This is a genomic window from Pseudomonas sp. YNh (assembly GCF_037993085.1).
GTDB lineage: Bacteria > Pseudomonadota > Gammaproteobacteria > Pseudomonadales > Pseudomonadaceae > Aquipseudomonas > Aquipseudomonas putida.
In genome coordinates, this window is sequence record NZ_JBBMRJ010000009.1 from 55823 (window position 1) to 112736 (window position 56914).

A 56914-nucleotide genomic window follows, 5' to 3' on the forward strand; every position below is an offset into this window, starting at 1 on the left:
TGATGGCGCTGGACGAAGACGAAGACCACCTGCTGAAACGCCTCAACTACGCCCTGGCCCAGGCCAAGAGCCGCCAGACGCACCAGGTACAACGGGCATGAACGGCTATGACGGCGACAGCCGCTTCATCACCGCCCACCACCTGCCCGCTGCGCTGATCGACCTGGCGCGTTCGCGGCAGATCGACACCCATCACCTGCTACGCGGCTGCGGGCTGTTTTACGACGACGTGGTCAGCGGCCAAGCGCTGATCAGCCCACAGCAGTTCCTTCGCCTGATCGGCAATGCGCAGCGGCTGCTCGATGCCGACGACACCAGCTTTCTCTACGGCCAGCGCCTGTGGCCCGGGCACCACGGTGCCGCCAGCCTGTTGCTGGAGCAGGCCGACCACCTGCTGCAGGCCCTGGAGCGCATCGAGCAATACCGCGCCCTGCTGTCCCCGTTGCTCAGCCCGGTGCTGCGCCTCGATGAGCACTACCTGCACCTGTACTGGCGGGAAAGCTGCGCCATCGACGAGCAGCGCCGCTTCTTGCTGGAGGCCAGCATGACAGCGGTGGTAGCCCTCGCGCGGCGCCAGCAGCAAGAGCACCTGCCCTGGCGTTTCCGGTTCCGCCATGCCGAACCGGCCTACGTCGAACAGTACTGGGTACACCTGGGCGATTCTCTGGCCTTCGACTGCCCGTCCACGGTGATGAGCCTGCCCCGGGAATACCTGCTGCGTGCCTGGCCGGGTGCCGGTTCGACCGCCCAGCACGTGGCACGCCAGGCCTGCGATGCACAGCTGGAGGCCTGGGGCTGGCGGGCGAGTTTTCTCGACCTGGTCTACGAGCACCTGCTCGGGCTGATTCGCCAGCCGCTGAACCTGGAACGGGTAGCCGCCGCCTTCGCCACCAGCCCCGCTTCGTTCAAGCGCCGCCTGGCCCGTCATGGTTCCAACTTCCAGGAGCAACTGGACCAGGTGCGCTGCGACCAGGCGCTGTACCTCTACCAGGTCAAGGGCTACAGCAACGACGCGGTTGCGCAGTACCTGGGCTTCAGCGACAGCACCAACTTCCGCCGTTCGTTCAAGCGCTGGACCGGGCGTGTGCCAAGTGAACTGGAAGCCTTGTGGGGCTGATGCCCAGGATCGTCGTGCCGGGATTACCAACGTAATAAACGCGGCCCTAGCGCCGCCCCCACAGCGGTCGGCACCAGCAACCCCAGTACGTACCACAGCCCCCAGAACGGCACCGCCATTTCCGGGCAATGCAGGCAATAAGCCAGGGTGGCCGTGGCCCCCGCAAGCATGCCACCCGCCGCCCCGGCCTGCCGCAGGCGGGTGGGTGCCAGGCCGCGCAATGCCCAGAACACCGCGATGAAAGTGGGAACCGAGAGCAAGGTGATGTTCAGCGGGCAGGTGCGCCAGGTGCGCCCCAACAGCAGGTCCGCCCGGGCGTCCACCGGCGCCCCCAGCAGGCTGATCGCCGCGCCCAGCCAGACCAGCAGCAGCGGTAGCCCCAAAAGGCCCCACAGCAGCCCCCCCTTCACCCCCGGCCTGGCCAGCCGCTGGGTCAGCCACAGCGCTAGCAACGCCAGGCTGCCGGGCAGGGCCAGCTTGGCCCAGAACAGCGGGGTGTGCGCCACTTGCGCCAGGTCGCCACGCACGCCGAAGATGGCCACCGTCAGCAATACCGCGACCAACCCGCCAGCCACCAGCGCCAACAACATGCGCCGGCCCAGCGCGTGACGGTCCACCGGCCCTTCCCCGGCCGCCAATAGGGCAATCAAGTCATCGGTCTTCATCGTCGCCCTTGCCTCCAATCAGCTTGGCCAGTGCCTTCAGGCCCCGGTGGATGCCCACTTTCACCGCCGAACTGGAAAGACCGGTCATGCGCGCGGTCTCTTCCACCGACAACCCCTCCAGTTTGACATGGACGATGGGCAGCCGTTGGCGCGCCGGCAACTGCTCCAGGAGCTTGCCCAGGTCGCGTGTCGCCTGGGCCGCTTCTTCCTCGCCGGGTGCGAACAGGTCGCTGTCATCGTTCAGCGCCTCGTGCAACGCGCCGTGGCGAGCGTAACTGCGATAGTGATCCGCCAGCTTGTAGCGGGCAATGGCCTGTACCCAGGCGGTCAACGGTTGCTGCGCCTGGTAGGTATGGCGGGCGTTGTGCACCGCCAACAACACCTCTTGCAGCATGTCTTCGACATCCGCGGGGCGTTGCCCCAGGCGCCGCAGCAAAAAGCCTCGCACATGCGTCGCCAGCGCCGCCAGAAACGCCCGATAGGCGGCTGCATCGCCCGCCAGGCCTTGTAGCAGCAGTGCCTGCAACTGGGCCTCGCGCGCGCTTGGCGCCTGCTGAGAAGTAGTTCGTAGCATCGGCCACCCGGGTTACACCCAACGTGAAAGTTTTCCATTCAACGCGTGCCGCCTTCATACGTTAGGCGACTGGCACACCGCCGGAAAAATTTTTCAAGCTGCTGTAACCCGTTCAACCCACGCTGCGAACTACTCCATGAGCCGCCGGTAACCACCACGGCCCCACTTCCCGGAGACGCATCATGAAAACTCTCGCCCTCGCCACTGCCGCACTTGCCCTGGCTTCGCTGGCCGGTGTTGCCCTGGCCGCTGACGCGACCAACACAGCCACCACCGGCGCCGCCATGGAAAAATGCTACGGCGTCGCCATGGCTGGCAAGAACGACTGCAAGGCCGGCGCCGGCACCAGCTGCGCCGGTAGCGCCAAGAAGGACTACGACGGCATGCACTGGAAGAACGTGCCCGCCGGTACCTGCACGTCCATCAAGACGCCCAATGGCATGGGCTCGCTGACCCCGCTCAAGTCCTGAGCGCAGGCCGCCGATCATGAACGGGACTTACTCAGCAGGCGCCGGCCTTGGGCTGAAGGCTGAGCACTATGCCGACGCCTGGACGTGCCGGGCCAGCGGGCTGTGGTTCGAAGTGCACCCGGAAAACTACATGCTCGGCGGCCCACGCATGGCCTGGCTACAACGCATTGCCGAACACCATCCGCTGTCGCTGCACGGTGTCGCGCTGTCGTTGGCGGCGGACATCGCGCCAGACGAAATGCACCTGCACCGCCTGCGGGCGCTGATCGACCAGCTGCAGCCGGCGCTGGTATCGGAGCACCTGGCATGGTCGAGCTGGCGCGGGCAATACCTCCCCGACCTGCTGCCGTTTCCCCGCAGCAATGAGGCCCTGGTCCGCATCAGCGACAACGTGCAGCGCACCCAGGATGCGCTGGGGCGCAGCATTTCGCTGGAAAACCCCAGCCACTACCTGCCCATGGAAGGGCATGACTGGGACGAAATCGACTTTTTAGCCGAACTGGCGCGGCGCACGGGGTGCGGCTTGTTGCTGGACGTCAACAACGTGCACGTCAGTGCCCACAACCTCGGGTTCGACGCAGCGGCGTACCTGGCGCGCTTCCCGGCCCAGGCCATCAGCGAAATCCACCTGGCCGGCCACAGTCACGACGCCCAGGCCAGCCTGCTGATCGACTCCCACGACGCCACCATCGCCGCGCCGGTCTGGGCCTTGTACCAGCAGTTGATCACCCGCATCGGCCCGCGCCCGACCCTCATCGAGCGTGACGCCAACCTGCCCGCGTTCAGCGAGTTGCTGGCCGAACGCGACACCGCCCAGGCACTGCTCGATAGCGCAGGAGCACGACCATGACGCTTTCCCTTGGCCAGTTTCAGGCCGCCTTCGTCGAAGCGCTGTATCACCGCCCTGCCCCGCAGCTGGCCGCGCTGACCGGGCACGCTGCTTTTGCGGTGTACCGCAACAGCGTGCTGGCGGGCTGCGTCGATGCCCTGCGGGCAAACTTCCCCAGTGTCGAAGCGCTGACAGGCCCGGCCTGGATGCAGGACGCCGCGAGCGCCTATGCGCAACGAACGCCCCCCGACGACCCGCGGCTGATCCACTATGGCGCGGCCTTCGCCGACTTTCTCGAACAGACGCAGGCCCAGCACGGCCTGCCATACCTGGCCGACGTCGCACGCCTGGATTTCGCCTGGTGCGAGGCGTTCAGCGCCCCCCGCGAGCCCTCCCTCGCGCTTGCCGACCTGGCCGGCATGACGGCCACCGACCTGGCGAACAGTTACCTGGCCCCCCGCCGCAGTGTGCGCTGGCGCTGGTTCGCACGGCACCCGGCGTTCAGCCTGTGGCAGCACAGCCGCGAAGGCCTGGCGTGGCCGCATGACCAGCCCTGGGTCGCCGAAGGTGCTGTGTTCAGTGGCACCGCCGAAGGTGTCGCCCAGCAAGCGCTAGAGGTCGGCGGCTGTGCCTTTCTCGATGCCTGCGCTCAAGTTCTGCCATTGGAGCAGGCCTCACAGGTTGCACTCGCACGCCAACCCGACCTGGACTTTACCGACCTGCTCGGCAGGCTGCTGGCAGCCCAGGCATTCCGTCCACTTGCATTCGCCTGAAGGAAACGCCATGGACACCCTCCACGCCACCCGCTCCGACAGCCTGCGCCAACGCTGGAACCACCTCGCCGATCGTGCACAGCTACTGCTCAGCGACACCCTGCTGTGCCTGGTGGCGCGCATGGCCATCGCCTCGACCTTCTTCCTGTCCGGGCGCACCAAGGTCGAAGGGTTTCTCAGCATCACACCCAGTACCTATGACCTGTTCCAGAGCGAATATGCCCTGCCGCTGGTTTCGCCCTGGCTTGCGGCCCACCTGGCCACCTATGCCGAACACCTGTTCCCCCTGTTGCTGGTGCTTGGCCTGTTTACCCGGCTGTCGGCGCTGGCCCTGCTGGGCATGACCACGGTGATCGAGATTTTCGTCTACCCGGATGCCTGGCCGACCCATCTGACGTGGGCGGCCTTGTTGCTACTGTTGATCGCGCGAGGCGCCGGTAGGTTGTCGCTGGACCGGGCCCTGGGGCTGCGTTGAGCCTCTGGCAGTGGGCCGGTTCGTCGGTCCGCGACCCCACGCTTTTTTTGAACTCCATGCGCAGGCGCCCTCTCCCAATGAAGAGACCGCGAACTGTCCCGGAGCCTGCCATGGCCAAGCCCCTGCAGGAGTACCTGCGCAAGCGTGACTTCAACGCCACACCCGAGCCGGCCGGCAAGTGTGCCCACCCACGGCCGGCTCACGGGTTGCAGTACTGCATCCAGAAGCACGACGCCAGCCACCTGCACTATGACTTTCGCCTGGAGCTGGATGGCACCCTTAAAAGCTGGGCGATTCCCAAGGGCCCTTCCCTCGACGCCAAGGTCCGCCGCCTGGCCGTGCATGTAGAAGACCATCCGCTGGACTACGCCAGCTTCGAAGGGCACATCCCTGAAGGCCACTACGGCGCCGGCGACGTGATCGTGTGGGACCGGGGGCTCTGGGAGCCCGAAGGCGACCCGCGCGAGGCCTATGCCAAGGGCAAGCTGCGCTTTCGCCTGCAAGGTGAAAAGCTGTCGGGTGTCTGGAACCTGTTTCGTACCCACCTGGCTGGCAAGAAAGAGCAGTGGATGCTGGTCAAGTCCCACGATGGCGAGGCCCGCAGCGAGGCGGACTACAGCATCGTCGAAGCCCTGCCGGACAGCGTATTGAGCGACCGTACACTGGTCCCCCGCCGCCCAGCCAAGGCGGCGACCTCCACGCGCAAGCGCAAGGCCAGCGCTGGCGCCCTGCCGGAGATGCTCCAACCGCAGCTGGCAACCCTGGCCGATTCCCCCCCCGAGGGTGACTGGCGATACGAGGTCAAGTTCGATGGTTACCGCATGCTGGCCCGCATCGACGGGGACGATGTGCGCCTGTTTACCCGCAATGGCCACGACTGGAGCGCAAAGCTGCCCCATCAGGTGCAGGCGCTGAAAGCGCTGGGGCTCGACTCGGCATGGCTGGACGGTGAGATGGTGGTCACAGACGAAAACGGCGTGGCCGACTTCCAGGCCTTGCAGGCCGTCTTCGACAACGAGCACGACGATGACATTACCTACTACCTGTTCGACCTGCCCTACCTCGGCGGCAAGGACCTGCGTGAACTGCCTGTGCAAGACCGCCGGGCGACCTTGGCCAAACTGCTGAAGCACAACGCATCGGCCATCCTGAAGTTTTCCGAAGACTTCAACCAGCCGGTCGACGCGCTGCTCGACAGCGCCTGCCGGTTAGGCCTGGAAGGCCTGATCGGCAAGCGCGCCGACAGCCCCTACGTTGGCCGGCGCAGCAGCGACTGGGTCAAGCTCAAGTGCACGCAACGCCAAGAGTTCGTGATCGTCGGCTACACCGCGCCCAAGGGCAGCCGCCAAGGCTTTGGGGCCCTGCTGCTGGCGCTGCACGACACCGACAGCGGCCAGTTGCGCTACGCCGGCAAGGTGGGCACCGGCTTCAGTGCTGCCACGCTGACGAGCATCCTCACCCGCCTGAAACCCCTGCACACCGCCAAGCCACCCTTGCCTGAGCCCCCCAGCGGTGCCGATGCGCGGGGCGTGCACTGGCTCAAGCCAGAACTGCTGGCCGAGGTCGCCTACGCCCAGATGACCCGCACAGGGATCGTGCGCCACGCGGTTTTTCACGGGTTGCGCGACGACAAGCCCGCCACTGCCATTGCCCTGGAACGTGCCATGCCGGTAACGAACGCAGCACATGCAGAGCCCAAGGGTTTGAGCAACCTGCACCTGACCCACCCCGACCGCGTGATCGACAAGACCAGTGGCACCAGCAAACGACAGGTGGCGGAGTACTACGCCCAAGTCGCCGACTGGCTGCTGCCACAGCTCGAACACCGCCCCGTGGCGCTGGTGCGCGCACCGGAGGGCCTGGACGGCGAGCTGTTCTTTCAGAAGCACGCGGGGCAGTTGCACCTGCCCAAGCTGACCAGCTACACCAAGGCCCAGGCCGGCCAGGCGGCAATGGTGCTCAACAGCGCCGAGAGCTTGTTGGGCGCAGTACAGATGAACATGCTTGAACTGCACACCTGGAACGCCACCGACAAAAATTTCGACAGGCCTGACCGCTTCATCCTCGACCTCGACCCCGACCCGGCATTGCCATGGAAGGCCATGCTCGAGGCCACCCAGCTGACCCTCACCCTGCTCGATGAGCTGGGCCTGAAGGTGTTTCTCAAGACCAGCGGTGGCAAAGGCATGCACCTGGTCGTGCCGCTCACCCGTCGTGCCGGCTGGGAGGAAGTGAAGGACTTCAGCCATGCCCTGGTCAAACACATGGCAGACTTGTTCCCGGACCGGCTCAGCGCGGTCTCCGGGCCCAAGAACCGGGTCGGGCGCATCTTCATCGACTACCTGCGCAACGGCAAGGGCGCTACCACCGTGGCCGCCTACTCGCTGCGCGCCCGTGAAGGCCTGCCAGTGTCGGTGCCGATCTGGCGCGAGGAGCTGCCCAAACTCAAGAGTGCCAACCAATGGAATATCGGCAACTTGCAGGCGCGGCTTGCGCAGGTGGACGACCCTTGGGCCGAGCTTGGCTCGACCCGGCAATCGATCACCCTGCGCATGCGCAAGCAACTGGGGATCGCATGATGGAGTTCGCTCACCTCGACCGCCTGCTGCACCGCTTCGGTACCCGTTCGCGGGCCATCGATCTCGACCCCTTGCTGCCTGAACTGTTGCAGGCACTTCGAGCCGAACAGCTAGACCTGCTACCCCTGCCCGGCCACGGGCGCACCCTCGAGCGCTGGCGGGCCTTGGCGCGGGTTGCCGGTTGCGATCTCGGCCTGGCCAAGCTGTATGAAGGCCACACCGATGCCCTGGCGGTCCTCGCCGAGTGCGGCGCCGCCCAGCATGCTCACGACGGTATCTGGGGCATGTGGGCCGCGGAGCCGCCGGATGCCAGGGCCCACATCGTCGCGCGCCATGGCGAACGGGTTCAGCTGCAAGGCCGAAAAGCATGGTGCTCGGGCGCGCTGCAGATCGATCGAGCGCTGCTGACCGCCTGGGAGAATGACCAGCCACAGCTGGTGGCCATTGAACTGTCACACCCCAGCCAGCGCATCCAGGCCGAGCAATGGCAGGCCGTAGGCATGGCCAGCACCGCCAGTGTCACCGTCGAGTTCGACAACTCACCGGGGCTGGCCATCGGCACACCCGGCCAGTACCTGTCCCGCCCAGGCTTCTGGCAGGGCGGCGCAGGTATCGCTGCCTGCTGGTACGGCGCGGCCGAGGCGTTGGCAGGTTACCTGCGCGAGCACTGCAACAAACCTCGGCCCGACCCCCATGCCGATGCCCACCTGGGGGCGGTCGATGCGGCGTTGTACGGTGCCCGCGCCGCCCTTCGCGAGTGCGCCGCGTGGATCGACCAGCACCCCCAGGACGACGCCAGTTTCGAGGTACGCCGCACCCGCGCCCAGATCGAGCAGGCGGTCGAACAGGTCATTCAGCATGTTGGCCGAGCCCTGGGGGCTACCCCCTTCTGCCGCAGCAGCCATTTCGCCCGGCTTAGCGCCGACCTGCCGGTGTACCTGCGCCAAAGCCACGCTGAACGCGACTTGGCCGAACTGGGTCAGCAAGTGACCAGCACACCGACAGGAGCATGGCAGCTATGAGCGAGAACCTTATTGATGCGGCCACGGGCACGCCGTGGAGTGACTGGCAGCATTCTGCGCACCTGGCACGCGCCACCTGGCTTGCGCCCGAGCAGCTGTGCCCACCCGGCCGACGCCTGGTGCTGCTGGCGCCGCACCCGGACGACGAGGTGCTCATGGCCGGCGGGCTGCTTGCCAGTTTTCGCGGGCGCGAACAGGACCTGGTGCTGATTTCCGCCACCAACGGCGAGGGCAGCCATCCGCACTCACCACACTGGACCGAGCAGCGCTTGCGTCACCAGCGCCCCTTGGAGAGTCGGCATGCCTTGCAGCAGCTAGACCTGGACCTCAACCGCCTGGACTGGCGGCGGCTCAACCTCAAGGACGGCGCATTGCCCCGCGATGAGGCCTTCCTGGTCCGTCACCTGGAACAGTTGCTGGAGCCCGACGACCTGTTGCTGACCACCTGGCGTGGCGACGGCCACTGCGACCACGAGGCTGCAGGCCGCGCCGCTGCCCAGGCAGCCCAGGCGCGCGGGGCACAGCTGGCCGAAGCGCCGGTGTGGGCCTGGCACTGGGCCGCACCCGACGACCCACGCCTGCCCTGGTCGCGGGCACATCGCTTGCAGGTCGACGAAACGCGCCAGGCCCGCAAGCGCGAGGCCTTGGCTGCCCATGCCAGCCAATTGCAACCAGACGGTGATCGCCCGCCCGTGCTGCCTGCGCATTTGCAGGCGTGCCTGCTGCAACCCTTTGAACTGGTTTTCCTGTGATGGAGTCGCCATGAGCCTCGACGCGCAATACTTCGCCGACCTGTATGCCGGCAGCGATGACCCCTGGGCGTTTCGCACCCGCTGGTACGAACGGCGCAAGCGCGACCTGCTGCTGGCCAGCCTGCCCCGTCAGCGCTATGAGCGCGTGTTCGAGCCGGCCTGTGCCAACGGCGAGCTGAGCGTGCTGCTGGCCGAGCGTTGCGTCAGCTTGCTGTGCCAGGACATCGACCCGACCGCCGTGGGGCTGGCGCGCCAGCGCCTGGGGACCGCGAACCATGCCCAGGTCGAGCAAGGGCATCTGCCGGGCGACTGGCCAGGCGGGCAGTTCGACCTGATCGTGCTCAGCGAAATCGGCTACTACCTCGACCCCACCGATTGGCTGCAGGTGATCGAGCAGTCGGTGGCCAGCCTCACGGCCGATGGCGCCCTGCTCGCCTGCCACTGGCGCCACCCCATTGCCGGCTGCCCGCAGGACGGCCGCGAGGTTCATGCCCTGCTGGCAAGGCACTTGCCGCTGTATCCGCTGTTGCGTCACGAGGAGGCCGACTTTCTACTCGAGTACTGGACGTGCCAGCCCAGCGTGGTCGACCTGAATGAGCCCTGCCCATGATCGCCGTCATCATACCCGCCCACAACGAGGCCCGGCGCCTGGGGCACTGCCTCAAGGCGGTCAAGGCTGCAAGTGCGCGAGCCGAGGTGGCAGGCTTGGCGGTAGAGGTGCTGGTGGTGCTGGACCGTTGCAGCGACACCAGTGCGCTCGTCGCCCGACGCCACGGTGTGCATACCCTTGAAGTGGACGCTGGCAATGTCGGCGTCGCCCGGCGAGCGGGCGCGGCATGGATGATCGCCCGCGGCGCCCAATGGCTGGCATGCACCGACGCCGACAGCCGCGTCCCGCAGCACTGGCTGACTTCGCAGTTGCAATGGCGCGCCGAGGTGGTGTGCGGCACGGTGCACATCGAGCGCTGGCAACCCTGGCAAAGCATCGCCCTGCGCCGGTTGTACCGCAGCCTTTACCAGGCCCGCGAGGGGCACAGGCATATCCATGGTGCCAACCTCGGTGTGTGTGCCAAGGCCTACGAACGCGTTGGCGGGTTCCAGCCGCTGCCGGCCCACGAGGATGTTCAACTGGTGATGGCCCTGCAAGCCAGCGGGGCGCAGATCGTCTGGACTGCCGAGCACAGCGTGGCCACCAGCAGCCGGCGTGATAGCCGCGCAAAGCAGGGGTTCGGCGACTATCTCAGTGGCCTGGAAGGCCAGGTGTGACCACCTGGCGAGTCTCCACCATCAGGAGGCCTTGCGCGGTCGTTTGGTAGCCGGTTTTGCGCCCTTGGCCTTGCCACCGAGGCTGCGTTTGAGCAGTTCGGTAAGGTCGAGGATATCCGCGCCTTTCTCCGCGCTGGCGCCCTCCCCTTTGGCCACTGTCTCGATCTTGCCCTTGCTGGCTTTCTCTTCCACCAGGTCGAGAATGGTCTGGCGAAATGCGTCGTGATACTCGTCCGGGGCCCAGGACCCACTCATGTCTTCGACCAGGCGTTTGGCCATGCCCAGCTCACGCTTGTCGACCTTGGCATCGGTCACGCTCTTGTCCAGCTCCAGGGTTTCAATGCTGCGCACCTCCTCGGGCCAGCGCAGGGTAATCAGCACCAGGGCGTCTTCCAGTGGCCGCAGCAGCGCGAGGTGCTGACGGGTATGCAGCACCACGGTGGCCAGGGCTACCTTGCCGGTGCTCTCCAGCGTATCGCGCAACAGCGCATAGACTTTGCCGCCGCGCCGGTCAGGGCTCAGGTAGTAAGGTGTGTCAAAGTGCTGAAGCGGAATCTCGCCAGCCTGCACGAACGAGAAAATATCGATGGTCTGGGTCGCTTCAGGGCGAGCATCGCGAATTTCCTGCTCACTGATCACCACGTAGCGGCCCTTCTCATACTCCACGCCCTTGACGATGTTGTCCTTGTCGATCTCCTTGCCGGTTACCTTGTTCACCCGCTTGTAGCCCACCGGCTCCATGCTGCGCTTGTCGAGCCAGTCAAAATCCACGCGCTCGGAGCTCACCGCAACGTTGAGCGAAACCGGGATGTGCACCAGCCCGAAACTGATCGCGCCTTTCCAGATAGCCCGCGCCATGTCTACCTCCTATGGGTTAGCAGCGAACAGAGCCCTTACTGAAACTGACTGACGACGGGTGCGAAGGTTTAGTTTGGTTGCACGACGCCAACGGGGGTCTGCAATGCGGGATAAATTGACCCGATTGCAAGCAGCCGAACGTCAGATGGAGGCCAGCCGCCGAGCATCCCTTCGCACGGCTTGAGGGGGGACCCCAAAACCACGGATGAACACCTCCCGCATATGCCGGCGGTCCCTGAATCCGGTTTCCCTGGCCACCACATCCAGGCTGTGCAGGCTCTGCTCGATCATCAGCCGGGCAGCCTCCAGCCGCAGGCTCTCGACAGCCTTGGCCGGTGACTGGCCGGTCTCGGCGGTGAACACGCGGGTGAATTGCCGTGGGCTCAGGTGCACCACTTCAGCAAGCTCTTCCACGCTCAATGGGCGGTTGAGGTGCTTGCGGGCGTAATCCAGCGCGCTCTGGATACGGTCCGACTTGGGCGAGAGCGTCAACAGTTCGGAGTGTTGCGACTGCCCGCCAGATCGGCGTTGGTGCATGACCATCTTGTGCGCCACCGACCTGGCCATTTCGCTGCCCAAGTCCTTTTCCACCATACCCAGCGCCATGTCCAGGGCGGCAGTCATGCCGGCAGACGTCCAGATCGGCCCATCGACGATGTAAATCCGGTCTTCCTCGACGTCGATCTTCGGGTGCAGCTCTCGCAACTTGTTCGCATAAGCCCAGTGAGTGGTCGCGCGCCGACCATCCAGTACGCCCGCTTGCGCCAGCACAAAACAGCCGGTGCAAAGGCCAGCAGTACGGCGCGCACCGTCGACAAAGCCCCGCACGCTGGCGAGCACCTCCTCGCTGGGGGGCGTCAGAGGCGTCAGCGTGCCGGTGACCATCCAGGTGTCGGCCAGGCCCGGCGCCCCCAAGGGCAACGTGTCGATATGCATCCCCAGTGACGAGCACACCGTGCCGCCACCGATGGAAAAGTTCTGGACCCTGTAAACCGCTTCGCCCGCCATGATGTTCGTAAGCTCGAATACGGTTTGCGTCGCCAGGGACATGATCTGGAAGCCTTCGGTGATGAGGTAGCCGACCCGGTGCATCGCTGATGCCCTCTGTGCAATGTCCTAAAACAGCACTATATGCGTCGTTTGAGACAAACACCACCTGCTGCATGATGGCCCCACACCCAACCAACGGAGCAGCAGCATGACGCAGCAACGCAAGGGCACCGCGCTCATTACGGGCGCCTCATCCGGTATCGGTTCGATCTACGCGGAGCACCTGGCCCGTCGCGGCTATGACCTGGTGCTGGTGGCACGCGACCGGGAGCGCCTCAACGCATTGGCTGGCCGGCTTACCACCGAAACCCGGCAGAACGTGGAAGTATTCCCGGCAGACCTGGCCAACGCCGATGACCTGGCCAAGGTAGAACGCAAACTGCGCGAAGACGCCAGCATCAGCCTGCTGGTGAACAACGCCGGTATCGGTACCCATACCGGGCTGCTGGAAAGCGACGTTGAGCGCATGGCGCACATGATCACCCTCAACGTCACCGCCCTCACCCGCCTTACCTATGCAGCTGTCCCCGGCTTTGTCGCTCGCAAGCAAGGCGCGGTCATCAATATCTCGTCCGTGGTCAGCCTGGCACCCGAACTGCTCAACGGCGTGTACGGTGGTAGCAAGGCCTACGTCACCGCGTTCACCCAGTCGCTGAACAAGGAACTGGCGGGTACTGGCATCCAGGTTCAGGCAGTACTGCCCGGCGCCACCGCGACCGATTTCTGGCAGACCGGCGGTTTGCCCGTCGAGCACCTGGACCCAGGCATCGTGATGTCTGCCCAGGACCTGGTATACGGTGCCCTGCAGGACTTCGACAACGGCGTGCTGATCTCCCTGCCGTCGCTGCACGACCTGCAAGCCTTCGACCACTTTGAGGCCAGCCGCCAAGCCTTGTTCGGCCAGCTGTCCAGCAACCGGCTGGCGCAGCGCTACAGCGCCAGGTGATCAGCAGCAAAAGGAACGTAGTCGAGAATGTGTGGGGCGACCATGCCAGGTCACGGGCGCTTCACACCATTTTCACTGCAAGCGAGAAAGTCTTACTCCACTCAGGCTGTTTTTTGAGTGAATCGAAACGAATAGTCTGAAGCCACTTTTCGCATCCCCAAGAGGCAACGCCAATGAAGGCAGTCGTTTACACCCAGCCCGGTCTACCGATCCACGACCCACAATCGCTGTATGACGCGCAGCTGCCCACGCCAAAACCGGGAGCCCGTGACCTGCTTGTGGAAGTCCGGGCAATTGCCGTCAACCCGGTTGATACCAAGATCCGTGCAAGCCGCGGTGGTGAGCAACCACAAGTGCTCGGCTGGGACGCTGTCGGCGTCGTCCGCGAGGTGGGGCCACAGGTTACGTTGTTCCAACCGGGCGACGAGGTTTTCTACGCCGGTGCCATTGACCGCCCAGGCAGCTACAGCGAGCTTCACGTGGTGGATGAACGCATTGTCGGGCATAAGCCCCGCAGCCTGGACAACGCCAGCGCCGCGGCCTTGCCGCTCACCTCAATTACGGCCTGGGAGCTGCTGTTCGACCGCCTGGGCGTTGAAGAAAACGGTGGCAAGCAGCAAAGCCTTCTGGTGGTCGGTGCTGCCGGCGGGGTTGGCTCGATCCTGGTTCAACTTGCCCGCAAGCTCACGCAGCTCACAGTCATTGGCACCGCCTCACGGCCCGAGACCCAAGCCTGGGTGCAGCAAGCGGGAGCCCATCATGTGATCGACCACTCCGAATCGATTCCACTTCAGTTGGAAGCGCTCAAGCTGGGGCCGGTCGACTACGTCATCAGCCTGACCCATACCGACACCTATCTTGCGCAACTGGTGGAAGTGCTGCGGCCACAAGGCAAGCTCGCGCTGATCGACGACCCCGCGCAACTGGATGTGATGCCGCTCAAGCGCAAGTCGCTTTCACTGCACTGGGAGCTGATGTTCACGCGCTCGCTGTACCAGACCGAAGACATGATCAAGCAGCACCAACTGCTCGAGCGCGTTTCGCGGCTGGTCGATGATGGCACGCTCAAGACGACCCTGGGCGAGCACTACGGCACGATCAACGCCGAGCACCTCAAGCGTGCCCACGCCATGATCGAGAGTGGCAAGGCACGCGGCAAGATCGTGCTGGAAGGCTTCTGAAGCCCGATCAGGCGCCCGACGGCCACGCAGTGGGCCCAGACACCGCATTGACGCCCTCCAGCGTCGCAAACGAAATGTCTTTCGCCGTGAGCAGGAAATCACTCATGTAAGGCACTTCGAGCATGTCGCTGCGTACTGCTGCGAACAGGGTGGCCTGCAACCCTGCTTCGCCCAGGCGCCTGGCCAGCACATAGCCACGGGAGGTGTACTCGTGCACCGCCCAGTTCGGCAGGCAGCAAACGCCACGGCCGCTGGCCACCAACTGCATCATCATCACGGTCATTTCTGCAGTACGTACCTGGGCAGGTTCGATGTCGGCCGGGTCGAAGAAACGGGTGAAGATGTCCAGGCGGTTGCGCTCGATCGGGTACGTGATCAGGGTCTGACTGGCAATGTCGTCAGGTTGCAGATACGGCTTGTCGCGCAGGGGATGATGTTTGTCGATGGCCAGCATGGCCTCGTACCCGAACAACGGCACGTACGTGATACCGGGCAGGGTCACCGGGTCGGACGTCACCACAAGGTCGAGGTCACCCCGCTCCAGGGCCGGCAGCGGCGCGAACGACAACCCCGATGCCAGGTCCAGTTCGACTTCCGGCCAGGCGCAGCGAAACTCGTCCAGCGAGGGCATCAGCCATTGATAGCAACTGTGGCACTCGATGGCGATGTGCAGCCGGTCGGCCGTGCCGCCTGCCAGCTTGCTCAGGTTGCGCTCCGTTGTGCGGATCAGCGGCAGCACCTGGTCGGCCAGCTGCAGCAGCTTGAGCCCCGCGGTGGTGAAGCGTACCGGTTTGGACTTGCGCACAAACACGGGCATGCCAACGCGGGTTTCCAGCTCCCGAAACTGGTGCGATAGCGCCGACTGGGTCAGGTGCAGGCGTTCGGCAGCCTCGGGCACGCTGTCCGTTTCGCGCAAGGCATGCAGAGTGCGTAGGTGTCTCAAGTCAATCATGAGCAGAAGGCAACGCTCAGGCCACGCCAAGGTTGCCAGAGAGTTCCCTGCGGACGATTGCCGCACCCGCACTCAACGCTCTGAGCTTGCCGCTGGCGACCCTGCGCGGTAAAGGCGCCATGCCACAGTTGGTGCAAGGATAGAGCTTGTCTGCCTCTAAAAATTGCAGGGCCTTGCGCAGGGTATTGGCCACTTCCTCGGGGGTTTCAATGGTGTGGCTGGCCACGTCGATCGCGCCGACCATCACCTTCTTGCCTCGGATCAGCTCAAGCAGGTCCATGGGTACATGGGAGTTGTGGCATTCCAGCGAAATGATATCGATGCTGGACTTCTGCAGCTTGGGGAAGGCTTCTTCATATTGCCGCCACTCTGATCCCAAGGTCTTTTTCCAGTCCGTGTTGGCTTTGATGCCGTAGCCATAGCAGATATGCACAGCGGTTTCACACTTGAGGCCTTCGATGGCCCTTTCCAAAGTGGCGACCCCCCAGTCATTTACCTCATCAAAGAAGACGTTGAAGGCGGGCTCATCGAACTGGATGATGTCAACACCGGCAGCCTCCAGCTCCCTGGCTTCCTGGTTGAGGATTTTGGCAAATTCCCAGGCCAGTTTTTCACGGCTTTTGTAATGGCTGTCATACAGCGTATCGATCATGGTCATGGGGCCTGGCAGCGCCCACTTGATGGGCTGACTGGTCTGCTGGCGCAGGAACCTGGCATCGTCGACAAACACCGGGTTTTTCCGGGCAACGGCACCCACCACCGTCGGTACGCTGGCATCATAACGGTCACGGATCCTGACGGTTTCGCGGTTCTCGAAATCAACGCCGCTCAGGTGCTCAATGAAGGTCGTCACAAAATGTTGGCGCGTTTGCTCACCATCACTGACGATATCAATGCCGGCGTTTTGCTGCTCCTGCAACGACAAGCGCAGGGCATCCTGTTTGCCTTCGATCAACGCCTCATCCTGCAATTTCCAGGGTGACCAGAGCGTTTCGGGTTCTGCGAGCCAGGAGGGTTTAGGCAAACTGCCGGCAGTCGAGGTGGGTAACAGCTTTTTCACGAGGTAAAACCTTATATAAGTTAATCAGCAGGCGTAATTGGCGGACCACTGCTCAAGCATCGCGTGGTGCGGTTTGATAAAGTGCTCCTCGACAAACTGCCCCTGCTCGATGGCCAACCGGCTACGCTCCTCCCGGTCATAAACAATACGGGTCAGCGAGTAATCCTGATGCTGCAAGCTGGGCCGATAGCACTTCCCTGCGGCAGAATTTGCATTGTAGATTTCGGGACGATAGATTTTCTGGAACGTGTCCATCGTGCTAACGGTGCTGATCAACTCAAGGTTGGTGTAGTCACTGAGCAAATCGCCCGAAAAATAGAAGGCCAACGGCGCAACACTGTTGGGCGGCATAAAATAACGCACCTTCAAGCCCATCTTCTCGAAATAAGTATCCGTCAAGGAGTACTCATCCTGCTGATATTCAAAGCCCAACACAGGATGCTGATTATCCGTTCGATGGTAGGTCTTGCTGCTGGAAACACTCAGGCAGATAACCGGAGGTTTGTCGAAGTGCCGCTGATACGTGCTTGAGTTCACGAAGTGCTTGAACAGCTTGCCGTGCAGCTCTCCGAAATGCTCTGGCGTGCTGAACACAGGCTGGTTGGCATTGTGCCCCAGCAGCACTACGCTGAAATCGTAATCGCGCACGTAGGAAGAAAAATTATTCCCTACCATGCCCGCGATGCGCTCGCCGGTTTGTCGGTCGATAACAGTCGTTTTCAATATTTCAATCAGCGGCAGCGCCTGATCGCTGCCCTCGGCATCGATACTCATCTCGACGGAAATGATGTCAAGCTCGACGGCGTAGCGGTCGCCTTTGGGGTTATCCCAATGCGCCAGGGCGTTGAAGCGGTTATCTATCATCCCGAAGGTGCTGCGCAAGTTCTCTTGCCGGCTCGCGCCCCTCGCCAGGTTGGCGAAGTTGGTGGTAATGCGGGTGTTCTCGGACGGGTGATAGTGCTCGTCGAAGCGAATGCTCTTGATGGAAAACTTGAAGTCTTTATTCGTCATGACCGGGAGCCTGCTCAAATATCCATATTCTCTATAATTAGCCGGTATTTTAGGTTGGGGGCATGACCGAGGGAACTGAATTGATTTCACAGAACCTTTAGCCATCCTCATGACGGGCGCGGGCAATAATGCGAAAGATTCGCCAGGTTAATGTGTGCCCTACCACCACTCGATGATCGCCGCGCTCCAAACGGCGCTCAGGCATCGTTGCCATCGCCGCCAGGCTCCCGCGCCGGTGCGGCAAACCACTTGTCCCGCGGCACCCACTTCTCCTGCACCGGGTCCCCCAGGTAATGCGGCGACATGATCTGCACCCCATATTCGTTGAACACGTCCTGGATGTTGGCGTGCAGCAGGCTCAGCAACTCCGCACGCGGCCTTGGCGCGCTAGGCACTGCCTGGGCCACCAGGCGGTATTCGGGGTAGAAGTCCGAAAGCCCGGTCTGGAACACCTGCGGGCTGGGGTTTTGCAGAATGCCATCGGTGCGCTGCGCCGCTTCCACCAGCATCGCCTCAACCTGGCGCCAGGGCGTGTCATAGCCGATGGTGACCACGGTATCGACAATGTAGCCCTGCCCTTGCACCACCCGCGAATAGTTGCGCGTCACCGAACCGGTGATCATTGAATTGGGCAGGGTCAGCACCTCGCCAAGGCCGGTGCGAATGGTGGTGTTGAAAATGCCGACTTCGGTCACCGTGCCTTCGTTGTCGCCTACCCTCACGTATTCGCCAGCCTTCAGTGTGCGCGAGTAGGTCAGGATCAGCCCTGCCGCCGCCTGTCCCACCACGCTTGTGGCACCCAGCGAAATCATCAGGCCCAACAGCACCGAAAGCCCTTTGAAGGCATCGGTACCAGAGCCGGGCAGGTACGGGTAAGCCATGACCAGGGCAAACAGCCAGATCGCCAGCGAAGTGAGCCGTGTCGTGGGCCGCAGAGTTTCTTCGGTCAGCCACTTCAATGTGCCCGGGCGGGCCATCCGCTCCAGCACGCGCCGGCTGAAACCGCTGATGCCACGGGCGATGAAGAAAATCATGACGGCCACGGCAATACCGGGGATGGCGTGCAGGATGCCGTCGAGCAGGTAGCGCAGCAGGTCGAGCAGGTGCAGGTTGAGGCTTTCGCCCCACGGCCGGGTGTAAGGGAACTGCGACAGCACGAAGCTCAGCCACTGGTAGCTGAGCAAAAGCACGATCACCCAATACATCAGGCGCAGCAGACGGTCGATGAGGTAGTACACGTACTGCATGTCGAACAATGGCAGCTGGCCTACCTTGATCTGCCGCGCGCGCTCACGCATCAACTGCGTCAGGCGCCCGCGCAGCTTGCGCCGGCCCAGGTTGGCGCCCTTGATAAGCACCACGAACACCAGTGTGGCGATGGCGGAAAAGCCCAGCGCCTTGAGCATAAAACGCAAGCTGCGCGCCTCGCCGGTTTCGTCCACTACCTGGCGCAAGGTGGCCGCTGCCTGCTCGGCGGCCGCGCGGGTGTCGCCGCCCTCCACGCCCAGGTCCTGCGGCGCGACGATGAAGGCCCGGCGCCCACCCAGCAGCACCAGGTGGCTGTTGACGATCGGGTCAATGCTCACCTTGAGCTCGTCGGTGCCGCGCAGTGCCTCCTCGATCACCGACGTGGCCCGCTGCACGCGGGCAGCAGGCGTTTCGCCCAGCAGTGTGGCGTGTAACGTGATAATGCTGCGGTTGGCGATTTGCAGTTCTGCCGGCTCACCCGGTATGCCATCGGTGGCGCTGCCGATGGCCTCCTTGCCCTGCCCCATCGTCGGCAGCAAGGCGCACAGCACCAGCAACACAGTCAAAAGGCGATTCATTGCGCACTCCCTGGCCCATGGCACGAACAGCGTTGCTGTAGTGATAGCACAGCCTCCACCGGCCGGGCCCAGGGGCCAGACGGTCATGGCGAATCGCCTTGAGAGGGCTATCGTTGCTTGTCTGGGCAACGACTACCGAGCGAGGGGCGCAGCCATGAACACCAGTGATCTACTCGAACAGTTGCTGCGCGCCGGGCAAGGCTCGCAAGGGCGTCAAGGCAGCGGCGGCATGTCATGGCAAGACGGCCTGGGCGGGTTGGGCGGCTTGCTGGGTGGCCTGTTGGGTGGCCGTGCTGGCAGCGGCACGGGCGGCTTGCCCCAGGGGCGCTCTGCGGGCGGCACCAATTTGGCCGCCCTGGCGTCGCTGGGCATGATGGCGTTCCAGGCCTATCAAAGCTGGCAGCGCAGCCAGGCGACAGCCCCGCAACAGGCGGTGCGTACTGTCGATCAGTTGTCCGGCCCCGAGGCCGAGGACCACAGCCATGCCATCTTGCGCGCGCTGATTGCGGCAGCCAAGGCAGACGGCCGCATCGACCACCAGGAAGAGCAACTGATTTACGCTGAAATCAAACGTCAAACCAGCGACCCACGGCTACAGCAATGGCTGGATGAAGAAGTCAGCAAGCCGCTCGATGTTGCCGAAGTGGCCCAGTCGGCACGGGACCCGGCCATGGCAGCAGAAATGTACCTGGCCAGCGTGATGCTGGTGGATGACCAGCAGGACGCCGAGCGGGCCTACCTTGACGAACTGGCCAGCGCACTGCAAATCGACCCGGCATTGCAGGTGCATCTGGAACAGCAAGCCAAGGCAGGTGCCTGAACGGGCTGTCAATTTACCCAGTGCAAACCAGACGTCTGAGGGACTGCGAAAAAGCTGTCGGTCAGTCGCGGCCTCTGAATGAGGGCTGAAACCGATGCGGCCAGTTTCTGCATTGCGGGGGTTGCCATGAATATATGGAAATACGTATATTCGGCTTTCCATATGTATTGGTGCAGCGATGATCACTCCGCCCGATGTCTTCAAATGCCTGGCTGACGAAACCCGCGCTCGCGCCACCCTGCTCATCGCCAGCCTGGGAGAGCTTTGTGTGTGCGAACTGATGTGCGCGTTGGGCGACAGCCAGCCGAAGATCAGCCGCCATCTGGCGCAGCTGCGCAGCAATGGCATGTTGCTGGACCGGCGCCAGGGCCAGTGGGTGTATTACCGCCTTAATCCAGCGCTGCCCGCCTGGGTTCACGAGATGCTGCAGGTCACCTTGCAGGCCAATTCGCAATGGTTGGCCGACAACACACTTCGGCTCAAGTGCATGGACGACCGCCCCGTTCGCGACGCCGCCTGTTGTTGATCACCCTTTCGGCCCTGGCACTGCGCCGGCGCCCCTGACGTCCGCCACGAAGCAAAGGAGCCCTCCATGCGAGTCCTGTTCATGTGCACGGCCAACAGCTGCTGCAGCATCCTTTCTGAAGCGCTGTTCAACCACCTTGCCCCGGCAGGTTTCGAAGCGATCAGTTCAGGCAGCTTCCCCAAGGGGCAAGTATTGCCCCGTAGCCTGAGCACGCTGGAGCAGGCCGGTATTTCGACTGCTGGCCTGAGTAGCAAGGGCAACGACGCATTCGAGGGCAACCCGCCAGACATCGTCATTACCGTCTGCGACAGGGCCGCCGACGAAGCCTGCCCGGTGTATTTCGGACCCGCGCTGAAGTCGCACTGGGGGCTGGAAGACCCGTCGGATGTGGTGGGTGACGAGGCGCGAGTCGGCGCGGCCTTCCAGGCCACGCTGGCCCACATCGAATCGCGCTGCCGAGCCTTCTTCGCCCTTCCATTCGCTAGCCTCGACCGTGATCAGCTCAAGCACGCGCTGGATCGCATCGGCACGCAATAAGCAGGAGTAAAAATGTCCGATCATCTCCCCAACCTCGACCTCGCGTTGTTCGATCTGCCCCCAACGGCAACCGTTGCCAGCGAGCACAAACCACGCATCCTGCTGCTGTATGGGTCTACCCGCGAACGCTCTTTCAGCCGCTTGCTGGTAAAGGAAGCCGCGCGCCTGCTGGAGCACTTCGGCGCCGAGACCAGAACCTTCGACCCTTCAGGCCTGCCGCTGCCTGATGATGCGCCGGTGGAGCACCCCAAGGTGCAGGAATTGCGCGAGCTGGTGCAATGGTCGGAGGGCCAGGTCTGGTGCTCGCCGGAGCGCCATGGGGCGATGTCTGCGGTGTTCAAGGCGCAGATCGACTGGGTGCCCCTGGCGATGGGCGCCGTTCGCCCCACCCAGGGCAAGACCTTGGCGGTGATGCAGGTGTGTGGTGGCTCGCAGTCGTTCAACGTGGTAAACCAGCTGCGGGTGCTTGGCCGCTGGATGCGGATGTTCACTGTGCCGAACCAGTCTTCCGTACCCAAGGCCTACCTGGAATTCGATGAGGCTGGCCGCATGAAACCTTCGCCGTACTACGACCGCGTGGTGGATGTGATGGAGGAGTTGGTAAAGTTCACCGTGCTGCTACGCGACCGTCAGGACTACTTGGTGGACCGCTACTCGGAGCGCAAGGAAACCGCCGAGCAGCTATCTGCCCGCGTCAATCAGCGATTAATCTGAAGCGGCTGCACGACCCCCTTGCACCAGGATGGCTAGCCCACCCTGGTGCGCTTTAGCGACGATCAGCGGTCTTGGTCACGCTGCGGGTTATCGCGTTGCGACTGCTGGCCGCCCATGCGGTCTTTATCCGCCTGGTTCTGCTGGTCGGTTACATTGTCTGCAGGCCGGCCGCCTTTGCTACCGGTATCACTGGAACGGTCCCAGTCCTTGTTCATCTTGTCTTCGGGCTTCTGCCCTGGCTGGTTATGACCCGGTTGTTGCTGGTTCGGCATGCCACCGCCCGAGCCTTGACCGCCCTGCTGCCCGGTACCCGCGGTGTTGCTGCCCGCACCGGTGTCAGCATTGCCCTGATTGCCGCCCTTGTCTTGATTATTAGCCATGATCGCTTACCTCAAGTCAGACACAGAAAGGCCTGTGTATTCGTACGACTGCGGCTTTGCTGGCGTGGCTGTATTTATTCGCCACCTTTCGGATAAGCGATACCAAATGCAGCGACTTGATACTGAGCCGCGCTAAATACCGATGTGCTGCAGGACGAAGCTCTGGGGAAACAGACACGCCGTGTCCAGAAAAATTGGGGCAATTCATCTGTTTAAGCTGATCTGTAGCGCTGCATGGCTTATCCTTGTGCCTCGCAATCAACTTCGAAGCAGTGAATTGAACAATGGGTTTTGAACAACTAGCTGAGCTACGTGACCGCCTGCGGGCGGAGAAAGTGCAGGAAAAGGCCGAAAGCCCGAAGCCCCCCAAGCGCAAGTCTCCGCCCCAGGCGAAGCCTCGTGAGCAGGACCCGGCGGTAGCGGCGATCTGGCCGTTGCAGAAGCATTTTCCACTGGCCTTCCCTGTCAATCCGGCCCCCAAGGTTCCGCTCAAAGAAGGCATCTTCAAGGATGCCGAGCAACACCTGGAGCTGCTTGGCATCACCAGTGAACAGCTCAAGCTGGGTATTTCCACCTGGTGCCGGGGCACCCGTTACTGGGCAAGCATGGTCGAGAACGCCCCGCGTCTGGACTTGAATGGCCAGGTCGCCGGTATTGTGACCGCCACTCAGGCGATCCATGCGAAGCAGCAAGCTGCTCGCCATCGCGGCCAGGACCGACGCAATCGTGCCAAGTCGAAAGCACGTGCTGCGGCCCCCGTTGCCGAGACCGCGGCCGAGCAGGCTCCAGACTGAATTCAGACGAAACAGTCGAAGGGTTGGCGCTGCTTGTGCGCATCGCCAACCAGCACATCCTCGCGCTGAAGATCAGTCAGCCACCACTGGACTTGCTCAGGATGGAACTGGCGCGCTTGGCGCAGGCAAGCAGAAAGGCACTTGCACAGAATGAGTCCGTCACCAACACAAGCTGCCCTTTGAATCTTACTGGACTGGAATCCTTTACCCGGCCCTGGTCGAGCGATGACGTATCGGGCTGTCTCAGCCAGTCTTGCTTCCCCACAAGCGCAGCGTTCATCGACTCACGCATACCTGAAACAAACGTGTAGGCATCGCTGTTTTTTTCGTGGTTGCCTTGCATGCTGACCAATGCGCTATCGAGTGTGGCAAGTGCCAGAGGAGAGACCCGCCACATTGCATACGAATGTGAGGATTGGCCCAGGCTTTCAACAAACGCCTCACCCAAGAGTGCAGACAGAATCCTCGCCCCGACCAAGCTGTTACCACCGCGATTGCCACGGGTGTCGAATACCACCAGTTTGGCGTCCTCGCTGCGACTGGGCAGGATCAACGCCGCAGCGCTGAACAGGGAGAGGGTCAGGTTGACCAGAAGCAGGAACTCGACGAAAGAAAAGTCTTTCTTGAATGTGGGAAGATCATTGAGGGCCCACCAGAATTCCAGCTGGAAAAGAAAAATTGTGAATGCCCACGCAAGGGCTACCCAATCTGGCGGTGCCGTCCGGCGGATCCGGAAAACGGTCATGACGCCCAAAAGAATCCTGGTGATGGACAAACCCAGCACCATCGAAAGCACGGTCACCAAGATAGGGAAATTGCCCACCGCCGCCTCCTCGGATGTACGCTGTTTCTCGCAAAGCGTGCCGTCGTTGACCTATACAATTCCTTGGTCAAACTTCCAGGACAAGGCCATCGGCCGAACCACCTGAAGAATGACCGAAGCGAGCCTCTGATGCGCTTGTGTGACCGCCATGGCCCAGATTAGGCTCTTACGGGATCGGCGGGAGATAGACAACTCGGTCTCGCCCTCCCTGTTTGGCTGCGTAAAGTGCACTGTCGGCACGCCGCAGTGCATCATCGATCTGCTCGCTATCGGCGACTAAAGTAGATCCTAGGCTGAGGCTCACCCTTAGCGCACCGCTGGAGAGTTGCATCGGTCTGCTGCCAACGAGCAGGCGCACGCGTTCCGCGATCCGCACCAGCTCGTCAGCGTCCTTTACCCGTAGCAATGCGACGAATTCCTCACCGCCCTGGCGTACCAGCAAATCGTCCGGGCGAAGGGCTGCTCGCAAGCGACGCGCACACTCGCAGAGCACCTGGTCACCGTCAGCATGACCATACTTGTCGTTTACCGACTTGAAGTGGTCAAGGTCCGCATACAGAGCACCCAGCTTCAGACCTTTCTCCTTTGCCAAACGGCGTTCCCGATCCTGGAAGGCCGCCACCGCGCCGCGGTTCCATAGCTGTGTTAGCGGATCAAGCAAAGCCTTGCGTTGCTCACGGTCCATTTCAAGCCGTAAGTCGTGGTTGGCCTGTATCAAGCTGCGCAGTTGTAGATAACCCTCTGCGAGCGTGGCCAAGTCTCTGAAGTTGGCCTGTTGGGCCTCACTTAGCAGGCGTGGGCGAGGGTCGAACATGCATAACGTTCCGATTGCTTTGCCGTTCCCGGCACGCAAGGGGTGACCGGCGTAGAAGCGGATGTAGGGTGCGCCAATCACCAGCGGATTATCGGCAAATCGCGCATCGTACTCGGCGTCAGGCACCACCAGGGTGTCGTCACCCAGAATGGCGTAGCCGCAGAAGGACACATTGCGCGGAGTCTCGTTTACATCTAGCCCAATCCTGGCCTTGAACCATTGCCGATCGTGATCAATCAGGCTGATCAGTACAGTATCCACGTGCGCCACTTCTTGAGTGAGGCGCACCAGGGTATCGAGGTAATGCTCAGCCGGTGTATCCAGCACATTCATCTCATCAAGGGTACGCTGGCGCAGCGTTTCGTCAGTCGGTAAGGGGCAAGCCGGCATGTCTTTTCTCCAGCCCATGGGTGGTAGCGTCTGCAAAAGACCCTACGCTGATTGAAGTCTTCACCACACATACTGCAATCGCAACGTCCAGGTGTTCACATCCGGTGAACCTGTGCGCTCGGAGACAGTGTCCGAATAGGCAATCAACCCGCCGAACTGGGGCGATAGCATGAAGCCCAGGCTGGCGCCCAGCAGTGTGTTCTCTTGCTGGTTATCCTGGTTGACGCCATTGATTCTGGTTTCCCCGCCTTTGTTATAGGTGGCGTCGAGAGAGGCCCACAGCGCACGGTTGAAGCTGTAGCTGTAGTGCCCTTCGACGGCATACAGCGGCTTCTGCTCAAGCTTGTTGTCGCCCAGGTAATCCTCATTGTCGCCATACAGTGACACGTAGGTGTTGACCTCGAGCCAGGTCGGCCCGATGGGCGTGCCAAATGCCAGCTCCGGTTTGAATACCCAGCGGTTGGCGCCGATGTTGATGATGCGCTTCTTGTCGTAATCGCCGGTGGGCGCAGTGACCCACATGGCCCCGGTCAGGAATGTCTCGGGCTGCCAGGTGGCGAACTCTTCCTGGGTCAGCGCCGGCCCGCCAAACAGGTTGTGCACGAAAACCAGCTGCACATCCCCCATCCCGCCATTGTGCTTGGTCCCGTCGAAAAAACGCGCATCGTCGAATGATGCACTGACATCGGCATACGGCTGGATTACCTGTATCGCAGAGTTGCGCCCGTCGATGCCGAAGGATCGCGCGTAGCGCAGGATGTACAGGTCGGCGTTCAGTGACAGCCCGTCGATCGGCAATGAAGTGTCGATCGGCGTGTTGGTGTCGATGAGGTTGTAGTAGCCGAAGATCATGTTCAGGTCGGTTGGCAGGTTTTGCCAGTCGCGAGCGTTTCTGGGGCTGGACGATGGCCAACATCTACAACCGCAGGCTGAAATTCAAGGACCTGCCCGAAGCAGGGCTGATGGGTGGCATCGTGCCGGTGGCGCCGATCAATCACCTGTCCATGCTCACCGACTACATCTCGCCGGGCGAACGCCTGGTCGCTTGCCCCAACCAGGACGTGGTCTACGGCGCTGGCAGCATTGCCCTGGATATTGAGCCGGTGGTGCTGCAAGTACCGGATTTCAAGGACCGTTTCTGGGTGTACCAGGTGGTGGACCTGCGCTCGGACAGCTTCGCCGAACTGGGCAAGATGTATGGCAGCAAACCCGGGTTCTATCTGCTGGTCGGGCCTGAATGGAACGGAAAAGTACCCGAAGGGATTACCCAGGTATTCCGGGCCAAGACCAATACCGGTTTTGTCATCCCCCGTGTTTTCCAGGATGACACCGACCAGGACCGCGAAGCGATTCAGCCATTCCTGTCGGGTATCGACATGTACCCACTTTCGCAATCCGATGGCAAAGCCAAACAGCGTGACTGGCGCAAGTCGCCCAAATTCCCTGCGCAAGCGGCGGGTGATGAAGAAACCCGCTGGGTGTTCCCGGAAAAGTTCTTTGATGAACTGCCGGCCATTCTCGCAGATGCCAAACCCTTGCCCGGTGAAGAGGCCCGCTACGCTCAATTGTCAAACCTGGCACAGATTGCACAGCGCGACCCTCAGCTGAAGCAGGCGATTATTGACGAAGCACAAAAAACCGATGAGGAAGTGGTCAAGCCGCTGTTGCAGTTCCGCAACTACGGCCAGCAACTGCCCCATCACTGGAGCACGATCACCAACGGCGCAGCGTTCGGTACCGATTACTTCCTGCGCACGGCGGTCGCCCGGTCGAACATCTTCGTCAACAAACAAATCGAGACCAAGTATTTCTACCAGGACCTGGATCAAACCGGACAACGCCTCAACGGTGCCCAACGTTACAGCGTGACGTTCGCCAAGGATGCCTTGCCGCCGGTTAAAGGTTTCTGGTCACTCACGCTCTACAACCAACAGCACTTCTTTGCCGAAAACGCCTTGGGCCGGTACTCCCTGGGCACCAAGAACAAAGCGTTGAAACACAATGCTGACGGCTCGCTGACGCTGTATGTGCAGAGCGAATCGCCGGGTGCCGACAAGGAAAGCAACTGGCTGCCCTCGCCGAAGGGCGCCGATTTCTCGCTGTACGTTCGAGCCTACTGGCCTGAAGCCTCTGCAATGAACGGCCAGTGGACCCCACCGGCGGTCGTCAAGGCCAACTGACAGCCGCATCAGGCCCCCTTTCAAACTGCGCCACATAAGGACACCCCATGAGCAGCTTGCGCAACACCCTGACCGCCCTGGCCGTAGCGGTCTCGCTGGGCAGCGTCGCCAATGCCGCCACGCGTTACGAAGAGCTGGCCAACCAGCCTTTCGAAAATGGCTTCCCGACTGAAGCCACCGCCCGCAGCCTGATAGACGAACTGGTCTTTCAGCGTGCAGTACAGTCGTACCTGTGGGCGTTGCCAGCAATCAACATCTGGTCGATGAAAGAGGCGTCGGAGAAACAGTTCGGTGCCGGCTACAACATCCTGCCGACCTGGAAGAAGCGCATCAATGCCAAGACGCTGGTGACCACCCCGAACTCCGACCTGGTCTACGCCATGAGCTACCTGGACCTGGCGAAGTACGGTCCGTTGGTGGTCGAGGCACCGCCCGGGGTGCAGGGCATGTTCGATGATTTCTTCCAGCGGCCGATTGTGGGGCCGACCATCGATGGCAAGACCTGGCGCGGTGACGTCGGCCTGGCCGGTCCCGACAAGGGCAAGGGCGGTACCTATGTACTGCTGCCGCCAGGTTATGACGGCCCTGAGCCTACCGAGGGCTTCGTCTACCGCTCGCGCACCAACAATGTGTTCCTGTTCTGGCGCACCTTCTTCAAGGACCCGAAGGACCTGAGCGTGCCGGTGGCCGAAGTGGAGCGCACGAAGATCTATCCGTTAGGCAAGAAGGATTCGGCGCTGCCCATGCAGTTCCCGGATGCTACCGGTGCGCCGATCAACATGCTGTTCCCCGAGGACGGCCGTTACTTCGAACTGCTCTCGCGCTTCATAGAAGCGGAAGCGGTCGACCCGGCGGACATGGACATGCGCGGCTTCCTGCATACCATCGGCATCGAAAAGGGCAAGGCCTTCGCCCCGGATGCCGAGCGACGCAAACTGCTGGATGAGGCGGCACGCACCGCGTTCAAGATGAGCAAGGTGGTCACCAGCCATCTGCTGATGAAAGAGCCAGGGGGGCTGTACTACACGGATCGCCAATATGTGAACACGTTCGCCGGGGAAAACACCGAGTTTCAGGCCAGCGGCACATTCACCAATCTTGAGCAGCGAGTGGCGTTCTTCACCTCTGCCTACTCGGACAGCCCGGGCATGGTGATGAACTTGGTCGGCGCCGGCGCCAAGTACCCGGCGACTACCCGCGATGCCGACGGCAAGTTCCTCGATGGCGCCCACACCTACAAGCTCAATCTTCCGGCAAATGTGCCGGCGGCGTTGTTCTGGTCGGTGACGGCCTATGACAACCTCACAGCCTCGGGCCTGGACAACGGCCAGCCTTTCCCGTCGCTCAACCAGATGGACAAGCCCGCGCAGAACAGCGACGGCTCGACCGACATCTACTTTGGCCCTGAATCACCAGGCACAGGGAAAAACTGGATTCGGACCGTACCGGGCAAAGGCTTCCTGGTGATCGTGCGCCTATACGGTCCCAAGCAAGCGTTCTTCGACCAGAGTTGGAAGCCCAGTGATCTGATCAAGCAGTAGCAAGAGGCTGCGCCAGCCCTTGCAGGTGTCGATACCCAGCCGCTTGAGCGAAATCGGCCAGGTGCCAGATCACGCCGTTGGCGCCCCATGAACCATCGGAGACTACGCAGTTACATCGGAGGTAGGCCCAACTTGATATTGCTCATCGGTCACTTTTTCCAGCCAAGTAACGTTCTTGCCATCCAGGGCTTCCTGCACGGCGATATGGGTCATGGAGGTGGTCGCGGACGCGCCATGCCAGTGCTTGTGGCCAGGCGGGCACCAGATCACGTCACCTGCACGAATCTCGACAATGGGTTCACCTTCGCATTGGGTCCAGCCGCAGCCCGCCGTGACGACAAGGGTCTGCCCCAGAGGATGGGTGTGCCAGGCGGTGCGGGCGCCCGGTTCGAAGGTGACGCTGGCGACCGAGACGCGAGCGGGTTCAGGCGGGAAGTTGAGCGGGTCGATACGAACGGCGCCGGTAAACCATTCCTCCGGGCCTTTGATCGATGGCTGTGAGCCTGCGCGCTTGAGTTCCATTCGGTTGTCCTCGTGGTGAGTTAGTTAATCGCGTTGTTCGGGCTTGGGCAGCGCAAACGCCACCACGTAGTCACCCTTTTCAGTTGTGGCGGAATTGCCACCAGCGCTGACCACCACAAACTGGCGACCACTACGGGGTGACAAATATGTCATTGGTGTGGCCTCGGCGCCGACCGGAACCTTGCCTTTCCAAAGCTCTTTGCCGGTGCGCACGTCCAGTGCACGAATGGCAAAGTCCTGTGTGCCAGCCATGAACACCAAGCCGGCGGAAGTGGATATCGGCCCGCCACGGGTCGGCATGCCGACGGGCATGGGCAGGTGTGTGGCGATACCAAGCGGGCCGGTTTCTTCGGCCGTTCCCAACGGCATGGACCAGACCAACTGACGCGTTGCCAAGTCAATCGCACTGATCGTTCCATACGGAGGTTGTTGGCACGGCACACCGAGTGGGGACAGGAAGCGCCCTTGTTCGATGCCCCACGGGGTGCCGAGCTGTGGGGCGTTGCCTTCATGGCCGCCGTTGCTCATGCCCTTGTCGTAGGCCTGGCGCGGAATCATCCGGCTCCAGGTCGCTACACGGGTGTCGTTGACCACCAGGTAACCCAGGTTCTCGGCAATGGTTACCGAGCCCCAGTTCATGCCTCCCAGCCAACTTGGGTACTGCAAGGTCAGCTGCTCGCTCGGTGGGGTGAATTCACCCTCGTAACGGGAGCGGCGAAAGTCGATTCGGCAGATCAACTGGTCGAGCGGAGTAAGCCCCCACATGCGCTGTTCGCTAAGCGGCTCGGTACCAATGGAAGGCATGCCGATCGAGTACGGCTGTGTCGGTGCCGTCCAGTCATCTGCCACACCGCCCTGAGGCACGGCGAGGTCTTCAACCTTGGCAATCGGCGTACCTGTGCGACGGTCGAGCATGAAAATCTGGCCGCGTTTGGTGGTTTGAATCAGCGCAGGGATCGTCCCACCCTGCCCGTCCGGCACATCGTAGAGCGCCGGTTGCGAAGGCACGTCGTAATCCCAGATGTCGTGCCGTACGGTTTGGAAGCGCCACTTCTCGCGCCCGGTGGCAATGTCCAGCGCCACGATGGACGACGAATAACGCTCGTCTGCCGCCGTGCGGTGACCGCCCCAAAAGTCGGGCGTCGCGTTGCCGGTTGGCAAATAGATAAGCCCCAAGGCGTCATCGAATGCCGGGGTCGACCAGACGTTTGGCGTGCCTGCCGAGTAAGTCCCACCTTCCGGCGGTAACCGGGTGATCGCGGGATTGCCCAGGTCCCAGGCCCATACAAGCGCCCCGGTGTGTGCATCGAATGCCCGAACCACACCCGAAGGCTCGCCGACTTTCTGGTTGTCCCATACCAGCCCGCCTACCACCACCAGATTCCGCACCACGGTGGGCGCTGCAGTGGGGAAATACAGTTCCTGGTTTTGCTCACCCATACCCACCCGCAGGCTTACGCTGCCGCCGTCACCGAAGTGTGTGCAGGGGGCACCGGTCATGGCATCAACTGCGATGATGCGGGCATCTACGGTGGTGGCAATAATCCGAGGCATACACAGGGAAGAGGCGTTCTGCGCGCTGCTCGCCGTAGTGTTTGCCGCGTCGTCGTAATAGCCCACACCACGGCAACGTGGGTAAACGTTGTTGGTTGCGGCCTTAGGGTCGAAACGCCAGATTTCTTCACCGGTATCGGCATTCAGGGCGAACAATTTGCTGGATTGGGTGCAGCCGTACAGTATGCCGTTGACGTGCAGAGGTGTAACCACGTGACCTTGGCGGCCCTCGGGAATTTCGCCGGTACGGTAGGTCCACGCCACCTTGAGTCCGGCAACGGTGTCTGGGGTTATCTGTTCCAGCGCAGCGTGCCGAGTGCCGGAAGGCGTCCGCCCAAAGTAACGCCAGTCAGGGCCGTCCACTCGTCCCACCGCGACGCCTGGCACCGGGGCAGTGGCGCCATCTGCGGTTTGAATCGGCTGTGGTTGCAGTGCCGTGTAAAACGTTGCGCCCAGGGCGACAATCAGCACAGCGGCCAGACAGAGACTGGGGCGTTTGGCCTTGGGGCTAGTCGGAGCACATAACAACAGCAATACCGCCAACACCGCAAAGAGTACCAAGCGGGAAAACAACGGCCAGAACCCAAGACCGACTTCCCACAACGACCACACCACCGTGCCCGCCAGCACCAGCAAATACAGCACCACACCCAGCCAACGCTGCCGGGCAATCAATACCCCCGCCACCAGCAGCCCCAGCCCTGCCAAGGCAAAGTACCAGGAGCCTCCCAAACTGATCAGGTAGGCGCCGCCAACGGCCATGCCAAGCCCGACCAACAGGATGAACAAGCCAAGGATGACCAGCATCGCTGAGCGTAAAGTTGCGGTGACGGCAGGTGGCATATGCTTACGGCTCCGAATCCATTTGAATAGGCGTTCAGTGGGCGTGGCTTATCGCATCACAAAGCCGCCATCGACAGAAATGGACTGCCCTGTCACGTAGCTGGAGGAGTTACTGCACAGCCACAACACGGCATCGGCAATTTCTTCGGGGCGGCCGTGGCGGGCCATAGGGATGAGTTGCAACATGCCGTCGAGCGCGTCTTTCTGCCCCGAGGCCACCATCTGATCGGCCATGGGGGTCCATATCAGGCCGGGACACACGGCGTTTACACGAATGTTCCGGGCGGCGTATTCCAGAGCGGCGCTTTTGGTCAGGCCGATCACACCATGCTTGGCAGCGTGGTAGTTGGCCCGTTGTGCGCCGCCCACCAGGCCACCCAGCGAGGAACAGTTGACGATGGCGCCGCTGCCTTGCTCACGCATGTGCTGCAACTGGTATTTCATGCAGGCCCACACACCCCGCAAGTTCACCGACATGACCCGGTCGTAATCCTCGCTGGAGGCATCAGCAGTTTCGGCTAACTGGTTCTGGATGCCGGCATTGTTGAACGCGGCGTCCAAGCGGCCAAAGGCGGCAACGGTGGCTTTAACCATCGCTTCAACCTGATCCAGGTCGCTGACATCGCAACCCAAACCGATGGCTCTGTGGCCCTTGCTGACCAGCGCTTCAGCCGCCGATTGGGCGGCTGCGCCGTTGATGTCGGCCAGAGCAACGGCAGCGCCGGCATCAGCGAATGCCTTGGCGGTAGCCAGGCCAATGCCAGATGCTGCACCGGTGACCAGTGCGACTTGGTTTTGAAAGGAAAAGCTCAAGGATAGATCTCCGCTAGCACAATTCACCGAAAAACTGCGAGGCCGGACCCGCGGCATCTCTTATGGTTGGCAGGCTAATCAGGAAAGCTTCTGAGAACTAGGCAGGGAAAACAGGATGCTCCAGTGAGTAAGGCTCATCAATGGGGGCGCCAGATCTGGGTAATTGATGAGCGTTACTCACAACTTCATGCCGATTGGCCTCAGTAGTCGCTACGCTTGTGCTGCATTAAGTTGCCCACTGAAATGATCTTCGCCTCAGGAGCTTACTGATGCCAAAAATCACCGCCGGGTTAGCCCTTGCTACTGCACTGATCTCGAATGCGGCCATTGCAGCCCACCCTGCCCCCGATCAACCCATGCTGATTGTGAAGAATGGTGAGCAGCCCTCCATCGAGGGGCCGGCGAGCGGTTTTGTCGGTAGCGCGCGGATTGATCCGCTATTCCCCACCCGAGCGCCGTCTCGGGTGTCGGCGGGTTACGTCAACTTCCAACCGGGCGGCCGTTCGATGTGGCACACCCACCCGCTGGGGCAGGCTTTGGTGGTGACCGCCGGCACAGGCTGGGTTCAGCAAGCGGGTGGTAAGAAGCAGTTGATCAAACCAGGGGATGTGATCTGGACGCCCCCAGGTGTCAAACACTGGCACGGCGCAACGGCCACCACCGGCATGACCCATATGGCCATTCAAGAGTCTCTCGACGGCAAGAACGTTGAATGGCTGGAACCCGTCAGCCAAGCGCAATACGAGGCCGCCGAATGAAGTGTGGAAGCACAAAAGCTGAGTGCCAAACCGCGAGGTGTCTGATTTCAGCAAACACGAACTGGCCTGATCAGGGGCTGATCGGCCCCAACGGCTGAACCTCGCGAATCAGGTCAATCAACAACCGCAAGCCCACCGGCAGTTGCCGGTGGCTTGAGTAATACATGTGAAAACCCGGCGCGACGCTGGACCAGTCATCCAGCACCCTGAGCAAATCGCCGGAGGCCACCAGCGGCGTGATCACCGGCTCAGGCGCGTACATCAAGCCAGCGCCGTGCCGAACCAATGACACGCCAATGCGCGTCTCATCAATGGTGATCGCCCCCGGAACAGCGATGGCCAACTGTTCGCCATCCTTCTCGAATTCCCAGTCGTACATCCGGTCATTGCCAAGACGAATCCGTAAGCAGCGGTGCTTGAGCAAATCGAGCGGATGCTTCGGCTCGCCAAAGCGATGGAGGTAGTTGGCAGAGCCTGCCACCACCCAGCGAATGTCCGGCGACAGGCGCTGGGCGATCATGTCTTCCGGCACCGTACCGCCATAACGAATGCCTGCGTCATGCCCGCCACCAATCACATCCACCAAACGGTTGGTGACCGTCAGGTCGATTTCGATGTCGGGGTAACGGTCATTGAAAAGGGGTAATACGGGGCCAAGGAGAAAATCCGCGCCATCGCTCAAGGTGTTTAAACGAATGCGTCCAGTGGGCTCATCGCGGTAGCGATTGAGCACCTCCATCGCCTGGCCGATTTCATCGATAGGCCCACTGATCAGGGAATGCAACTCTTCGCCGGCGGCGGTCAGCGTCACACTGCGGGTGGTTCGATTCAGCAGCCGAACACCAAGGCGAGTCTCCAGACCTTTGATTGCATGGCTGAGCGCCGACGCGCTGATACCCACATCAAGGCCTGCCCGGTTAAAACTCTGGTGGCGGACAATAGCCAGAAAGTAAACGAAGTCGGCCAGGTTGGCACGGCTGAGTTGCATGGGCGGCTCCTGCTGACAAAGACGGTTCGCGGATGTCTCTATACCAGCATTAGCAGCTTTCGTTAACAGGCCCCTCATTCGAAGCTCATTTCTCAGCGCCGGCCTGGCCAGGCGCTAGGGGCAATCACAGCGCCACCTGTGCCAAACAGCCAGGCAAAGCCCGTTTGAACCAGAACACTGGGTGCGTCACCCACGGAAGGTCGCTGCGCACGCCAAAAATGTCACGGACAGCATTACGACTGCCTGGGTGTCAACACAGAGGCGGTAGCGTTCTCGCTGGAGAAAACAAGGAACGCCAAGTGGGCCTCATAGCGATTGAGCACATCATCTATGACCTGCTGTTTGGTCAGGCCCATCAAGTCATAACCGCCAGACCCCGTCTGGGTGAACACCTCCAAACGGTAATAGACATCGATCTCGCGCGTCATGCGGCCACTGAACATGGGCACAGGCGCCTCGACAATAGCGACGTGGTAATGGAAGTCACGGAATTCGTCCATCGATACCTGCAGCAGCGGTTCCTCGATACCGCTGGTATTGACCAGGTTTTCCCGGGTGACGTGATAGCCCTGATGGCGGAATTCAGCGACGACTTCGCCCAGCGCTGGCCCGACTGTCCGGTCCAGGAACTGGGTGACCTGGTGCAGCGATGGGTACGCCCGCAGGTGCTCGAGCCGTTGCTTCCAGGAGCGCTCCGGTACATGCCCCCCGCTCGCCGCCATCGAGGGACGGCGCAGCACGCGCCCTTCACGTTCGGCACGTTCCATGCGCAATACCTTGTAGAAGGATGCCATCACCAGATAAGCAATGACCGTCACCGGTAGCGCAAAGATCAGCGTTGCATACTCCATGGTCGTGACCCCACCTGCGACCAGCATCGCCACAGTGAGCATGGCCGTGAGCAAGGCCCAGAAAATCCGCAACCAGCTCGGGCCGTCCTGGGAAGGGTCGGGAATCGTTGCAGAAAAGTTCGACATCACCATCGCCCCGGAGTTGGCGCTGGTGAGGTAGAACAGCAAGCCTGACAGCGTTGCCAGTCCAATCAGGAACGTCGAGCCCGGGAACATCTGAAGCAGTGCATACCAACCCCGCTCGGGGCTGTCCATCGCCAGCGTGGCAAACTCGGTGTTGCCCTGGAGCACCTGAAAAAGTGCGCTGTTGCCGAACAGCGAGACAATGATGAAATCGCACAGTACCGGCGCTGTGACTGCCGCCAGGACGAATTCACGCAAGGTGCGGCCCCGCGAGATTCGCGCCAGGAACACGCCGACGAATGGCCCCCAGGCCAGCCAGAAGGCCCAGAAAAACAACGTCCACCCCCCCATCCAGCCGGCCCCGTCGGGCTCGTAGGCAAACGTCTGGAATGTACGCGCAGGAAAGGTGACGAGAAACTGACCGATGTTCGACACCAGTGCATTCAACAAGAACGCCGTCTGCCCTGTTATCAGGATGTACAGCATCATCGCCACGGCGCTCCAAAGGTTCAACTCGGCGATCCAGCGGATGCCTCGGTCAACCCCGGAGGTGGTGGCCGCAATGGTAAGCGCCACAGCACCCATCACCAATGCGATCTGTAATGAGAGGCCCTGTTCCAGGGCGAATATCAGCGAAAAACCAACACTCAGCAATACCACACCTATACCCATCGACGTGGCGACTCCAAACACGGTGCCGACCAGCGCAATGATACTGATGCCATCGCCCAAGGGGCCGCGTACGCGTTTGCCAAACAGCGGGTAAAGCGCGGCGCGAATCGACAGCGGCATGTCCCACCGATAGGCGAAATAACCCATGGCCATTCCCAGCAGGGCATACATCGCCCACCCTGCGATGCCATAGTGAAACATGGTCCAGATGACCGCGTCCTGCATGGCCTGGGCAGTACCGCCTTCGCCGCTGGGCGGGTGCAAGTACTGTACGACCGGGCCGGTGACCGAATAGAACAGCATGTCTATGCCGACCCCTGCGGCGAACAGCATGGCAACCCAGGTCACCAGCTTGTACTGCGGCCGCGAGTGGTCAGGGCCGATGCGCACGTCCCCTTCCCTGGATAACGCCACCCACAGCACGAAGCCGACGACCAGGGTCATCGTCAGCACGTAGTACCAACCCAGGTTCGTCGCAATCCAGTCGGTTGTCCGCTTCATCGCCGAGCGTGCCGCATCGGGCATGAGGATCGTGGTAATGGAAAACACCAGGATCACCATTGACGAGATCAGCAGGACGCGCCAGTTGATGCGCGCCTCCTTATGTACGACCAATTGGCCGGGACCTTTGCTGAGGTCACTGCGAGATACGGGAGGATCGTCAGCGTCGCCTGGTCGGCCAGGGCGGCGTGCCGTGCCGCCGAATTTGCTGCGCTCGAGTGCTGCCATCGACTTCACGCAGGGGCCAGCAGTCGTTGAAGTGGTCGGATCGTTACCGTTGCAGTGTTGATCCTTGGGAGGTACGAAGGGCATGAGCTTTCTCCTGTTGCGTACTTCATTCAACTCCACCTGATCAGGCCTGCCTCACAGTAGGAGCGAATTCCATCCATTCGGTTGTTTCATGCGATTGCACGCGCGCGTATGCGCGTTTGGGCAGCAGTCCCCAAGGCAGGCTCGCCCGGCGCCAGCGCAAGTGCGTGAAAGGGCCTGATGATGACGACCACATTGATCGTGCGGGGCAGGATTGCCGGTTCTGGACCAGGCTCCGTTGGCCGGGCGCAAGGCAGACAGCACAAGAGTGTTACGCATGTCGGCTGGATACACCGCAGTTCAGCCCCGCAGTGTCAATCAAGCGTTTCAACTGAGCCTTGGCTCAATTGAGGGTGGAAGCCCTGGGCAGGGAGCATCGCCAGGGGTGGCGTCGTCGCTGTTGCCGGACGACGTATGGGGAATGTTCTGGTGGAACCCGCGAATTGTAACGATACAGGCAGTCAAATAGAAGGCTCACCCACAGCTATCGGTCAGAAGCGGCGGAAAACGATGTGGCCAGTCGATCTGGATTGACTGGCTCCCTCAGGGCGTGAAACGGGCATTGAGCGGAAATGGATTGGGTGCTCGCGGAATCCTGAAATAGCATGGACTATTCCCGTTCAAGATGGCGCACTCGCGGTGAGCATATCCATGGAGCGAAAAGCAATCCCGTCAGCCACCTCTGACTGGGTCATACGCAGCACTACACCTGGTAGTGTGGAGCGCATCGAAGCGTGGTTTGGCGGCCATGGCTACGACCCGCATCGTCACGATACCTATTCGATAGGCCGCACCCTTGCCGGCGTTCAGAGCTTTCACTACAAGGGAGCGTTGTGCCACGGCGTGCCAGGCAACACACTTGTGCTGCATCCCGACGAAGTGCATGACGGCATGGCGGGCACGGATGTGGGTTTTCGCTACCGGATGGCCTACATCGACCCGTCGCTGATACAGAACGTTCTCGGGGGAGAACCGTTGCCTTTCATTGCTGGCGGCGTTGGCTGGAACGCTTACGCACGGTCCGCTGAGTTGCAGGATCGTACAAGAACAGTGCGCGTTCCGTTCGATAGGCTGGTCACTCCAATCAAGAGAGGATCAGCTATGTCCAGCAAGCAGCAGCAATTGGCATCACAACCTGTGAACCTGACTCAAAAAGCTTCTCTGATCGAGCAGCAATGGAGCCCAAGGGTTGTCGCCGAAATGAACGACTACCAGTTCAAGGTGGTACGCATCGAAGGTGAATTCATTTGGCATTCACACCCGGAAACTGATGAAGCTTTTCTAGTGCTCGAAGGCCTCTTGCGCATCGATCTCCCCGAGGGCTGCGTTCATGTGAAGCCGGGCGAACTGTATGTCGTACCACGTGGTGTAGAGCACAGAACAGCGGCAGAGACGGAAACAACACTTATGATGATTGAGCCGCAAGGCGTGTTGAACACCGGTCATGAAGGCGGGGAGCGAACAGCGCTGAATGACGTCTGGATCTGAGTCGACATCGCCAGCAGTGGCTAGCCTCATCAGGGCGTGAAGCGGACACCTGTCGAGAGGCGGCCATTTCATGCCCCATGGTTTGTCAGTTCCGGACCTTGCCTGAACGTCACTTCACCCTGAACATGAAGCCTTCAGGGTAAAGCCTGCCCCTGGAGGGAGAGTCAATGGCCCCGGGGCCAAGGGGCCAAAGCTGCCGGCCTGCCATGCACAGGCGTCAACGCAGGTAGTCCTGCACCCACTTCACCCAACAATCGGCGCCTATCTTCACCAACGCGTCGTTGAAGTCGTAATGAGGGTTGTGCACCGAGCAACCATGGAACTCGCCCGTACCGTTGCCCAGCATGAAGTAACAGCCTGGCCGTGCCTGCAGCATGTAGGCGAAGTCTTCGGTGCCCATGACTTTCCTGGGCATCTTGTCCAGCATCGCCCCATCGGCGAACAACGGCCGCAGGCTTTCCCGCAGCAACGCGCTTTCGTGATCGCTGTTGCACAACGCTGGCGCCAGTTGGGTGATTTGCACCTCGATCTCCACGCCAAAGCTTTCGGCGTGCCCCCTGGCTAGTGCGTCGATGCGGCTGTTGATCTTCTGCTGGGTCTCGGCCGTGTCTGTGCGCACGCTCAGTAGCATGCTCGCCTCGTCAGGAATGATGTTGTAGACGGTACCGGCCTGGATCATGCCGATGCTGATAACGGCATAGTCCTCGACGCTCAGGTTGCGCGACTTGATGGTCTGGATGCCACTGATCAGGCTGTTCAACGCCATCACCGGGTCTACCGACAGTTCCGGCATCGCCCCGTGCCCGCCTTTACCGGTGATACGAATGCTGACCCGTTCGGAGGACGCCATGGTCGGGCCGGCCTGCACCACACAGGTGCCCACCGGCATGCCGGGCATGTTGTGCAGCGCATACACCGAGTCACACGGGAAGCGCTCGAACAGGCCGTCGTCGATCATCGCCTTGGCCCCGGCCAGGCCCTCTTCGTCCGGCTGGAAGATCACGTTCAACGTGCCGTTGAAGCTGCGCGTGGCTGCCAGTTGCGCAGCGGCTGCCAGCAGGATCGCGGTATGCCCGTCATGGCCACAGGCATGCATGCGGCCGGGGATCTTGCTGGCATGCGCGAAGGGGTTTTTCTCGCTCATGGGCAATGCGTCCATGTCTGCCCGCAGGCCGATGCTGCGTGGGCTGTCCCCTGCTTTCAATACGCCGACCACCCCATGCCCGCCTACGTTGCGATGCACTTCATAACCCCAGGCCTGCAGCTTGTCGGCCACCAACGCCGCCGTGTCCGGGGTGTCGCCGCCAAGCTCCGGCGCGGCATGAATCTGCCGGCGAATCACGACGAACTCATCCAGTTCAGCCACCGGGGCCTGAGTTTGGTTGCTCGGGAAAGTAGTCATGTTCAAAGTGCCCATGTCATTCGCATCCTTTGTTTTCGGGGAAGTATTTGAGACAGGCCAGGCTGACAACGCCGCCGGCCAACAGGAAGTAGGCCGGCGCCATCGGGGTGCCGAGCGCAGCAATCAGCCAGGTCGCCACCAGCGGCGAGAACCCACCGAAAATCGTCACGCCCAGGCTGTAGCTGACCGAAGTGCCAAACGAGCGCCGCGCTTTCGGGAAGCCCTCCATCATCAGCGCAAAGAACGCACCGGCACCGATGCAGGTAGGCAGGATCAGGACCGCCACGCACATCATGGCCAGGCCCATGTGCTGCACCTGCCCAAGCAGGTAGAACACCGGCAGGGTCAGCACCACCGGCATGGCAACCGTCCACCCCAGCAGGCGCTTGCGCAGCTGGTACTTGTCGGCAAACTTGCCCGCCAACGGGCAGATGACCGCCATGCAGCCGCTGCTGATACAGGCAATCGCCATAGCGCTGCCGGCCGGGTAATGCAAGGCCGTGGTCAGGTAAGTGGGCATGTAGAACACGAACAGGTACATGCCGATGGTCGAGCTGGCCATCAGGCCGATACCCTGGGCGATACGTTTGAGCAGCTCGGCGTCCAGCACCTGGTCGGCCTTGTGCGCCGGTGCGGCCTCATGGGTTTCTGGCAAACGCGTGCGAATGTACCAACCGACCGGGCCGATCAGCAGGCCGAACATGAACGGTACCCGCCACCCCCAGCTTTCCAGGGCCGCGGGGTCGAGCAACTGGCTGAGGGCAAAGCCAAAGCCGGCCCCCAGCAATGCGGCGTATCCCTGGCTGGCGGCCTGCCAGCTGACGTTCTGGCAACGGTTGCCAACCGCACTGGACTCCATCAGGAACACCGAGGCAGTACCCACCTCCCCGCCGGCCGACATGCCCTGGATGAGCCGGCCAGCCACCAGCAACAGGGTCGCGAAAATGCCGATCTGCGAATAGGTGGGCGCAAATGCGATCAGCACAGTACCCAAGGTCATCAGCCCGATGGTCAGGCTCAATGCCGCCTTGCGCCCGCGCCGGTCGGCATAGCGACCGATGACCATCGCCCCCACCGGGCGCATCAGGAAACCGACACCGAAGGTGGCCAGCGACATCAGCAACGAAGCCATCGCCGACTCGGAGGGGAAGAAATGCTTGCCGATCAGCACAGCAAAAAAGCTGTAGATCGTGAAGTCGTACATTTCCAGTGCATTGCCCAGCGAGCAGGCAATCAAGGTTTTACGTGAGGAAGATGCCTGCGCGGCTGAATGCGCGCCCGTCTGCATGAGGGGCGGTGCGGGTAGCGGTCTAGTCATTGTTATCTCCGATGGCAATTCGCGGCGTGCAGCGAATATCGGCCAATCGGGCACCCAACACACTTGCAGTTTAGGCATGTGGCTAACCATTGGTTAATTGACCGGACCGGTCGCTGACCAATTTGCCCTGAACTGGCGCACAGATTGCCTTGCCTCTGCGCGCTGCCCCGTTAGTGCTCACTCAAGCGGGCAGCAAGCGCGGCCTCGCGCGTGCTCCAAGCCTGTCTAGCGCAGACCTTCTCGCCAACCGTAACGCCCCGCAGGGCCTTGATTAACCAAACGGCATGACATGGCCGAATAAGCAATCACGCTGCAACGTGCTGTTCATCGACGCTACAGACACCACATCACTGTGCTGGCCTGGAGTCGTGAATGAACACTCGCACTACGTCGTTGCTGTTGATGATCCAAGGGGCATGCCTTGCCGCGCAGGCACAGGCCGAGGGCTTTCCGACGCTCGGCCGGATTGCGCCGGGTTTTGGTTATTACGGGGTGGATAACGGTTTCGATGACAAGCTCAAGGTCTACGGCACCGTGGATGCATTCGCCAGCTATCACGACTCGCAGCACCACTCGGGCTTTCGCCTGGCCGGCGGTGGCGCCTGGACCAACAAGGTCGGGCTGTATGCCCGCAAGGGGCTGAACCCCGACACCGTGCTGGAACTCGACGTCGAGGAAGGCTTCAACGTGAATGGCAAAGCCCTGGAGGGCACCTGGGACACCATTGGTACCCTGCGCCTGGCAACGGTCGCCCTGCGCTCGCGCACCCTGGGCAAGCTTGAGTTCGGCAAGACCTACAGCATGGGCACGCCCACCTACGCCGACCCGTTCCTGGCCACCTACGGCTCACCCTACACCTACCTGGCCCTGCCGGCCGCCGGCAAGGGCGCTTTTTACCTGGACCTGCGCCCCAAGCACACCCTGGCCTACACCAGCCCGAACCTGAACGGCTTCAGCATCGGCACCGCGCTAAGCTTCGGCTTCGACGATGCCGCCAGCCAGGGGCGCACCGTGCGTGGCGGCGGCGCCAGGCTGCAATACCGCAACAGCCGGGTGATGCTGCTGGCCTCCTACAACCTGTATTACAGCGACCCCTGGGACGACGCTGGCACTTCACATCAGACCGCCAACTACTACAAAAGCCTGTCGGCGTTCTACGATTTCGGCCCACTGGCCACCAGCCTGACCTGGCAACGCCAGGACGTAGACCAGGCCGGCACGCCCAGTACCACGCTGTACACCTTCGGGGTGATGGCGCCAGTCGGCGAGCGGGATGTGCTGCGCCTGGCCGTGATGCAACGCGAGGTCACCGCCCGCGACAAGGACGCAGCAGGGGTGATGATCGGCTATGACCATTTCATCAACCCACGCTGGGCCGTCTACGGACGGCTCGGCCTGATTGCCAACCAGCGTGCGTCGTCCGTCACCTACGCAGGCACCCCGGTGGATCAGGTTGGCGACAACCCTGGCAACGTGTCGCTAGGCATGTACTACCACTTCTGACGCCACTGGGCGTGTTTGCCTGAGTACCTGCCCGCGCAAGCTGTGGAACAGCTCCTGGGCAGGCGCCGTAAGGCTGTGGCGGTCGATACAGACCAGGTTGATGGGGTAGTCCGGAATCAGTTCCTGCACGGCCATGGCCACGTACTCGCAATCCACGCCAAAGGTGAACCCCCGGTCCACCGCCAGCTCGCTGATGGTCATCAACGATTCGGTGTTCTTCAGCAGCTTGAGCGCCATCATCACCGAGGTGCACTCAATGGTGTTCTGCGGCACCTGAAGGCCGTTGACCTCGAACAGCTGGTGAAACTGCGAGGCCTGGTCGGACAGCTCGTCCAGGCTGATCCAGTGGCCGTACTGCAAGGTGCGCAGCGACTTGGAAAACTTTTGTGCGTTGGACGCGTGGCAAATCACCCTGCCCTTGATACTGCCCAGCGCCTCCCAGTCCAGGCTCAGCCGGCTCAGCGGTTGCTGCGAGGTAATGGCAAAGTCCAGGCTGCCGTCGCGCAGGCGTTGCAGGATCTGGCTGGGGCGCAAGTCGGTGATGGTGATCTTCACTCGCGGGTACTTGCGCCGGAACGCCAGGATGCTCTCATCGACACCATCGAGCATCGCTGTCAGCGATGTGACCCCGATCGACACAGCGCCCAGCGCGGCATCCTGAATGCTTGCCGCTTCGATCTGCAGGCGACGAATGCTCTCCACCACGAGGTTGGCGTGGCGAATGACGCGCTTGCCTTCCTCGGTAAGGGCCATGCCTTTGTGCGAGCGCTGCAACAGGCTGAAGCCGACCTCCCGTTCCAGGTCCTTGATCGAACGGCTCAGCGCAGGCTGGGTAATGTGCATGAGCTTGGAAGCTTCAAGGATGCTGCCTGCGTTGTGGATGGCGACCAGCGCCTTGAGTTGATGCAGTTTCAACCGTCTTTTCCCTTGTTGTTATCGGGTCGGTTTGAAATAGGCTTTGGCGACCCTGACAGGCCCTGACTGAAAGGCCTGGCGGCTAAACGTGATGCAACGTGGCCAGCACGCTCGCCGCATCACTGACCTCGAACTTGCCAGGCGCTTCGACAGCGATGTGTTTGACAACCAGGTTGTCGACCACCATGGCGTAACGCAGCGAACGGCGCCCCAACCCACGCGCCGACAGGTCCTGGATCAGGCCCAGTGCGTCGCTGAATTCGCCGTTACCATCGCCGATCATCCTCACCGTTTCGCCCACCTGCAGGCTGTTGCCCCAGGCATTCATGACAAAGGCATCGTTCACGGACACACAGAGAATCTCGTCAACGCCCGCGGCAAACAACGCTTGTGCCTCAGCGACATAACCCGGGACGTGGCGTTCGGAGCAGGTAGGCGTGAACGCGCCGGGCAAACCGAACACAACCACTTTTTTCTGCTTGCAGCGCTCGTGAACGGAAAAGGCATTGGGGCCGATCGCGCAGGCGCCCTCGTCATTGTTGTACTCGTACAGCGTAACGTCGGGCAGTAGATCGCCAGTGTTGATCATCGTGGTCTCCTGGGTGCGTTGATGGCCGGGCACGTTATGATGCCGCAGTCCACCAGGCCAGGTACACCATGCCCGCCGCAACGTCCGTTCAACGCGCCAATATCGCCTGGGTATGGTCGATGGAAGGAACGGGCACCAGCACACGCCGAGCCGCCAGCCATTCCCGCATGCGCGCCGTATCGAAAATCTGCCCCTCTTCCATCATCACCAGGATGAGCGCTTGTGACATTCGGTAACATCCACACTGGGAGCAATGCCGCTCTTCCCATCCATGGGTGCATTCAACGGATTGCGCCTGCCCTGCGCAAATCAGACAACTCATGTAAGCCCCCTGTTGTTTTTGTCCATGGAGGGTGAACGCAAGGTTACGAAAATCGTATGCCAAGCGCTGTACATGAGATTTTCATGCCAACTTTGAACTCCCTGCCTTTTTCAAAGCGCGATCAGGGCACAACGCTCAACCGGCAACGACGCGTTCCGCTAACTGCACCTGCTGGTCAGCATGGTAGGACGAACGCACCAATGGCCCGGACGCCACGTTTCTGAACCCCATTGCCAAGCCCTGCTCGGCAAACCAGGCAAAGGTGTCCGGGTGCACGAAGCGCTGCACCGGCAGGTGGCTGCGTGAAGGCTGCAAGTACTGCCCCAACGTCAGCATGTCGACCTGATGCTCGCGCATGCGCTGCATCACTTCGATCACTTCTTCATCGGTTTCGCCCAGGCCGAGCATCAGCCCGGACTTGGTCGGCACCTTCGGTACCTGGTGCTTGAAGCGCTCCAGCAGGTCCAGCGACCACTCGAAATCCGAGCCCGGCCGGGCCGCCTTGTACAGGCGCGGCACGGTTTCGAGGTTGTGGTTGAACACGTCTGGCGGTTCTTTCCCGGTGATGGCCAGGGCCACCTCCATGCGCCCGCGGTAATCGGGCACCAGGGTTTCCAGCTGAATGCCCGGCGACAGCCTGCGGATCTCGCGCAGGCAATCGGCAAAATGCCCGGCGCCGCCATCGCGCAGGTCGTCCCGGTCCACCGAAGTGATCACCACGTACTTCAGGCCCAGGTCGGCGATGGCGATGGCCAGGTTCTTCGGCTCGTCGACGTCCAGCGGCCTGGGCCGACCATGGCCGACGTCGCAGAACGGGCACCGCCGGGTGCAGATGTCGCCCATGATCATGAACGTCGCCGTGCCGCCAGAGAAGCACTCCCCCAGGTTCGGGCAGGCGGCTTCCTCGCACACGCTGTGCAGCTTGTGCTTGCGCAGCAGGGCCTTTACCCGCGCTACCTCGGGTGTGGTAGGGATGGCCACGCGAATCCAGTCGGGCTTGCGAGGCACATCCTCGGTGGGCAGGATTTTAACCGGGATACGCGCCACCTTTTCGGCGCCGCGCAGTTTCACCCCGGCCTGCACAGGCTGCGGTCGCGGTGGTGTGTGTTGCAGTTGTTCGGTTGGCACGGCTGGCTCCTGGCTCTGGGCTGATATTGACCGACAGCATCACAGCGGGGCTGCTTTGCAGCCCTTCGCGGGCTTGCCCGCTCCCACAGGTGCGGCACTGGACTCAGGTATAGCGCAACTCCTGTGGGAGCGGGCAAGCCCGCGAAGGGCCGCAGAGCGGCCCCATTTACGAGGCCGGATATACCGGGAACAGCTTGCACAACTCAGAGACCTGGCCCGCCACATGGGCTTCGACGTCAGCATCACCGAGGTGGTCGAGAATGTCGCAGATCCAGCTTGCCAGGGCACGGCACTGCGCTTCCTTGAAGCCACGGGTCGTCACCGCCGGGGTGCCAATGCGCAGGCCCGAGGTCACGAACGGCGACTGCGGGTCGTTGGGCACGGCGTTCTTGTTCACCGTGATGTGCGCACGCCCCAGGGCAGCATCGGCGTCCTTGCCGGTAATGCCCTGGCGGATCAGGCTGACCAGGAACAGATGGTTGTCGGTGCCGCCTGAAACCACGTCGAAGCCCCGCTGCATGAACACCTGTGCCATGGCCTGGGCGTTGCTGATGACCTGGCGCTGGTAGTCCTTGAAGCCAGGCTCCAAAGCCTCCTTGAAGCACACCGCCTTGGCCGCGATCACGTGCATCAGCGGCCCGCCCTGCCCGCCCGGGAACACTGCCGAATTGAGCTTTTTCTCAAGCTCCGGGTCCGCCTTGGCCAGAATCAGGCCACCACGGGGCCCGCGCAGGGTCTTGTGGGTGGTGGTGGTGACCACATCGGCATACGGCAGCGGGTTGGGGTACAGCCCCGCCGCTACCAGCCCGGCGACGTGGGCCATGTCGACGAACAGGTAGGCCCCGACCTTGTCGGCGATCTGCCGAAAACGCGGGAAGTCGAGGGTTTTCGAATAGGCCGAGAAGCCCGCCACGATCATCTTCGGCTGGTGCTCGACGGCCAGGCGCTCGACTTCGTCGTAGTCGATCAGGCCGTTGGCGTCGATGCCATATTGCACCGCGTTGTACAGCTTGCCCGAGGACGACACCTGGGCACCGTGGGTCAGGTGGCCGCCATGCGCCAGGCTCATGCCCAACAGGGTGTCGCCGGCTTGCAGCAAGGCCAGGTAGACCGCAGCGTTGGCCTGGGAGCCGGAATGCGGCTGGACGTTGGCATAACCCGCCCCGAACAGTTGTTTTGCACGGTCGATGGCCAACTGCTCGACCACGTCGACATGCTCGCAGCCGCCGTAATAACGCTTGCCGGGGTAGCCTTCGGCGTACTTGTTGGTCAGTTCGGTACCTTGGGCCTGCATCACCTGCGGGCTGGTGTAGTTTTCCGAAGCGATCAGCTCGATGTGGTCTTCCTGGCGTTGCACTTCGCGGCGGATGGCCTCGGACAGCGCAGGGTCGAAATCGGACAGAGTCAGGCTTTTATGGAACATGGCTGTGATTCCTTGATTGTCTGGTGGGCAAATAGGGCCCGGAGCGGCTCCGGGCCAGCAGGGTCAGGCGTCTTGATAGCTCGACAGCGGCGGGCAGGCGCAGGCCAGGTTGCGGTCGCCGTAAACGTTGTCCACGCGCCCGACCGGCGGCCAGTACTTGCTCTCGCGCAGGTCGGCAAGCGGGTACACCGCCAGTTCCCGGCTATAGCTGTGGGCCCATTCACCGACCAGTTCGCTGGCAGTGTGCGGGGCGTTCTTCAACGGGTTGTCGAGCGCGTCCAGGGTGCCGTTTTCCACCGCGCGAATTTCTTCGCGGATGCAGATCATCGCGGCGCAGAAGCGGTCCAGTTCCTCCTTGGACTCGCTCTCGGTCGGCTCGACCATCAGCGTGCCGGCCACCGGGAAGGACATGGTCGGGGCATGGAAGCCAAAGTCGATCAGCCGTTTTGCCACATCCTCCACGCCAATGCCGCTGCTGTCCTTGAGCGGGCGCAGGTCAAGAATGCACTCGTGGGCCACCAGGCCGTTCTCGCCGGTGTACAGCACCGGGTAGTGCTCTTCCAGGCGCCGGGCAATGTAGTTGGCACTGAGGATCGCCAGCTGCGAGGCACGCTTGAGCCCTGCCCCGCCCATCATGCGGATGTACATCCAGGTGATCGGCAAGATACTTGCACTGCCATACGGAGCTGCACTTACCGCCCCCTGCTGCTTGGGCAGGTGGCCGTGCCCCGGCAGAAACGGCGCCAGGTGCGCCTTGACGCCGATCGGGCCGACCCCAGGGCCACCACCGCCGTGGGGAATGCAGAAGGTCTTGTGCAGGTTCAGGTGCGACACATCGCCACCGAACTTGCCGGGCGCACACAACCCGACCATGGCGTTCATGTTGGCGCCGTCCAGGTACACCTGGCCGCCACACGCATGAATGATGTCGCAGATTCGCGTGATGCCGTCTTCGAACACACCGTGGGTCGAAGGGTAGGTAATCATCAGGGCCGCCAGCCTGGCCTTGTGTTGCTCTGCCTTGTGCTGCAGGTCGGCCACATCGACATTGCCGCGCTCATCGCAGTTGACCACCACCACCTGCATGCCGGCCATCTGCGCCGTGGCCGGGTTGGTGCCATGGGCCGACGACGGGATCAGGCACACATCACGCCCGGCCTCGCCACGGCTGGCGTGGTAGGCGCGTATGGCCAGCAGGCCGGCGTACTCGCCCTGGGACCCGGCGTTGGGCTGCAACGACATGGCGTCATACCCGGTGGCCGCACACAGCATGGCCTCCAGCTCATCGGTCAGTTGGCGGTAGCCCAGCGACTGGCTGGCCGGGGCGAACGGGTGGAGGGCGCCGAACTCGGGCCAGGTGATCGGGGTCATCTCGCTGGCAGCGTTGAGCTTCATGGTGCACGAGCCCAGGGCGATCATGCTGCGGTCCAGGGCCAGGTCCTTGTCGCCCAGGCGACGCAGGTAGCGCATCAACTCGGTTTCAGAGTGGTAACGGTTGAACACCGGGTGCTGCAGGTAATGCGTGTCACGCAGCAGCACCGACGGCAGGCAATCGGCACCGTCGGCAGCCAAAGCGGCGAAGTCCGGAAGCGCCTGCCCGGCGCCCGCGAACACCTGCCACAAGGCCTCGACGCTCCCCTGCTCGCAGGTTTCATCCAGCGCGACGCCAACCCGTAAGTCGTCGATCAGGCGCAGGTTCAGCCGGGCAGCGTTGGCCGCCGCCAGCACATCGGCCAACGGCCTGGCGGTTACCACGCTGACGGTGTCGAAGAAGTGCGCCTGTTCGACATGATGCCCAAGCTGGCGCAACCCCTGCACCAGGATCGCCGTCAGGCGATGCACTCGCCGGGCGATCTGTGCCAGGCCTTGCGGACCGTGGTAAACCGCATACATGCTGGCGATGTTGGCCAGCAGCACTTGGGCGGTGCAGATGTTGCTGGTAGCTTTCTCGCGGCGGATATGTTGCTCGCGCGTCTGCATGGCCAGGCGCAAGGCCGGTTTGCCGAAGCGGTCGATGGACACGCCGACCAGGCGGCCGGGCATGTCGCGCTTGAACACATCGCGGGTGGCGAAGTATGCCGCGTGCGGGCCGCCGAAACCCAGTGGCACACCAAAGCGCTGGGCGCTGCCGATGACCACGTCTGCGCCCCACTCCCCCGGGGGCGCCAGCAAAGTCAGGGCCAGCAGGTCTGCGGATACCGAAACCAGCGCGCCCGCTGCATGGGCGCGTTGCACCAAGGCCCGGTGATCGACAAGTGCACCGGTACTGGCCGGGTACTGCAACAGCAGGCCGAAATAGCCGTCCAGGGGCTGGCCCTCCAGCGCCGCCTCATCACCGATGACCACCTCGATACCCAGTGGCCGCGCACGGGTAAGCAACACATCGAGGGTTTGCGGGTGGCAATCGCGGGAAGCGAAGAACGCCGGGGCTTTGTTCTTCGCCAGGCGCTTGCAGAAGGTCATGGCCTCGGCGGCAGCGGTGGCTTCATCGAGCAACGAGGCGTTGGCGATTTCCATACCGGTCAGGTCGCTGACCAGGGTCTGGAAGTTCAGCAGTGCTTCCAGGCGGCCTTGGGAAATTTCCGGCTGGTACGGGGTGTACGCGGTGTACCATGCCGGGTTCTCCAGCAGGTTGCGCAGGATCGGGGCCGGCGTATGGCAAGGGTAATAGCCCTGGCCGATGTGGTTGCTATACAGCTGGTTGTTCGCGGCAATCCCCTTGAGTGCGGTCAGCGCCTCTGCCTCGCCCTGCCCCGGGGTCAGCGTGAGCACACTGCTGCCTTTTATACTGGCGGGGATGACGCTGTCGACCAGCGCATCGAGCGAATCATGGCCGGTCAGCGCCAGCATGGCCTCGATGTCGTCTTCGCGCGGGCCAATGTGACGGGCGACAAATTCATCAAGCGTGCCCAGCGGGATACAGGGGTTGTTCATGGCGGCCACCCCGGTTCAGGCGTTGTCGGCCAGGAAGCGGTCGTAGCCGTCCTGGTCCATCAGGCTATCGAGGTCAGCAGAGTTGCTGGCCTGGATACGGAAGAACCAGCCGTCCTGCATCGGCGAGGCGTTGATCAGCTCAGGGTCGTCGGCCAGTGCCTGGTTGACGGCTACCACCGTGCCTGTTACCGGCATGGTGATGTTGCTGGCGGCCTTTACCGACTCGAGCACCGCGACTTCATTGCCTTCCCCGTACTCACCAGGCTCCGGCAGTTGCACGAACACCACGTCACCCAGGGCCTGCTGGGCATAGCTGGTAATGCCGACGGTCAGCTCGCCGGTCGCTTCCAGACGCAGCCATTCGTGTTCGGGCGTAAAACGCAGAGTGCTCATGGACGTTCCTCTCTTGTTATCGGGTGGGTCCCTGTGCGGGACTGCCAGATACAAGAGCAAGGGCGATGCCAACTCGATATTTTCTATATTTATCAGCACCTTATAAAATTAATCCGAACTTTTAGAAGTACCTGCGCCGGAGCGTATTCGCTCCACCGCCAGCGCCCGGCAATCACCTGGTGTGGGGCCCGCCACTGGATACGGGCTCCACGGCAAAACGGAGCGCAATCACTCCAGTGGAGCGCATTCGAACCGGGTCAGCTACGAGACCCGGCTGGCGATGCCGTACTTGCGCAGGCGCTGACCGATGGCCGTGTGGGAAGTCTGCAGCCGCACGGCCAGTTGCCGGGTCGAGGGGTAGCTCTGGTACAAGTTCTCCAGCAAGGCCTTTTCAAAGGCCTGCACGGCCGCCTCGAGGCTGACGATTTCCGCCCCCTCGGCCTGCTGGCTGCTCAATGCGGTGCCGGCCAGTTCCAGGTCGTCGCAGTCGATCACCTCGCCTTCGCTGATGGCTGCTGCGCGGAAAATCACGTTCTGCAACTGGCGCACATTGCCTGACCAGCGGTTGCCCAGCAGCAGCGGATGGGTGGCCAACGCCAGGCGGCAGGGTGAGCGCTGTATCTGCGCACAGGCCTGGCGCAGGAAATGTTCGGCCAGCAGCAGAATGTCCTTGCCGCGCTCCCGCAGGGGCGGCACCTTCAGGTTGAGCACGTTCAGCCGGTAGTACAGGTCTTCGCGGAAACTGCCCTCCATCACCATGTTTTCCAGGTTACGGTGGGTGGCGCAGACCACCCGCACATTCACCCGCACCTCGTTGCCACCCCCCACCCGGCGAAAACTGCCGTCGTTGAGAAAGCGCAGCAGCTTGGCCTGCAGGTAGGGCGACATCTCGCCCACTTCATCGAGAAACACCGTTCCGCCATCGGCCAGCTCCAACAGACCCGGCTTGCCACCGCGCTGGGCGCCGGTAAAGGCGCCGGCGGCGTAGCCGAACAGCTCGCTTTCGGCCAGGCTTTCGGGCAGCGCTGCGCAGTTCAGCGCCAGGAATGACGTATCGCGCCGGGCACTGAGCGCATGGCAGGCACGGGCCACCAGCTCCTTGCCCGTACCGGTCTCGCCCTGGATCAGCAACGGCGCCTCCAGACTCGCCACTTTGTGCAAGCGCGCCTTGAGCGCCTGCAGCGCGGCCGATTCCCCCAGCAACGCCCCAAGCCCTTCACCGTTGTCATGCAGCAGCGAGGCCAGGCGCTCGCCGATGCGGCTGGGTGGGTACAGGGTCAGCAAGCCGCCCACCAGGCCTTCGGCGCCGCCGCTGATGGGCGTGGCCTCCAGCAGCAGGGACTGGTCCTGAAAGCTCACCTCGCACATGGGCAGGCGAAAACCCTTGTCGATCAGGTTCTGCGCCAGGTTCGGCTCGGCAAACAGCTTGCTCAACGGCTCACCCGCCGGCTCGTGGCCCACCAGGCTGACCAGCGTCGGGTTGGCCAGCAGCACATGGCCAGCGGGGTCCACTGCCAGCACCGGGTCGCTCATGGCGGCCAGCAAAGCCTCCAGTTGCAAGCGCCGGCGGTGGCCCGGCAGGAAGTCGACCAGCGACACCTCCTGCACACCGTCCACCCCCAACAGGGCGGCATACAGTTCATCCAGCACGACCGGGGACAGCGTCGGGGCATCGATGTAGACGTTGGGCGGAATCATTTCCACCGCGTCCAGGTTGAGGTTGCGCGCCCCGAGCAGCGACAGGATTTCCTGGGTGATGCCGACACGGTCGACAAAGTTGACGTGGATTCTCATCTAAGCTCCTCAGCCAAAATCCCTGTTTGGCAAAAAGACAACAAGGGGACAGCGCAGCGCGCTATCCCCTTGGGCAACACATGAATGTGCCGGTCAATCAGCGTCAAACGACAACTGCGCTGTCGCCTGTTTCTTCTGGCGGATGGACCGGTACGCCAGCCCCAGCACGGCAAACCACACCGGTACCAGGTACAACGCCATGCGGGTGTCGGCCTCCAGGGCCAGCAATGCCAGGATGAAGGCGAAGAACGCCAGGCATACCCGGCACATCACGGTGCCGCCCGGCATCTTGTACTTCGACGCCTGGTGCAAAGGGTCGCGCTGCTTGCGGTACGCCAGGTACGACAGCAGGATGATCGACCAGACAAACATGAACAGCAGTGCCGATACCGTGGTAATCAGGGTGAAAGCATCAAGCATGTTCGGCACCAGGTAGATCACCAGCGCCCCGCCGGTCAGGCACACACATGAGAAGATGAGGCCGTTGGAGGGCACGGCACGGCGGGACAGAGCGCCGAACTTGCCAGGTGCATCACCGTCCATCGCCAGGCCGTAAAGCATGCGGCTGGTAGAGAACACACCGCTGTTGGCCGACGACATGGCCGAGGTCAGTACCACGAAGTTGATGATGCCTGCGGCTGCCGGCAGGCCGGCCAGCACGAACAATTCGACGAAGGGGCTCTTGTTGGCCACCACTTCACGCCACGGGGTAACGGCCATGATGGCGATCAGCGCCAGCACATAGAAAACGATGATGCGCACCGGAATCGAGTTGATCGCCCGCGGCAGGTTGCGCTCCGGATTCTTGGTTTCGGCCGCAGTGGTGCCCACCAGCTCGATGCCGACGAAGGCAAACACCGCAATCTGAAAGCCCGCGAAAAAGCCCATGGCGCCGTGCGGGAACATCCCGCCGTCGTTCCACAGGTTGGCGAGCGCTGCGGCATGCCCGGCCGGCGACTGATAGGCCGCCGCCACCATGTAGAAGCCGGTGCAGACCAGCGCGCAAATGGCCACGATCTTGATCATGGCGAACCAGAACTCCATTTCCCCGAACATCTTGACCGTCATCAGGTTCAGCGTCAGCAACAGCCCGACACAGGTCAGCGCCGGTATCCACAATGGCATGTCCGGGAACCAGAATTGTGTATAGGCAGAAATGGCAATCACATCGGCAATGCCGGTGACAATCCAGCAGAACCAGTAGGTCCAGCCGGTAAAGAACCCCGCCCACGGCCCTAGCAGGTCGGCAGCAAAGTCGATGAACGATTTGTAGTGCAAGTTGGACAGCAACAGCTCGCCCATTGCGCGCATGACGAAGAACAGCATGAAGCCGATGATCATGTAGACAAAGATGATGGAAGGCCCAGCCAGGCTGATGGTCTTGCCAGAGCCCATGAACAGGCCGGTGCCGATGGCACCGCCGATGGCGATCAGCTGGATATGGCGGTTGGACAGGTTGCGTTTGAGTTCGTGTGCGTCACCGTCAGGCGGGCAGTGACCGTGCGGCAAGTTAGTCATTGTTATGTACCTTGCTGGTTTAATTGTTTTTATAACGTCACAAGTTCAACCCTCGGGACCGCATGAACAACGTTCAGTGCCGAGCGAGTGCAAGGTGGGGAGCAAGGTCTGTGCCAAGCGCAAATCCTGCTGGCTAGAGGGGTTCTAGCGAAAAGGGCTGTACCGGCTGTAAAGAAGTCACTCCATCTATTTGCGTCAATCAGGCCGTTGTGCTGCCCCAGGCATCGCCAGCGCTGTACTTGCACCCCCTGTATCGAAATCATTCCAATGGAGCGCATTCAGTCCAATCTCATGGCCTGGACCGGCCTCTGTGGGAGCGGCCTTGCAGCCCTTTCGCAACACAAGGCCGCTCCCACATTGACCGCGTCAACCGGTAGTCTAACGGACAGGCATCTCGCGCACCGGCTTGCGGCTACGCTGCTCTTCTTCCCAGCCCCCCACCAGCCCAACCGGCACATCAGCCGGTGCCAGCGGCTGGCGCCCGCGCACCAGGTCTGCGGCGCGCTCGGCCAGCATGATGGTCGGGGCGTTGAGGTTGCCATTGGGCTCGCTCGGGAACACCGAGGAGTCAATCACCCGCAGCCCCTGCAAGCCGTGTACACGCAACGCAGAGTCCACCACCGCCATGTCATCCTCGCCCATGCGGCACGAGCCGCACGGGTGCATGGTGCTTTCCATGTTGGCGCGCACGAAGGCGTCGATCTCTTCGTCGGTCTGCACCTGCGGCCCCGGCGCCAGCTCTTCGCCGCGGTAGCGGTCCATGGCCGGCTGGGCGATGATCTCCCGGGTCAGCCGCACACAGCGGCGGAAGCCCTCGCGGTCCTCTTCGCTCGCCAGGTAGTTGAAGCGGATTTGCGGGTGCTGGTACGGGTCGGCCGACAACGCCCGCACATGGCCCCGGCTCTTGGGCTTGTTGGGCCCGGTCAGCACCATGAAACCATGCCCTTTGAACGGCTTGTCGCCGTCGTAGCGCATGGCCGCCGGCAGGAAGTGAAACTGGATGTCCGGCCAGCGCAGGCCCTTGGACGAACGGATGAAGCCGCCCGCCTCGAAGTGGTTGCTGGCACCCAGGCCGTCCTTGAACAGCAACCAGCGCAAGCCGATCAGGGCCTTGCCCAACAGGTTCATCTTGCCGTTGAGGGTTACCGGCTCCTTGCACGCATACTGGATGTAGATTTCCGAGTGGTCCTGCAGGTTCTCGCCCACCCCAGGCAGGTCGTGGCGCACCTCGATACCGGCGTTTTTCAGCACCGCAGCCGGGCCGATGCCGGAGCGCTGCAGCAAGTGCGGCGAACCGATCGGGCCAGACGCCACCAGCACCTCCCGGTTGCACATGACTTTGTGCGTCTGCCCGCCCTGGTCGTACTCCACGCCCACCGCCCGCTTGCCCTCCAGCAAGATGCGCCGGGTCATGGCATGGGTGATCACGGTCAGGTTCGGCCGGCTCATGGCCGGGCGCAGGTAGGCATTGGCGGTGGACCAGCGCACGCCATCCTTCACCGTCATGTGCATGGCACCAAAGCCTTCCTGCATGTAGCCGTTGCAGTCGTCGGTCTTGATGTAGCCGGCCTCGGCACCGGCTTCGACCCAGGCACCGTACAGCGGGTTTTGCATGTTGTTGCCGTTGTTGGTCGACAGCGGCCCCGCCCCGCCCCGGTAGTCGTCACCACCGAATTTGTATTGCTCGGCCCGTTTGAAATACGGCAGGCAATTGCGGTAGCTCCAGTTTTTCGCGCCCAGGCTTTCCCACTCATCGAAGTCACAGGCATGGCCACGGATGTACACCAGGCCGTTGATCGACGACGAACCGCCCAGCACCTTGCCCCGTGGGCAGTGCAGGCGCCGGTTGTCGAGGTGCGGCTCGGCCACGGTCTCGTAGCGCCAGTTGTATTTTTTGGTGTTCATCGGCAAGGAGAACGCACTGGGCATCTGGATCAGCACGCTGCGGTCGCTGCCGCCGAACTCCAGTACCAGTACCGAAGTACCGGCGTCTTCGCTGAGGCGGTTGGCCAACACGCAGCCGGCCGAGCCCGCACCGATGATGATGTAGTCGTATCGCTTGGTCATTGTTCTAGTCCTGTGCGCGAAGGCCTACGGCCTCGATATTGCGTGCATTACGCTTTGGGTAGCCGCCCCAACCCAGGCGCGCTGCCAGCAGTCGGGTCAGGCCGTAGTGCACCAGCCCGGCCAGCAGGCAGGACGGTAGCGAGGCCGTGGCGAAGGTGAAGAAGTCGGTATGGGCCAGGGTTTGCGGGTTGAACACCACCACGTAGACCGCAAAGCCCGCCACCAGCGCCACCAGTGCGATGGGGTTGAAGCCTTTGCAGTAGCGCAAGGGCGACACGCTCTGTTCGGCGTAGATATGCCGCAGGTTCAGGCGCTGCTTGCGCAGGAAGAAGTAATCGGCGATGCCGATACCGGCCAGGGCGCTGTTGAGGGCGGAGGTCCACACCAGGAATATGAAGAAGCCATCGTAGATCCCCGGCAGCAACACCACGATAACCACCGGAATGATGCAGAACAGCGCGATCAGCACCCCCCACCCCACACTCCGCAGGCGTTCGCCTGCCAGCTGGCGCAAGCCGATCACTGCGGTGTAGAGGATGTTGACCATGCCGGTCAGGTTGGCCAGCGCCAGGAAACTCAAGGCGATGATACCGAAGCCCATGCCACCGGCCAGGCGCATCCACGCCGTGGGGTCGCTGCTGCCCAGGGTGGTGGCCGCGAACAGGCTGACCGACTCACCCAGCGAAGCGGCGCCGAAGATGCCCACCAGGTTGGGCCAGAAGGCCGTACGCTGGTTGCTGCACAGGCGCGACAGGTTGCCGATGTAGGGCCACCACGAAAAGCCCGCAGCAATGTTGATTTCCACTGCGACCATGAAGTTGACGTGCGGGTTCTCGAATGGTGGCTGCAAGGGCGGCATGGCCAGCAGTTCGTCGAGGCTGTAGCGCCGGGAAATGAAGTACATCAGTGCCAGCATGATCAGGATCAGGCTGGGTGCGATCACCGCGCTCAGGCGGCGGATCATCTCCGGCCCGCGCATGGCAACCAGCGCCGCCAGCACAATGGCCAGCAAGGCCCCGGCGGTTACCAGCCAACCGTCTGCGCCGGGCTGGCGCTGTTGCACCAGGGTCTCGAGGTTGTCCAGCGCCCGCCCGCACATCAGCCCCAGCACCGCCAGCCACCCCATGGTCAGCACCACCACCGAGAGGAAGTAGACCAGGCGGCTGCCATTGAGGCCGAACATGCTGCGCAGGAAGGTGAACTGCTCGACGCCGTACTTGCCACAGGGCAGGCAGGTGGACGAGGCAGCAAGCACCACGCC

50 protein-coding genes and 3 pseudogenes (2 of these 53 cut by a window edge) are annotated in these 56914 nt (G+C 62.2%); 23 read left to right on the top strand and 30 right to left on the bottom strand.

What is annotated here, in order from left to right; all coding sequences use genetic code 11:
- Nucleotides 1-101: the final stretch of a GGDEF domain-containing protein gene (locus WF331_RS11690; protein ID WP_061202316.1), read on the top strand. It extends 829 nt beyond the left edge of the window; 101 of the gene's 930 nt are visible here — the last part of the coding sequence; its start codon lies beyond the left edge, outside the window; the stop codon is at nt 99-101.
- Nucleotides 98-1117, top strand: a complete 1020-nt coding sequence (locus WF331_RS11695; RefSeq protein ID WP_059396077.1) for an AraC family transcriptional regulator — start codon at nt 98-100, stop codon at nt 1115-1117. Before WF331_RS11690 ends, WF331_RS11695 begins: the two co-directional genes overlap by 4 nt.
- Before the next feature lie 23 nt (nt 1118-1140).
- Here the strand turns inward: WF331_RS11695 and WF331_RS11700 are convergent, their stop codons facing one another.
- Together WF331_RS11700 and WF331_RS11705 are read right to left on the bottom strand one after the other, a co-directional pair.
- Nucleotides 1141-1782 carry a DUF1109 domain-containing protein gene (locus WF331_RS11700; RefSeq protein ID WP_197862678.1) on the bottom strand — a complete coding sequence of 214 codons (642 nt, stop codon included), beginning with the start codon at nt 1780-1782 and terminating at the stop codon, nt 1141-1143.
- Entirely contained in the window at nt 1769-2356 is a 588-nt protein-coding gene (locus tag WF331_RS11705; protein ID WP_241799827.1) for a sigma-70 family RNA polymerase sigma factor, read from the bottom strand. The genes WF331_RS11700 and WF331_RS11705 overlap by 14 nt, the downstream gene beginning before the upstream one ends.
- Nucleotides 2357-2538: 182 nt before the next feature.
- On the opposite strand from WF331_RS11705, the gene WF331_RS11710 reads away from it, so the two are divergent.
- From WF331_RS11710 to WF331_RS11750, 9 genes are all read left to right on the top strand, one after another.
- A complete protein-coding gene (locus WF331_RS11710) occupies nt 2539-2826 on the top strand; it encodes a BufA1 family periplasmic bufferin-type metallophore (protein ID WP_016500120.1) in 288 nt (95 codons plus the stop codon).
- Between the two features lie 16 nt (nt 2827-2842).
- On the top strand, nt 2843-3676 hold the full coding sequence (gene bufB / locus WF331_RS11715) for an MNIO family bufferin maturase (RefSeq protein WP_174369391.1): 834 nt from the start codon (nt 2843-2845) through the stop codon (nt 3674-3676).
- A complete protein-coding gene (locus WF331_RS11720) occupies nt 3673-4428 on the top strand; it encodes an HvfC/BufC N-terminal domain-containing protein (protein ID WP_340622936.1) in 756 nt (251 codons plus the stop codon). The genes bufB and WF331_RS11720 overlap by 4 nt, the downstream gene beginning before the upstream one ends.
- A gap of 10 nt (nt 4429-4438) precedes the next feature.
- On the top strand, nt 4439-4903 hold the full coding sequence (locus WF331_RS11725) for a DoxX family protein (protein ID WP_016500123.1): 465 nt from the start codon (nt 4439-4441) through the stop codon (nt 4901-4903).
- 110 nt (nt 4904-5013) lie between these two features.
- Nucleotides 5014-7482 carry a DNA ligase D gene (gene ligD / locus WF331_RS11730; protein WP_340622937.1) on the top strand — a complete coding sequence of 823 codons (2469 nt, stop codon included), beginning with the start codon at nt 5014-5016 and terminating at the stop codon, nt 7480-7482.
- Nucleotides 7479-8504, top strand: a complete 1026-nt coding sequence (locus tag WF331_RS11735; protein ID WP_340622938.1) for an acyl-CoA dehydrogenase — start codon at nt 7479-7481, stop codon at nt 8502-8504. Before ligD ends, WF331_RS11735 begins: the two co-directional genes overlap by 4 nt.
- Nucleotides 8501-9256 (top strand): PIG-L deacetylase family protein, encoded by a 756-nt coding sequence (locus WF331_RS11740; RefSeq protein ID WP_016500126.1) that lies wholly within the window; start codon nt 8501-8503, stop codon nt 9254-9256. The genes WF331_RS11735 and WF331_RS11740 overlap by 4 nt, the downstream gene beginning before the upstream one ends.
- 10 nt (nt 9257-9266) lie before the next feature.
- Entirely contained in the window at nt 9267-9866 is a 600-nt protein-coding gene (locus tag WF331_RS11745) for a class I SAM-dependent methyltransferase (protein WP_340622939.1), read from the top strand.
- Entirely contained in the window at nt 9863-10522 is a 660-nt protein-coding gene (locus WF331_RS11750) for a glycosyltransferase (RefSeq protein WP_340622940.1), read from the top strand. Before WF331_RS11745 ends, WF331_RS11750 begins: the two co-directional genes overlap by 4 nt.
- Before the next feature lie 21 nt (nt 10523-10543).
- Here WF331_RS11750 and ku read toward each other — a convergent pair whose 3' ends face one another.
- Together ku and WF331_RS11760 are read right to left on the bottom strand one after the other, a co-directional pair.
- The gene (ku, locus tag WF331_RS11755; RefSeq protein WP_174369384.1) at nt 10544-11380 is read right to left on the bottom strand and encodes a non-homologous end joining protein Ku; all 837 of its coding nucleotides are present in this window, start codon (nt 11378-11380) and stop codon (nt 10544-10546) included.
- A gap of 141 nt (nt 11381-11521) precedes the next feature.
- Complete coding sequence (locus WF331_RS11760) at nt 11522-12472, bottom strand: GlxA family transcriptional regulator (RefSeq protein ID WP_197862684.1); 951 nt, start codon at nt 12470-12472, stop codon at nt 11522-11524.
- 106 nt (nt 12473-12578) lie between these two features.
- Here WF331_RS11760 and WF331_RS11765 point away from each other — a divergent pair, with 106 nt between their 5' ends.
- Nucleotides 12579-13376, top strand: coding sequence for an SDR family NAD(P)-dependent oxidoreductase (locus tag WF331_RS11765; protein WP_284397640.1), 798 nt, complete (start codon nt 12579-12581; stop codon nt 13374-13376).
- 173 nt (nt 13377-13549) lie between these two features.
- Entirely contained in the window at nt 13550-14557 is a 1008-nt protein-coding gene (locus WF331_RS11770; RefSeq protein ID WP_016500132.1) for a zinc-binding alcohol dehydrogenase family protein, read from the top strand.
- 7 nt (nt 14558-14564) lie between these two features.
- On the opposite strand, the gene WF331_RS11775 is transcribed toward WF331_RS11770, so the two are convergent.
- The 4 genes from WF331_RS11775 to WF331_RS11790 all read right to left on the bottom strand — a co-directional run bounded on the left by WF331_RS11775 (nt 14565) and on the right by WF331_RS11790 (nt 19406).
- Nucleotides 14565-15509, bottom strand: a complete 945-nt coding sequence (locus tag WF331_RS11775) for a LysR family transcriptional regulator (RefSeq protein WP_229609021.1) — start codon at nt 15507-15509, stop codon at nt 14565-14567.
- A 16-nt stretch (nt 15510-15525) separates the two neighbouring features.
- A complete protein-coding gene (locus tag WF331_RS11780; protein ID WP_340622941.1) occupies nt 15526-16569 on the bottom strand; it encodes a methionine synthase in 1044 nt (347 codons plus the stop codon).
- A gap of 24 nt (nt 16570-16593) precedes the next feature.
- On the bottom strand, nt 16594-17580 hold the full coding sequence (locus WF331_RS11785; protein WP_016500135.1) for a DUF1852 domain-containing protein: 987 nt from the start codon (nt 17578-17580) through the stop codon (nt 16594-16596).
- A gap of 197 nt (nt 17581-17777) precedes the next feature.
- Entirely contained in the window at nt 17778-19406 is a 1629-nt protein-coding gene (locus WF331_RS11790; protein WP_016500136.1) for a mechanosensitive ion channel family protein, read from the bottom strand.
- A 154-nt stretch (nt 19407-19560) separates the two neighbouring features.
- Here WF331_RS11790 and WF331_RS11795 point away from each other — a divergent pair, with 154 nt between their 5' ends.
- The 4 genes from WF331_RS11795 (at nt 19561) to arsH (ending at nt 22003) form a co-directional block, all read left to right on the top strand.
- Nucleotides 19561-20226: a tellurite resistance TerB family protein gene (locus WF331_RS11795; protein WP_340622942.1), complete on the top strand. Its 666-nt coding sequence runs from the start codon at nt 19561-19563 to the stop codon at nt 20224-20226.
- A 178-nt stretch (nt 20227-20404) separates the two neighbouring features.
- Entirely contained in the window at nt 20405-20752 is a 348-nt protein-coding gene (locus tag WF331_RS11800; protein ID WP_049277060.1) for a metalloregulator ArsR/SmtB family transcription factor, read from the top strand.
- Nucleotides 20753-20818: 66 nt separating this feature from the next.
- Nucleotides 20819-21289, top strand: a complete 471-nt coding sequence (locus WF331_RS11805) for an arsenate reductase ArsC (RefSeq protein ID WP_340622943.1) — start codon at nt 20819-20821, stop codon at nt 21287-21289.
- 12 nt (nt 21290-21301) lie between these two features.
- A complete protein-coding gene (arsH, locus tag WF331_RS11810; protein ID WP_340622944.1) occupies nt 21302-22003 on the top strand; it encodes an arsenical resistance protein ArsH in 702 nt (233 codons plus the stop codon).
- Nucleotides 22004-22065: 62 nt separating this feature from the next.
- Here the strand turns inward: arsH and WF331_RS11815 are convergent, their stop codons facing one another.
- Nucleotides 22066-22383 (bottom strand): hypothetical protein, encoded by a 318-nt coding sequence (locus WF331_RS11815; protein ID WP_016500141.1) that lies wholly within the window; start codon nt 22381-22383, stop codon nt 22066-22068.
- A gap of 284 nt (nt 22384-22667) precedes the next feature.
- Here WF331_RS11815 and WF331_RS11820 point away from each other — a divergent pair, with 284 nt between their 5' ends.
- Nucleotides 22668-23177: a ProQ/FinO family protein gene (locus WF331_RS11820; protein ID WP_016500142.1), complete on the top strand. Its 510-nt coding sequence runs from the start codon at nt 22668-22670 to the stop codon at nt 23175-23177.
- A gap of 526 nt (nt 23178-23703) precedes the next feature.
- Here WF331_RS11820 and WF331_RS11825 read toward each other — a convergent pair.
- From WF331_RS11825 to WF331_RS11835, 3 genes and pseudogenes are all read right to left on the bottom strand, one after another.
- Nucleotides 23704-24000: pseudogene (locus WF331_RS11825) on the bottom strand (hypothetical protein); the annotation flags it as partial.
- Nucleotides 24001-24166: 166 nt separating this feature from the next.
- Nucleotides 24167-25204 carry a sensor domain-containing diguanylate cyclase gene (locus tag WF331_RS11830; RefSeq protein ID WP_016500144.1) on the bottom strand — a complete coding sequence of 346 codons (1038 nt, stop codon included), beginning with the start codon at nt 25202-25204 and terminating at the stop codon, nt 24167-24169.
- Between the two features lie 60 nt (nt 25205-25264).
- Nucleotides 25265-26095, bottom strand: a pseudogene (locus WF331_RS11835) (transporter); the annotation flags it as partial.
- Here WF331_RS11835 and WF331_RS11840 point away from each other — a divergent pair.
- Nucleotides 26095-27384, top strand: a pseudogene (locus tag WF331_RS11840) (DUF1254 domain-containing protein); the annotation flags it as partial. The pseudogenes WF331_RS11835 and WF331_RS11840 sit on opposite strands and share 1 nt — an antisense overlap.
- 47 nt (nt 27385-27431) lie before the next feature.
- The gene (locus WF331_RS11845) at nt 27432-28925 is read left to right on the top strand and encodes a DUF1254 domain-containing protein (protein ID WP_016500149.1); all 1494 of its coding nucleotides are present in this window, start codon (nt 27432-27434) and stop codon (nt 28923-28925) included.
- Nucleotides 28926-29027: 102 nt separating this feature from the next.
- On the opposite strand, the gene WF331_RS11850 is transcribed toward WF331_RS11845, so the two are convergent.
- The 3 genes from WF331_RS11850 to WF331_RS11860 are packed head-to-tail and all read right to left on the bottom strand — an operon-like array spanning nt 29028 to nt 32657.
- Nucleotides 29028-29447 carry a (R)-mandelonitrile lyase gene (locus tag WF331_RS11850; RefSeq protein ID WP_016500150.1) on the bottom strand — a complete coding sequence of 140 codons (420 nt, stop codon included), beginning with the start codon at nt 29445-29447 and terminating at the stop codon, nt 29028-29030.
- 24 nt (nt 29448-29471) lie between these two features.
- On the bottom strand, nt 29472-31844 hold the full coding sequence (locus WF331_RS11855) for a membrane-bound PQQ-dependent dehydrogenase, glucose/quinate/shikimate family (protein WP_197538700.1): 2373 nt from the start codon (nt 31842-31844) through the stop codon (nt 29472-29474).
- A gap of 48 nt (nt 31845-31892) precedes the next feature.
- Nucleotides 31893-32657, bottom strand: a complete 765-nt coding sequence (locus WF331_RS11860) for an SDR family NAD(P)-dependent oxidoreductase (protein ID WP_016500152.1) — start codon at nt 32655-32657, stop codon at nt 31893-31895.
- A gap of 269 nt (nt 32658-32926) precedes the next feature.
- Here WF331_RS11860 and WF331_RS11865 point away from each other — a divergent pair, with 269 nt between their 5' ends.
- Complete coding sequence (locus WF331_RS11865; protein ID WP_016500153.1) at nt 32927-33415, top strand: (R)-mandelonitrile lyase; 489 nt, start codon at nt 32927-32929, stop codon at nt 33413-33415.
- Between the two features lie 70 nt (nt 33416-33485).
- On the opposite strand, the gene WF331_RS11870 is transcribed toward WF331_RS11865, so the two are convergent.
- Both WF331_RS11870 and betT read right to left on the bottom strand, forming a co-directional pair.
- Nucleotides 33486-34403, bottom strand: a complete 918-nt coding sequence (locus WF331_RS11870) for a LysR substrate-binding domain-containing protein (RefSeq protein WP_016500154.1) — start codon at nt 34401-34403, stop codon at nt 33486-33488.
- Between the two features lie 233 nt (nt 34404-34636).
- Nucleotides 34637-36862 carry a choline BCCT transporter BetT gene (gene betT, locus WF331_RS11875; protein WP_284397667.1) on the bottom strand — a complete coding sequence of 742 codons (2226 nt, stop codon included), beginning with the start codon at nt 36860-36862 and terminating at the stop codon, nt 34637-34639.
- A 648-nt stretch (nt 36863-37510) separates the two neighbouring features.
- On the opposite strand from betT, the gene WF331_RS11880 reads away from it, so the two are divergent.
- Nucleotides 37511-38347, top strand: a complete 837-nt coding sequence (locus tag WF331_RS11880) for an AraC family ligand binding domain-containing protein (RefSeq protein WP_016500182.1) — start codon at nt 37511-37513, stop codon at nt 38345-38347.
- 217 nt (nt 38348-38564) lie between these two features.
- On the opposite strand, the gene WF331_RS11885 is transcribed toward WF331_RS11880, so the two are convergent.
- Both WF331_RS11885 and WF331_RS11890 read right to left on the bottom strand, forming a co-directional pair.
- Nucleotides 38565-39749 carry a M20 aminoacylase family protein gene (locus WF331_RS11885; protein WP_431357568.1) on the bottom strand — a complete coding sequence of 395 codons (1185 nt, stop codon included), beginning with the start codon at nt 39747-39749 and terminating at the stop codon, nt 38565-38567.
- Between the two features lie 16 nt (nt 39750-39765).
- Nucleotides 39766-41067 carry an MFS transporter gene (locus WF331_RS11890; protein ID WP_340622945.1) on the bottom strand — a complete coding sequence of 434 codons (1302 nt, stop codon included), beginning with the start codon at nt 41065-41067 and terminating at the stop codon, nt 39766-39768.
- Between the two features lie 372 nt (nt 41068-41439).
- On the opposite strand from WF331_RS11890, the gene WF331_RS11895 reads away from it, so the two are divergent.
- Entirely contained in the window at nt 41440-42570 is a 1131-nt protein-coding gene (locus WF331_RS11895) for a porin (RefSeq protein WP_340622946.1), read from the top strand.
- On the opposite strand, the gene WF331_RS11900 is transcribed toward WF331_RS11895, so the two are convergent.
- The 11 genes from WF331_RS11900 to WF331_RS11950 form a co-directional block, all read right to left on the bottom strand.
- Entirely contained in the window at nt 42547-43485 is a 939-nt protein-coding gene (locus WF331_RS11900; protein ID WP_016500186.1) for a LysR family transcriptional regulator, read from the bottom strand. The two genes, WF331_RS11895 and WF331_RS11900, sit on opposite strands and share 24 nt — an antisense overlap.
- 82 nt (nt 43486-43567) lie before the next feature.
- Nucleotides 43568-44074, bottom strand: coding sequence for a peroxiredoxin (locus WF331_RS11905; RefSeq protein ID WP_061203913.1), 507 nt, complete (start codon nt 44072-44074; stop codon nt 43568-43570).
- Nucleotides 44075-44162: 88 nt separating this feature from the next.
- Complete coding sequence (locus tag WF331_RS11910) at nt 44163-44303, bottom strand: hypothetical protein (RefSeq protein WP_016486219.1); 141 nt, start codon at nt 44301-44303, stop codon at nt 44163-44165.
- A 228-nt stretch (nt 44304-44531) separates the two neighbouring features.
- Complete coding sequence (lipA, locus tag WF331_RS11915) at nt 44532-45524, bottom strand: lipoyl synthase (protein WP_016500188.1); 993 nt, start codon at nt 45522-45524, stop codon at nt 44532-44534.
- Between the two features lie 166 nt (nt 45525-45690).
- Nucleotides 45691-46947, bottom strand: a complete 1257-nt coding sequence (gene glyA, locus WF331_RS11920; RefSeq protein WP_340622947.1) for a serine hydroxymethyltransferase — start codon at nt 46945-46947, stop codon at nt 45691-45693.
- 63 nt (nt 46948-47010) lie between these two features.
- Entirely contained in the window at nt 47011-49881 is a 2871-nt protein-coding gene (gcvP, locus tag WF331_RS11925) for an aminomethyl-transferring glycine dehydrogenase (RefSeq protein WP_340622948.1), read from the bottom strand.
- Nucleotides 49882-49896: 15 nt separating this feature from the next.
- Nucleotides 49897-50274, bottom strand: coding sequence for a glycine cleavage system protein GcvH (gcvH, locus tag WF331_RS11930; RefSeq protein ID WP_016500191.1), 378 nt, complete (start codon nt 50272-50274; stop codon nt 49897-49899).
- Between the two features lie 261 nt (nt 50275-50535).
- Nucleotides 50536-52068, bottom strand: coding sequence for a sigma-54-dependent transcriptional regulator (locus WF331_RS11935; protein WP_016500192.1), 1533 nt, complete (start codon nt 52066-52068; stop codon nt 50536-50538).
- A gap of 93 nt (nt 52069-52161) precedes the next feature.
- Nucleotides 52162-53586 carry a D-serine/D-alanine/glycine transporter gene (cycA, locus tag WF331_RS11940; protein ID WP_115283696.1) on the bottom strand — a complete coding sequence of 475 codons (1425 nt, stop codon included), beginning with the start codon at nt 53584-53586 and terminating at the stop codon, nt 52162-52164.
- 378 nt (nt 53587-53964) lie between these two features.
- The gene (gene betA / locus WF331_RS11945) at nt 53965-55653 is read right to left on the bottom strand and encodes a choline dehydrogenase (protein WP_016500195.1); all 1689 of its coding nucleotides are present in this window, start codon (nt 55651-55653) and stop codon (nt 53965-53967) included.
- 4 nt (nt 55654-55657) lie between these two features.
- Nucleotides 55658-56914, bottom strand: partial view of a cytosine permease gene (locus tag WF331_RS11950; protein WP_284397684.1) — the 3' portion only. The gene runs 213 nt beyond the window's last position; the window shows 1257 of its 1470 coding nt (coding positions 214-1470); the start codon falls outside the window, past its right edge; the stop codon is at nt 55658-55660.

Excerpts from the sequence above, each read along its gene's own strand:
- WF331_RS11830 (WP_016500144.1), bottom strand. The coding sequence starts at position 25,204 with ATGCCGGCTTGCCCCTTACCGACTGACGAAACGCTGCGCCAGCGTACC.
- WF331_RS11885 (WP_431357568.1), bottom strand. The coding sequence starts at position 39,749 with ATGACTACTTTCCCGAGCAACCAAACTCAGGCCCCGGTGGCTGAACTG.
- WF331_RS11710 (WP_016500120.1), top strand. The coding sequence starts at position 2,539 with ATGAAAACTCTCGCCCTCGCCACTGCCGCACTTGCCCTGGCTTCGCTG.
- WF331_RS11700 (WP_197862678.1), bottom strand. The coding sequence starts at position 1,782 with ATGAAGACCGATGACTTGATTGCCCTATTGGCGGCCGGGGAAGGGCCG.
- WF331_RS11695 (WP_059396077.1), top strand. The coding sequence starts at position 98 with ATGAACGGCTATGACGGCGACAGCCGCTTCATCACCGCCCACCACCTG.
- WF331_RS11725 (WP_016500123.1), top strand. The coding sequence starts at position 4,439 with ATGGACACCCTCCACGCCACCCGCTCCGACAGCCTGCGCCAACGCTGG.
- WF331_RS11760 (WP_197862684.1), bottom strand. The coding sequence starts at position 12,472 with ATGCACCGGGTCGGCTACCTCATCACCGAAGGCTTCCAGATCATGTCC.
- WF331_RS11705 (WP_241799827.1), bottom strand. The coding sequence starts at position 2,356 with ATGCTACGAACTACTTCTCAGCAGGCGCCAAGCGCGCGCGAGGCCCAG.
- WF331_RS11820 (WP_016500142.1), top strand. The coding sequence starts at position 22,668 with ATGGGTTTTGAACAACTAGCTGAGCTACGTGACCGCCTGCGGGCGGAG.
- WF331_RS11865 (WP_016500153.1), top strand. The coding sequence starts at position 32,927 with ATGCCAAAAATCACCGCCGGGTTAGCCCTTGCTACTGCACTGATCTCG.
- WF331_RS11785 (WP_016500135.1), bottom strand. The coding sequence starts at position 17,580 with ATGACGAATAAAGACTTCAAGTTTTCCATCAAGAGCATTCGCTTCGAC.
- WF331_RS11845 (WP_016500149.1), top strand. The coding sequence starts at position 27,432 with ATGAGCAGCTTGCGCAACACCCTGACCGCCCTGGCCGTAGCGGTCTCG.
- WF331_RS11775 (WP_229609021.1), bottom strand. The coding sequence starts at position 15,509 with ATGATTGACTTGAGACACCTACGCACTCTGCATGCCTTGCGCGAAACG.
- gcvP (WP_340622948.1), bottom strand. The coding sequence starts at position 49,881 with ATGAACAACCCCTGTATCCCGCTGGGCACGCTTGATGAATTTGTCGCC.
- WF331_RS11935 (WP_016500192.1), bottom strand. The coding sequence starts at position 52,068 with ATGAGAATCCACGTCAACTTTGTCGACCGTGTCGGCATCACCCAGGAA.
- WF331_RS11905 (WP_061203913.1), bottom strand. The coding sequence starts at position 44,074 with ATGATCAACACTGGCGATCTACTGCCCGACGTTACGCTGTACGAGTAC.
- WF331_RS11750 (WP_340622940.1), top strand. The coding sequence starts at position 9,863 with ATGATCGCCGTCATCATACCCGCCCACAACGAGGCCCGGCGCCTGGGG.
- bufB (WP_174369391.1), top strand. The coding sequence starts at position 2,843 with ATGAACGGGACTTACTCAGCAGGCGCCGGCCTTGGGCTGAAGGCTGAG.
- WF331_RS11895 (WP_340622946.1), top strand. The coding sequence starts at position 41,440 with ATGAACACTCGCACTACGTCGTTGCTGTTGATGATCCAAGGGGCATGC.
- ligD (WP_340622937.1), top strand. The coding sequence starts at position 5,014 with ATGGCCAAGCCCCTGCAGGAGTACCTGCGCAAGCGTGACTTCAACGCC.
- WF331_RS11815 (WP_016500141.1), bottom strand. The coding sequence starts at position 22,383 with ATGGCTAATAATCAAGACAAGGGCGGCAATCAGGGCAATGCTGACACC.
- gcvH (WP_016500191.1), bottom strand. The coding sequence starts at position 50,274 with ATGAGCACTCTGCGTTTTACGCCCGAACACGAATGGCTGCGTCTGGAA.
- betT (WP_284397667.1), bottom strand. The coding sequence starts at position 36,862 with ATGCCCTTCGTACCTCCCAAGGATCAACACTGCAACGGTAACGATCCG.
- WF331_RS11735 (WP_340622938.1), top strand. The coding sequence starts at position 7,479 with ATGATGGAGTTCGCTCACCTCGACCGCCTGCTGCACCGCTTCGGTACC.
- WF331_RS11890 (WP_340622945.1), bottom strand. The coding sequence starts at position 41,067 with ATGACTAGACCGCTACCCGCACCGCCCCTCATGCAGACGGGCGCGCAT.
- glyA (WP_340622947.1), bottom strand. The coding sequence starts at position 46,947 with ATGTTCCATAAAAGCCTGACTCTGTCCGATTTCGACCCTGCGCTGTCC.
- WF331_RS11765 (WP_284397640.1), top strand. The coding sequence starts at position 12,579 with ATGACGCAGCAACGCAAGGGCACCGCGCTCATTACGGGCGCCTCATCC.
- betA (WP_016500195.1), bottom strand. The coding sequence starts at position 55,653 with ATGACCAAGCGATACGACTACATCATCATCGGTGCGGGCTCGGCCGGC.
- WF331_RS11795 (WP_340622942.1), top strand. The coding sequence starts at position 19,561 with ATGAACACCAGTGATCTACTCGAACAGTTGCTGCGCGCCGGGCAAGGC.
- WF331_RS11770 (WP_016500132.1), top strand. The coding sequence starts at position 13,550 with ATGAAGGCAGTCGTTTACACCCAGCCCGGTCTACCGATCCACGACCCA.
- WF331_RS11880 (WP_016500182.1), top strand. The coding sequence starts at position 37,511 with ATGGAGCGAAAAGCAATCCCGTCAGCCACCTCTGACTGGGTCATACGC.
- cycA (WP_115283696.1), bottom strand. The coding sequence starts at position 53,586 with ATGACTAACTTGCCGCACGGTCACTGCCCGCCTGACGGTGACGCACAC.
- WF331_RS11740 (WP_016500126.1), top strand. The coding sequence starts at position 8,501 with ATGAGCGAGAACCTTATTGATGCGGCCACGGGCACGCCGTGGAGTGAC.
- arsH (WP_340622944.1), top strand. The coding sequence starts at position 21,302 with ATGTCCGATCATCTCCCCAACCTCGACCTCGCGTTGTTCGATCTGCCC.
- WF331_RS11910 (WP_016486219.1), bottom strand. The coding sequence starts at position 44,303 with ATGTCACAAGCGCTCATCCTGGTGATGATGGAAGAGGGGCAGATTTTC.
- WF331_RS11870 (WP_016500154.1), bottom strand. The coding sequence starts at position 34,403 with ATGCAACTCAGCCGTGCCAACCTGGCCGACTTCGTTTACTTTCTGGCT.
- WF331_RS11805 (WP_340622943.1), top strand. The coding sequence starts at position 20,819 with ATGCGAGTCCTGTTCATGTGCACGGCCAACAGCTGCTGCAGCATCCTT.
- WF331_RS11720 (WP_340622936.1), top strand. The coding sequence starts at position 3,673 with ATGACGCTTTCCCTTGGCCAGTTTCAGGCCGCCTTCGTCGAAGCGCTG.
- WF331_RS11800 (WP_049277060.1), top strand. The coding sequence starts at position 20,405 with ATGATCACTCCGCCCGATGTCTTCAAATGCCTGGCTGACGAAACCCGC.
- WF331_RS11855 (WP_197538700.1), bottom strand. The coding sequence starts at position 31,844 with ATGCCACCTGCCGTCACCGCAACTTTACGCTCAGCGATGCTGGTCATC.
- ku (WP_174369384.1), bottom strand. The coding sequence starts at position 11,380 with ATGGCGCGGGCTATCTGGAAAGGCGCGATCAGTTTCGGGCTGGTGCAC.
- WF331_RS11850 (WP_016500150.1), bottom strand. The coding sequence starts at position 29,447 with ATGGAACTCAAGCGCGCAGGCTCACAGCCATCGATCAAAGGCCCGGAG.
- WF331_RS11790 (WP_016500136.1), bottom strand. The coding sequence starts at position 19,406 with ATGAATCGCCTTTTGACTGTGTTGCTGGTGCTGTGCGCCTTGCTGCCG.
- WF331_RS11745 (WP_340622939.1), top strand. The coding sequence starts at position 9,267 with ATGAGCCTCGACGCGCAATACTTCGCCGACCTGTATGCCGGCAGCGAT.